This window comes from Clostridium sp. AM34-11AC (assembly GCF_003435375.1).
Taxonomy (GTDB): Bacteria; Bacillota; Clostridia; order Lachnospirales; family Lachnospiraceae; genus Pilosibacter; species Pilosibacter fragilis.
Map to the genome: position 1 here is coordinate 291 of NZ_QWGL01000024.1, position 47,571 is coordinate 47,861.

49 protein-coding genes and 2 pseudogenes are annotated in these 47,571 nt (G+C 46.8%); 1 reads left to right on the forward strand and 50 read right to left on the reverse strand.

The annotated features are described in order from the left end of the window. Positions 1-487 precede the first annotated feature (487 nt). The 30 genes and pseudogenes from DW826_RS18890 to DW826_RS13130 all read right to left on the reverse strand — a co-directional run bounded on the left by DW826_RS18890 (position 488) and on the right by DW826_RS13130 (position 22,478). Positions 488-925: a prepilin-type N-terminal cleavage/methylation domain-containing protein gene (locus DW826_RS18890; protein ID WP_117471177.1), complete on the reverse strand. Its 438-nt coding sequence runs from the start codon at positions 923-925 to the stop codon at positions 488-490. Between the two features lie 446 nt (positions 926-1,371). After that, the gene (locus tag DW826_RS12980) at positions 1,372-2,115 is read right to left on the reverse strand and encodes an N-acetyltransferase (RefSeq protein ID WP_117552941.1); all 744 of its coding nucleotides are present in this window, start codon (positions 2,113-2,115) and stop codon (positions 1,372-1,374) included. Then, positions 2,081-2,329 (reverse strand): hypothetical protein, encoded by a 249-nt coding sequence (locus DW826_RS12985; protein ID WP_242994100.1) that lies wholly within the window; start codon positions 2,327-2,329, stop codon positions 2,081-2,083. Before DW826_RS12985 ends, DW826_RS12980 begins: the two co-directional genes overlap by 35 nt. Positions 2,330-2,626: 297 nt before the next feature. Further along, a pseudogene (locus DW826_RS12995) lies at positions 2,627-3,061 on the reverse strand (N-acetyltransferase). Between the two features lie 16 nt (positions 3,062-3,077). Then, positions 3,078-3,791 (reverse strand): DNA/RNA nuclease SfsA, encoded by a 714-nt coding sequence (gene sfsA, locus DW826_RS13000; RefSeq protein ID WP_117552942.1) that lies wholly within the window; start codon positions 3,789-3,791, stop codon positions 3,078-3,080. Then, positions 3,788-4,363 carry a DNA-3-methyladenine glycosylase I gene (locus tag DW826_RS13005; protein WP_347472375.1) on the reverse strand — a complete coding sequence of 192 codons (576 nt, stop codon included), beginning with the start codon at positions 4,361-4,363 and terminating at the stop codon, positions 3,788-3,790. Before DW826_RS13005 ends, sfsA begins: the two co-directional genes overlap by 4 nt. 492 nt (positions 4,364-4,855) lie before the next feature. Further along, positions 4,856-4,936 (reverse strand): annotated as a pseudogene (locus tag DW826_RS13010) (relaxase); the annotation flags it as partial. Positions 4,937-5,074: 138 nt separating this feature from the next. Further along, positions 5,075-5,671 (reverse strand): N-acetyltransferase, encoded by a 597-nt coding sequence (locus DW826_RS13015; RefSeq protein ID WP_207659892.1) that lies wholly within the window; start codon positions 5,669-5,671, stop codon positions 5,075-5,077. Positions 5,672-5,766: 95 nt separating this feature from the next. Beyond that, complete coding sequence (locus tag DW826_RS13020; RefSeq protein WP_015553469.1) at positions 5,767-5,961, reverse strand: cysteine-rich KTR domain-containing protein; 195 nt, start codon at positions 5,959-5,961, stop codon at positions 5,767-5,769. Positions 5,962-5,966: 5 nt separating this feature from the next. After that, positions 5,967-6,587: a TetR/AcrR family transcriptional regulator gene (locus tag DW826_RS13025; RefSeq protein ID WP_117552945.1), complete on the reverse strand. Its 621-nt coding sequence runs from the start codon at positions 6,585-6,587 to the stop codon at positions 5,967-5,969. Between the two features lie 91 nt (positions 6,588-6,678). Beyond that, on the reverse strand, positions 6,679-7,062 hold the full coding sequence (locus tag DW826_RS13030) for a VOC family protein (protein ID WP_117472669.1): 384 nt from the start codon (positions 7,060-7,062) through the stop codon (positions 6,679-6,681). A gap of 3 nt (positions 7,063-7,065) precedes the next feature. Continuing rightward, entirely contained in the window at positions 7,066-7,317 is a 252-nt protein-coding gene (locus DW826_RS13035; protein WP_117485645.1) for a helix-turn-helix domain-containing protein, read from the reverse strand. Positions 7,318-7,681: 364 nt separating this feature from the next. Beyond that, positions 7,682-8,053 (reverse strand): DUF2500 domain-containing protein, encoded by a 372-nt coding sequence (locus DW826_RS13040; protein WP_117552946.1) that lies wholly within the window; start codon positions 8,051-8,053, stop codon positions 7,682-7,684. Positions 8,054-8,348: 295 nt separating this feature from the next. Further along, a complete protein-coding gene (locus tag DW826_RS13050) occupies positions 8,349-8,816 on the reverse strand; it encodes an HIT family protein (RefSeq protein ID WP_117471164.1) in 468 nt (155 codons plus the stop codon). Positions 8,817-8,954: 138 nt separating this feature from the next. Continuing rightward, positions 8,955-9,581, reverse strand: coding sequence for a sugar O-acetyltransferase (locus DW826_RS13055; RefSeq protein ID WP_333549845.1), 627 nt, complete (start codon positions 9,579-9,581; stop codon positions 8,955-8,957). Between the two features lie 383 nt (positions 9,582-9,964). Continuing rightward, positions 9,965-10,723, reverse strand: a complete 759-nt coding sequence (locus DW826_RS13060) for a hypothetical protein (protein WP_117514014.1) — start codon at positions 10,721-10,723, stop codon at positions 9,965-9,967. After that, positions 10,707-11,666, reverse strand: coding sequence for a MarR family transcriptional regulator (locus DW826_RS13065; RefSeq protein WP_117514012.1), 960 nt, complete (start codon positions 11,664-11,666; stop codon positions 10,707-10,709). The genes DW826_RS13060 and DW826_RS13065 overlap by 17 nt, the downstream gene beginning before the upstream one ends. Before the next feature lie 453 nt (positions 11,667-12,119). Beyond that, positions 12,120-12,320: a hypothetical protein gene (locus DW826_RS13070; RefSeq protein WP_242994101.1), complete on the reverse strand. Its 201-nt coding sequence runs from the start codon at positions 12,318-12,320 to the stop codon at positions 12,120-12,122. A 53-nt stretch (positions 12,321-12,373) separates the two neighbouring features. Beyond that, positions 12,374-14,110 (reverse strand): ABC transporter ATP-binding protein, encoded by a 1,737-nt coding sequence (locus tag DW826_RS13075; RefSeq protein ID WP_117514010.1) that lies wholly within the window; start codon positions 14,108-14,110, stop codon positions 12,374-12,376. Further along, complete coding sequence (locus DW826_RS13080) at positions 14,107-15,882, reverse strand: ABC transporter ATP-binding protein (RefSeq protein WP_181968069.1); 1,776 nt, start codon at positions 15,880-15,882, stop codon at positions 14,107-14,109. Before DW826_RS13080 ends, DW826_RS13075 begins: the two co-directional genes overlap by 4 nt. 22 nt (positions 15,883-15,904) lie before the next feature. Continuing rightward, complete coding sequence (locus tag DW826_RS13085; RefSeq protein WP_117552947.1) at positions 15,905-16,537, reverse strand: L-2-amino-thiazoline-4-carboxylic acid hydrolase; 633 nt, start codon at positions 16,535-16,537, stop codon at positions 15,905-15,907. Continuing rightward, the gene (locus DW826_RS13090) at positions 16,534-17,460 is read right to left on the reverse strand and encodes a 2-dehydropantoate 2-reductase N-terminal domain-containing protein (protein ID WP_117514006.1); all 927 of its coding nucleotides are present in this window, start codon (positions 17,458-17,460) and stop codon (positions 16,534-16,536) included. Before DW826_RS13090 ends, DW826_RS13085 begins: the two co-directional genes overlap by 4 nt. Continuing rightward, a complete protein-coding gene (locus DW826_RS13095; RefSeq protein ID WP_117552948.1) occupies positions 17,457-18,299 on the reverse strand; it encodes a class I SAM-dependent methyltransferase in 843 nt (280 codons plus the stop codon). Before DW826_RS13095 ends, DW826_RS13090 begins: the two co-directional genes overlap by 4 nt. 11 nt (positions 18,300-18,310) lie before the next feature. After that, entirely contained in the window at positions 18,311-18,481 is a 171-nt protein-coding gene (locus tag DW826_RS18310; RefSeq protein ID WP_181968071.1) for a hypothetical protein, read from the reverse strand. After that, positions 18,481-18,789 carry a hypothetical protein gene (locus DW826_RS13100; RefSeq protein ID WP_117514003.1) on the reverse strand — a complete coding sequence of 103 codons (309 nt, stop codon included), beginning with the start codon at positions 18,787-18,789 and terminating at the stop codon, positions 18,481-18,483. Before DW826_RS13100 ends, DW826_RS18310 begins: the two co-directional genes overlap by 1 nt. Beyond that, positions 18,786-19,649 (reverse strand): MBL fold metallo-hydrolase, encoded by an 864-nt coding sequence (locus tag DW826_RS13105; protein ID WP_117552949.1) that lies wholly within the window; start codon positions 19,647-19,649, stop codon positions 18,786-18,788. The genes DW826_RS13100 and DW826_RS13105 overlap by 4 nt, the downstream gene beginning before the upstream one ends. Positions 19,650-19,744: 95 nt before the next feature. Beyond that, a complete protein-coding gene (locus tag DW826_RS13115) occupies positions 19,745-20,464 on the reverse strand; it encodes a hypothetical protein (protein WP_242994102.1) in 720 nt (239 codons plus the stop codon). Positions 20,465-20,502: 38 nt separating this feature from the next. Then, positions 20,503-21,189 (reverse strand): class I SAM-dependent methyltransferase, encoded by a 687-nt coding sequence (locus tag DW826_RS13120; protein WP_117552951.1) that lies wholly within the window; start codon positions 21,187-21,189, stop codon positions 20,503-20,505. Positions 21,190-21,256: 67 nt separating this feature from the next. Then, positions 21,257-21,862 carry a class I SAM-dependent methyltransferase gene (locus DW826_RS13125; RefSeq protein ID WP_117552952.1) on the reverse strand — a complete coding sequence of 202 codons (606 nt, stop codon included), beginning with the start codon at positions 21,860-21,862 and terminating at the stop codon, positions 21,257-21,259. Position 21,863: 1 nt separating this feature from the next. Further along, positions 21,864-22,478 carry a class I SAM-dependent methyltransferase gene (locus tag DW826_RS13130; RefSeq protein WP_117552953.1) on the reverse strand — a complete coding sequence of 205 codons (615 nt, stop codon included), beginning with the start codon at positions 22,476-22,478 and terminating at the stop codon, positions 21,864-21,866. 889 nt (positions 22,479-23,367) lie between these two features. Between DW826_RS13130 and DW826_RS13150 the strand changes: the two genes are divergently transcribed. Then, positions 23,368-23,862, forward strand: coding sequence for an ImmA/IrrE family metallo-endopeptidase (locus DW826_RS13150; protein ID WP_117552954.1), 495 nt, complete (start codon positions 23,368-23,370; stop codon positions 23,860-23,862). Between the two features lie 72 nt (positions 23,863-23,934). Here DW826_RS13150 and DW826_RS13155 read toward each other — a convergent pair whose 3' ends face one another. From DW826_RS13155 to DW826_RS13250, 20 genes are all read right to left on the reverse strand, one after another. Further along, the gene (locus DW826_RS13155; RefSeq protein ID WP_117552955.1) at positions 23,935-24,366 is read right to left on the reverse strand and encodes a hypothetical protein; all 432 of its coding nucleotides are present in this window, start codon (positions 24,364-24,366) and stop codon (positions 23,935-23,937) included. Next, positions 24,335-24,763, reverse strand: a complete 429-nt coding sequence (locus DW826_RS13160; protein WP_117552956.1) for an MmcQ/YjbR family DNA-binding protein — start codon at positions 24,761-24,763, stop codon at positions 24,335-24,337. The genes DW826_RS13155 and DW826_RS13160 overlap by 32 nt, the downstream gene beginning before the upstream one ends. Before the next feature lie 96 nt (positions 24,764-24,859). Continuing rightward, on the reverse strand, positions 24,860-25,582 hold the full coding sequence (locus DW826_RS13165) for a TatD family hydrolase (RefSeq protein WP_117552957.1): 723 nt from the start codon (positions 25,580-25,582) through the stop codon (positions 24,860-24,862). After that, positions 25,582-26,940, reverse strand: a complete 1,359-nt coding sequence (qatC, locus tag DW826_RS13170; RefSeq protein ID WP_117552958.1) for a Qat anti-phage system QueC-like protein QatC — start codon at positions 26,938-26,940, stop codon at positions 25,582-25,584. Before qatC ends, DW826_RS13165 begins: the two co-directional genes overlap by 1 nt. Next, positions 26,937-27,629 (reverse strand): hypothetical protein, encoded by a 693-nt coding sequence (locus DW826_RS13175; RefSeq protein ID WP_117552959.1) that lies wholly within the window; start codon positions 27,627-27,629, stop codon positions 26,937-26,939. Before DW826_RS13175 ends, qatC begins: the two co-directional genes overlap by 4 nt. Positions 27,630-27,631: 2 nt before the next feature. Further along, complete coding sequence (locus tag DW826_RS13180) at positions 27,632-29,494, reverse strand: P-loop NTPase fold protein (protein WP_117552960.1); 1,863 nt, start codon at positions 29,492-29,494, stop codon at positions 27,632-27,634. A 19-nt stretch (positions 29,495-29,513) separates the two neighbouring features. Then, positions 29,514-31,634 (reverse strand): protease Lon-related BREX system protein BrxL, encoded by a 2,121-nt coding sequence (gene brxL / locus DW826_RS13185; RefSeq protein WP_101871397.1) that lies wholly within the window; start codon positions 31,632-31,634, stop codon positions 29,514-29,516. Positions 31,635-31,657: 23 nt separating this feature from the next. Further along, the gene (gene pglZ / locus DW826_RS13190) at positions 31,658-34,180 is read right to left on the reverse strand and encodes a BREX-1 system phosphatase PglZ type A (RefSeq protein ID WP_117552961.1); all 2,523 of its coding nucleotides are present in this window, start codon (positions 34,178-34,180) and stop codon (positions 31,658-31,660) included. 54 nt (positions 34,181-34,234) lie between these two features. After that, positions 34,235-34,456 (reverse strand): DUF3791 domain-containing protein, encoded by a 222-nt coding sequence (locus DW826_RS13195; RefSeq protein ID WP_013274273.1) that lies wholly within the window; start codon positions 34,454-34,456, stop codon positions 34,235-34,237. A 3-nt stretch (positions 34,457-34,459) separates the two neighbouring features. Beyond that, on the reverse strand, positions 34,460-34,699 hold the full coding sequence (locus DW826_RS13200; protein ID WP_005539002.1) for a hypothetical protein: 240 nt from the start codon (positions 34,697-34,699) through the stop codon (positions 34,460-34,462). Then, positions 34,696-35,178 carry a DUF3990 domain-containing protein gene (locus DW826_RS13205; RefSeq protein WP_117552962.1) on the reverse strand — a complete coding sequence of 161 codons (483 nt, stop codon included), beginning with the start codon at positions 35,176-35,178 and terminating at the stop codon, positions 34,696-34,698. Before DW826_RS13205 ends, DW826_RS13200 begins: the two co-directional genes overlap by 4 nt. Positions 35,179-35,199: 21 nt before the next feature. Continuing rightward, positions 35,200-38,823, reverse strand: a complete 3,624-nt coding sequence (gene pglX / locus DW826_RS13210; protein ID WP_117552963.1) for a BREX-1 system adenine-specific DNA-methyltransferase PglX — start codon at positions 38,821-38,823, stop codon at positions 35,200-35,202. A gap of 20 nt (positions 38,824-38,843) precedes the next feature. Beyond that, complete coding sequence (brxC, locus tag DW826_RS13215; protein WP_117552964.1) at positions 38,844-42,497, reverse strand: BREX system P-loop protein BrxC; 3,654 nt, start codon at positions 42,495-42,497, stop codon at positions 38,844-38,846. An 18-nt stretch (positions 42,498-42,515) separates the two neighbouring features. Further along, positions 42,516-43,136: a DUF1788 domain-containing protein gene (locus tag DW826_RS13220; protein ID WP_117552965.1), complete on the reverse strand. Its 621-nt coding sequence runs from the start codon at positions 43,134-43,136 to the stop codon at positions 42,516-42,518. A 1-nt stretch (position 43,137) separates the two neighbouring features. Beyond that, entirely contained in the window at positions 43,138-43,746 is a 609-nt protein-coding gene (locus tag DW826_RS13225; RefSeq protein ID WP_117552966.1) for a DUF1819 family protein, read from the reverse strand. Beyond that, the gene (locus tag DW826_RS13230) at positions 43,727-43,954 is read right to left on the reverse strand and encodes a helix-turn-helix domain-containing protein (protein WP_002576387.1); all 228 of its coding nucleotides are present in this window, start codon (positions 43,952-43,954) and stop codon (positions 43,727-43,729) included. Before DW826_RS13230 ends, DW826_RS13225 begins: the two co-directional genes overlap by 20 nt. A gap of 143 nt (positions 43,955-44,097) precedes the next feature. Next, positions 44,098-44,577: a hypothetical protein gene (locus tag DW826_RS13235; RefSeq protein ID WP_117552967.1), complete on the reverse strand. Its 480-nt coding sequence runs from the start codon at positions 44,575-44,577 to the stop codon at positions 44,098-44,100. A gap of 184 nt (positions 44,578-44,761) precedes the next feature. Beyond that, positions 44,762-45,778, reverse strand: coding sequence for an O-acetyl-ADP-ribose deacetylase (locus DW826_RS13240; RefSeq protein ID WP_117552968.1), 1,017 nt, complete (start codon positions 45,776-45,778; stop codon positions 44,762-44,764). A gap of 28 nt (positions 45,779-45,806) precedes the next feature. Then, positions 45,807-47,174: a hypothetical protein gene (locus DW826_RS13245; RefSeq protein ID WP_181968070.1), complete on the reverse strand. Its 1,368-nt coding sequence runs from the start codon at positions 47,172-47,174 to the stop codon at positions 45,807-45,809. 57 nt (positions 47,175-47,231) lie between these two features. Continuing rightward, on the reverse strand, positions 47,232-47,450 hold the full coding sequence (locus DW826_RS13250; protein ID WP_242994104.1) for a hypothetical protein: 219 nt from the start codon (positions 47,448-47,450) through the stop codon (positions 47,232-47,234). Between the last annotated feature and the right edge of the window lie 121 nt (positions 47,451-47,571).

Below are 47,571 nucleotides of genomic sequence, written 5' to 3' on the forward strand. Positions count from 1 at the left end.
CAGGGTTTTACATACTGTTCAGTTTTCAAGGAACTTTGTTTCGTTGTCGCTTTCGTTCTCAGCAGCAACTCGTTTATTCTATCATACCGTTTCCGGTTTGTCAAGAACTTTTTAAAACTTTTTTCGAGCGATTAAGAAGTTTTCTTAATGACTCTTAATAAGTTTTGCCCTGTCGCTCAAGGCGTGTATTATAATAACAAATCCCCATGGAAAAGTCAACCATTTTTTTGATATCTTTTTACATTTTTTTCATTATCATTACACCTCTGTTGCATTTTATCAACATATTGATTTTTTTTGCCATACGCACACAACATTTGCTATTCTGTATCCATAATATGAACTACAGCCCACACCTGGGTCTGCAAAGATCATCCCGGTCTTCTATAGATGCGTTGGAAGGATTTGCTGTTACATAAGAAAAACAGGACATTGGGGGGGAGTTCCATTGTCCTGCTTCCTTTTATTTATCTGCTTCTATCATTGTTTATAATGCACTAGCGCCAAGAGACAAGCTACATTTATAATAGTGCGGTTCCACGTTGTGTGTCCTCAAATATTCATTGCAGTAATATACAATCTCGTATCCATTTTCTCCTTTTGATTTCCCAATCAAAATCTTTCCCGCTTTCAGTTCGACCCTTTGTCCATCAAGGAATGTAATTTCTGTAAGATAATGATAACTTGTATTGTCTGATGCCGGCACCTCTGGATTATACTTCCCGGTCGCGATATAATCTGCCTGAATCTCTGAATAGTATGCTCGCAGATTTGCCCAATCGGCAGCCACACGCGCCTTGTGAAGCTGCACGCTGAAAATTGGAATTGAGATTGCTACAAGGATCCCCACGATCGCAACCACGATCAAAAGCTCCGCCAGTGTAAAGCCACATTTTTTGTTTTTCTGTACGTTCAATAAATTCATCTCTTTCAAATCCCATCTTTTTTTCTGTTCCGATCGAAACGCATTTCAAATTATCGTAAGCCGACATATTTCTCTCAGAACCATCGAATAATTATATTAGATTTTTGCAGAAATGTCTATAAAATTCTTACGGTTTTCACAAAATCCACGTAACCTTCCTGATCTGTTTCCCTCATAAAGCAATCCTTGTTGTTATAACCTCCTGCACCTCTGTCCTATTTTGGAGGACATCCTTTTCCTATATTTATGCCTCCAAATTCATGACTATCTTCCACTCGTCAGATCGGCATCGGCGTCTGTGCCAAAATTGAAATAATCGCAACTGCTGCCAAAATACCTGCGATGACTGCCACCGCAATGATGATTTTTTTTTTCATAGATGTTCTTTTCCTCACTTTCCACCCCTTATACATGCTCTTTGCAATCGTAGCGAAACGCATCTGCCATCACTTTATGCCCGCCAGTGCCAGAAACTTTTTATCTGACTGAATGCCCTGAGTCAAAAACTCTCCATCCCGGAACAGGGCATAGGTGGTGACCGGCGCAGGTACATTCTGCGCGGCTTCTTTGTCGGTAATATGAAATGCTTGAAACGATATGCCGTGTTCCTTTGCCGCTTCCAGTACCTTCGGCACCCAATAATAGGTGAAAGGACACTGGTCGGTATAATAGAGGACAAAGCCCGTTTCGCTGACTTTCGGATGTCTGGCACAATCTTTGAATCTCGGCTGATCCGCATTCTCTGCAAGGGGCAGGTACATGAGGTTGATCCCACAGTCAGATATATCTGCGACTTTAAAGCCTTTATACTTCAGAAATTTCGGATCAGCTAAAAATTCCCGTTTCCGTCCCTCGGCGCACAGAATGCAAATACCTTTCTTTCCCTGTTCTTTCGCGTCCCGGATACACTCGGAAAGCAGTTCTGAGGAATAGCCGTGTCCCTTCATGGAGCCGGAAACCCAAAGGCAGTTGATATAAAGCCAGCCTCCTGCTTCAATGGGTACCCATGCGTTTTCCGCTGGAATATATTCGATAAAGCACTTTCCACGCTCCTCACTGCGATAAAAGACAAGTCCCTCATCAAAGCGCTTCTTCAGCCACTCCTTTTTTGCAAGAGCCTGCTTGCCGGACATGGCACAGCAGATGTGCTCCTTATCAATGTTCTCTTTCGTGATATGGATATATTTCATCGATCGTCACCTGACTTTCTCCATGTTTATTGCATAATTTTAGTGCTTCCGCAAAGCCGTCCGGTTCCGTTTCCGGCATTTCATATTCCGCGTCACGCTCATAGTCCATCCTGTTCATCTGTTCCACAATCTTATCAAGAATTCCCTGTTTACTGGAATAGTACTTATACAGGGCCGCTTTTGTAAATCCCAACTGCCCCACATTATCATTCATAGATGTCCCTAAGTAACCGTTCTGTGCAAAAACCTCCAGAGCAATCCTCAAAATCCGTTCCTTCGGTCATAATGTTCTCCTCAGCAAAGTAACCAATCGGCAACTTCATTACAGTTACTGATTGGTACTTGTCAAGAGTCAATGTAAACATTGTACTTTTATCGATCACGGTTGGGCAAAGGAAAACTGGAAACAAATTGAACCCGAAACAGTGTTTTATTATTTTTACACTGATAAGATACAAAATAGTTCCCAAAAATCCCATTCCCTGTATCAATAAAAAGCGCATTTACATTATTACACCTCGCAATCTGATTCCCAATTCATTACATATTCCGTTTCGCCGGTGAATTCATCCATCCTTTCCGACTGGATCGTAAATCCTTCTCTTTGGTAAAAAGACATTGCCCTGACATTCTTCTGATATACGTTTAACTGCAATCTGACTTTTTTATCCTTGATATAATCCAGCAAACTTTTGCCTATACCATGTGACTGCATTTTATCCGAAACAAAAATACCTTCAATTTATTCATCCCTTACGCCTAAAAATCCCTGAATCATTTTATCATCTTCATACACGTAAACTTCCGCCTGTGGCAGCATTTCTTTCACTCGTTCATAATTACTTATCCAGTATTGTTCAGAAATAAAAGAATGTGCTTTCAGATTGGTCTTTAACCATATGTCAGCGACTCTATTTATATCTGTCTTCCGTAACTTTCTAATCATAGCAATCCTTCATTTCCTACATATTCAAAAATCTTGAGGTATCTTCGATTACACCCGTGATCTTTATACTGTCAGCTTCCACATGGCAACTGTAACAGACGACCTGAACACCTGCCTTTGCAGCCTCCACAAGTGCCTTTTTAAACTCCGTCTGTGCCGTCTCATTCGGCAGCACCCGATGAATTCCATTCATCTGAATCACGAAGGCAATTGCTGTATGGCAGCCTTCCTTTGCAGCCTTTGTCAGCTCGTGTAAATGTTTTACCCCCCGCTCCGTTGGTGCGTCCGGAAACAATCCGATGCCCGGATGCAGATCATCCGCCAGCGTACAGCCCTTCACTTCCGTCAGAAATTTTTCTCCATTTTTTTCCATGTAAAAATCAATTCTGGAGTCTCCGTAAGTGTGTTCTGCCTTCACAAGATCATAATTCAGGCTCATGTACAGCTGCTTCATCAGAGCATTCGGTGCCAGACTGTCAATATTCACCCATTTTAGCTTTGGCTTGTATACAGAGATCAGATCGTATGCCGTTTTTCGATTCATATTCAACGTCTTCTGCAGCGTCACCTTCGCTTTCGGCACCAGAAGCTCCCGCAAACGCCCCGTATTTTTCACATGAACCAGCTCTGTCTCCCCATCGATCAAAACCTCCGCTGTGAAACGGTTGATCCTGCGGACGAAGCTGCCTGCAACGGTATTCTCATAAATAATTGTCGGTTTCTGTTTCATCCTATCTCATCCTCTTGCCTGCAAAAGCATTCATCCTCATGCGACCAGATCACGCCGACGGCCTGCAGGTAGGCATAAACCACCGTGGTTCCCACAAATTTCATGCCATGCTTCTTTAAGTCTTTGGAAATTGCATCCGATAATTCCGAACTTGTTTTCCCGGTTTCCCGGATCACGCTGCCCTCCGTCCAATGCCAGAGATACTCTGAAAAGCTGCCATATTCCTTCTGGATTTCACGGAATGCCTGTGCATTGGTAACGGCAGCCTGTATTTTCAGGCGGTTACGTATGATGCCGGGATCATTCCGCAAGGCTTCCAGCTTTTCCTCCTTGTAGACGCAAACCTTTTCAACATCGAAGCCGTCAAAAGCTTCGCGAAACGCATCCCGCTTATTCAGGACACATTCCCAGGACAGTCCTGCCTGAAAGCACTCCAGGATCAGCATTTCAAAAAGCTTCCGGTCATCATGCACCGGAACGCCCCATTCCTCATCGTGATAACGGATGTACCGTTCGTTTTTTGGATTTGCCCAGCAGCACCGCATTTTTCCGTCTGCCCAATTCATTCGCATCTCACCTTCCTACTTTTCAAGTGGTACCATTCCAGTATGAAATTTCCGATCCATTTTTCAGAACCACTATACAATGATCAGTATCTCTGTCTTCTTTTTATCACTCTTCCGCGCGCTCAATAACAAGCCCTGTTTCTTCCAGAAGAAAGATGTATAAATACCATTATATTGCACAAAAGCAACGTATTATGTTGAAAAATATTATAGCAAAAGAAAGTACGTTTAACAAGAGCTCTCCGATTACGCGTTGGCCCCGTAGGCGCGCTTTGGTTGTCCTTGTGGGGCTGCCTACTGTTCGTTTTGACTTTTTCAGTGCTCTATGCAGCCTGATGGGGGTAAAAAACGCCCCGTTGTTTTTCCAACGAGGCATCGAAGATGTTTCTATTCTGTTTTCTGTAAACTGTTATTCATTTCTCTCCTGGTGACCATTTGAGTCACGGCCAATGTATCAAAAATCATTCCAAGCTCATCTCGGCAAATCAGACAAACCGTATAATCAATGATGTCACTGATCACCCGACTTTCTGTGCAGACTTTGCCAACACGAAGCGGCATGATTCTTGTAATTACCATAATACTATCGAGCAGATATTATCCACTTTTTGAGGAAGTCGGAACTGAGTTTGTGATTCGGACTGGGAATATTTTATATATGCAGGGAGACCGTTCATCCAATTTGTATCTCGTGAAATCCGGGCGGGTACGGATGTTCTACATTGGCGAAAACGGGAAAGTGGCTTCAAACTGTTCAAACCCCTCCGGATCTTTCTCACAGACAAAATACCCATCGGGGTCTTTGTAAGTGCCTGAGACACCGTCCAGAAATCCGGGTTTCAGTTCTTTGATGAGGAAATAGTCCGCCTCCGGGTCGTCGGCATAGCGCACGCCCTTAGTTTTGGCCGGAACAAAGCCAGACTTGCCGTAAAAGTCTATATTGCCGGTAATGGCAAGCGCCCCTGCTCCCATTTCCCTGGCTTTTTCCATGGAATAGTCAAGCAGCTGCTTTCCGTAGCCCTGCCGTTTGTATGCGGGTGCGATGCCGATGGGACCGAAGGTCATGATCGGTAGGGTTCGCCCGTCATCACACTCGATTTCTGACCGCACATAGATGACCTGCCCGATCAGCTCACCGCCCAGTTCCATCACAAAATCCAGCTCCGGCACAAATGCCGGGTCATTCCGATAACAGTGCAGCACATAGTGCTCCATGCAGCCCGGGCGGTAGACATTCCAGAATGACTCACGGGTCAGGTTTTCGACAGCTCTGTAATCTTCTTTTGTTTCCAGACGAATAATAATATTCTTAATTGCATCCATAGTAGATCCTCCTTTGGTGGTGTAAACAATTGCATCCATAGCAGCCTTCCTTTCAAAAAAGGACGCAGCGCATGATCGTTTTGCGATCAGCACTGCGTCTTTGCGTCTGGCTGTTTGGTTTCAATGATAAAATTTTTTGCATTGATAATACTCTCATGCCTGCATTCAGGACAAAACAGAGGAAAAGTTACTAATTCCGTTTCCCGCAATATCTGCAAGCGCGTCTTGGCACCGCACCACGGACATAAGACCCAGCGTTTTTCTTCTTCTCCATCTTTCATGTTGTTCATTCCTTCTTTCTGTAATCTGACTCAGCTTTGGCAATAAAGTGATCAATATGTGTCGCCAACAAAGAAGAAACCGCTTCTTTTTCCTCTGCACCGTCGTAGACACTGTATAAAAGATACATCGGCCCATAGAACTCCAGCGCCAGCTGCATAGCGTCCTCATCTGAATCTGCCAGCTTGCGGAAGATGGCCGCCATGTATTCCAAAGGGCCTCCCGCGAGATAATCGTGGTGAAGCTGTGCAAGCTTAGGATCACGGTATTGCTCCAGCGTCAGCATTTTACGGAAATTGGAGGAGAACGGTTCCTTCGTCCAATGATCAAACTGGGCAAGGCTGTATGTGCGAATTTTTTTAATTGGCGTATGCAGATATGCTTCCGCAAAGCCGTCTGGTTCCGTTTCCGGCATTTCATACGCCTCAGCGCGCTCATAATCCATCCTGTTCATTCGCTCCACGATCTTATCCAGGATTTCCTGTTTGCTGGCATAGTGCTTATATAAGGCAGCTTTCGTAAATCCCAACTGCCCTGCAATATCATTCATAGACGTCCCCAGATAACCGTTCTGCGCAAACAATTCCAGCGCGATTCTCAAAATCCGTTCCTTTGTACCCTCTGCCATAACTATCTCCTTTATCAAAGTAACCATTCGGTAACTTCATTATAGTTACCGAATGGTTACTTGTCAAGAGTTAATGAATAAAAGATTGAAGTCAAACTGTAATTTCAATTTGATTGCCTTCGATTGCAATAATACAACTTTCATAGTAACCATCTCCGGTTGTCCTGGGACCGCTGACCACTTCATATCCGTCAGTTTTCAGTTCAGCGGTCAACGCATCTACTTTTTCTTTGCTGCCTACGCTGAATGCAATGTGCGCATACCCAGTGCGGGCAAATTCCTTTGAAAAATCAAGCATTTCCGGATTGTTCATAATTTCAAGCCGTGCCCCATCGCCAAATGACAGAAAATAAGAGCGGAAACCTGTTTTCAGATTATGGTAGCCTTCGTTTGATTTTGCGCCCATATACTTCACAAAGAAACTGCGAGCTGTTTCCAGATCTTTTACATATAAAGCAATATGTTCTATTTTCATAACTCACCTCCACAACGTCCGAACATATACCTCATTTAATTGATAAACGCTTTCAACCGTACCGCGGATTCGATTTTCGCCTACAACCATGAGGATGGAACTATCCGCAAGAATCTTTATATGCCGATATAAGCTTGCGATTGGAATATCCGGCAGTGCTTTTCTGATTTCCTTATCTGTGCCAGTTTCATGAAGCAAAAAATACTGAAAAATCCTCTGCCGAGCAGGGTTCATTACAATCTCTGCCAATTCCATATGATACTCTCCTCTTCATCATTCTCTGAATATATTAGATTATCATTTATGATAATATCAAGAGGAACATTTATTTTTATGAAAGCAATGTGAAACAAGAAACTGGCAATGCTTTCTGTGCGGCCCCTGCCAACATAAGGCAGAATCGAATTGAGAATGATTTGCTCATCTTGACATTATCCCGAACAGGAACGCACAGCGTAAAAAGTCTGTATTTCGTTTCAGTACATCTGATGCAGAAACAGCAGAAACCTGATATACGCTTTCCTCAAGATGCTTACGCAAAAACACATAACTATGTTTCGGCAGGTTCAATTGAGCCTTTTATTCGACTCAGTTTTTCATAGATTATTTGACACTACCGTCACACACGCTCAAATGATAGATATCTCGTCCCCTGAAAAGTAAGTTTCCCAATGTCTCCTTCTGCCAGCATTCCATATTCCCTACCGGAAACCTGCAATTCCATCCGATCACCGCTCTCCACCTGAAATGTTACATAGTAACTGGTACTCGAGGTCGTATGATACCCATGCGCACCAGATGGATCACCTCCATTTGGGTGGCTGCGATGCGATACGTTTTCTCGCTTTGCAACTACAGTTGCGCTCACCGACAAACGCGGTGACTGATTGTTTTTATGCCATGTTCCGATTCCTGTCACAAACTGGAAGATGATCATGCCGAAAACCATTACGAAGATAATTGGAAACATAAACTCAAACAGCATAAACATATGACTCACCCCTTCTTCATCTTTCGCTTTATGATTACTCTAAGCGCGAAACATACGATGATCACCGCAAAAGAAGCGACGCAATACAGTAACGCTTCCGTATACCACGGTGCAGAATTCGGTTCGTATAGTTTCGGAAAGCGCTTATACTCATAGAAATCCATACCCGTTTTAATTACAATCACGTAGAAACTCGCATAGATAATATATTTTAATAAATCGTAGAATTTATTCATGCCATCGCCTCCGCGATATACTGTTTTGTCCTTTTGGCATCGACAAATTGGAAGTTTTCTCACATCAACAGTTTGTCTAGTTCGCAAAGAAGCTTACTTTTCAGTTCTTCAAGTTCCTCAGCGCTTGGTCTGTTATCATCAGCGTACATCTTATCCCTCGGGTACCACCAAACAGGTCCTCTGCCGTTGTTTCCATAGTTCTCTATATCGCCGGTCATCCTCGGAAATAAATGCCAGTGAATATGTGCTCCGCCATCCCCGTTTCCCAAACATTCATAATTCATTTTTTGTGCTCCGAAAGCTTTTTTTACGGCTTCAGAAACAAGTGTCATTTCATATAAATGCTTTGCTCTTACTTCTGCATCAAGATCAAATAATTCAACAACATGGGTCTTATATAGAAACAAAGTATACCCTTTAAAATGCTGATAATCCCCAATCACCACATATCCTGTTTCAAGTTCTTTTACAAAAAATGGGTTGTTGCCAACTCTGGTTTCTTTAATCCTGTCACATACAAAACACATAAATATTCTCCTCCACAAATTCCGAATTGTCGTTCCCAGTATACCATGCCTTCTCCCCGCAGGAAAGTATGGCGAAAACCAAAAATGTCCCCGGAGAGCTTGTGCGTATGTTTTTTCAGCGTTTCCGATCTAAATTTCTCAGAACAGAATATCCTCCGGCTTGAACTTATCTTTTTCGGTAATGGGGCGGATCACCTTGCAGGGCACCCCCGCAGCGATGACACCGGCGGGAATGTCATGGGTGACGACGCTTCCCGCCCCGATAACCGAGCCTGCCCCGATGGTAACGCCGCCGCAGACGGTGGAATTTGCACCGATCCAGACGTTTTCCTCCAGCGTAATAGGTGCTGAGGTGCCAATGCCATGGCTGCGCTGCTCCGGGTCGATGGCATGACCGGAGCAGGCAAGGCATACGCCGGGGGCAATAAAGGCACCTGCTCCGATGTTTACCGGAGAGGTATCCAGAATGACACAGTTATAGTTGATGACCGCCAAGCCGTGAGTATGGATGTTAAAGCCATAGTCACAGTGGAAGTCCGGCTGAATGCCGGTCATGGGAGAGCATGTGCCCAGCAGGGTCTGCAGGATGCTGCGCCGCTTTTCCTGTTCGTTGGGAGCGGTGCGGTTGTACTCCCAGCACAGTTGCTTTGCACGGTTCTGTTCCTCCGTGGGGGTGTTTTCATAGCCGCTGACGTAGGCGGCAGGGCGTTTCATAATATCAAGAGCGTTCATCGTGTTTGTCCTTTCCATACAATGTTTTCTCAAGGATTATACCACATTCTCTGTCGGTGTGTAATAGGCTACTTTTCCCGCCCTCATTTGTTTGTCCGCTTGCAGGACTACCTACTGTTCGCTTTGGTTTTTTCAGTGCTCTGTGCAGCCTGATTGAGGCAAAAAAATACCCCGTTGGTTTCCCAATGCGGCATCAAAGACGATTCTATTCTGTGTTCTGTAAACTGTTATCCGTTTATCTCCTGGTGACCATTTGAGTCACGGCCAATGCATCAAAGTCTTTGTGCTGTGATGCAGAGTATTTTCATGGGGTTCCATCATCTAAAAACAGTTTTTCCGTTTTTATTCTCTGATTGTTATTGGGTCAAGTCAATCGAATCCTTGCTGACATGCCCTTGTCTGTTCAAATATCTATATTAAAGTGTCTCGTACATTGCTTTTAATTCTTCCAGAATCTTTTCCTTTGTTCTGCCAACCAGCCCCAACTGTTTAATATCCACGTTTTCATTTTTCATACGCTGGACAAACTCTTGAATATCGGCATAAACTCCTTGGGGAGCCACTACCTTGGCGGTGGGATCAATCAACTCCGTCAGACGGAAAACATCATTCTTATGTTTCTTGATATTTTTGCTATCAACGTGTTCTCCTGCGGCCTTACGATCTGCCAAATCCATCCACGCTTTTGCCTTAAACGGAATCAAATATGCCGCATCCAAGACAGTCACTCCATCAACGGTGACTTTCCCCTGCTTCAAAAATTCATAGTAATCATCGTCCAAAAGAATAGCAGACAGACTCGAAATATCTTCATCCATCGGTAACGGTGTTAGCACTGCATCTTCTGGAAGTTGGATGGCATCCAGCTTTCGCGTGAAAAGTTCAATCATTGCAGGATACTGATTTGTAATTGGGTGACTAAACCGATAAAACTGCGGCACACCCGAACTTTTGTTGCAATGCTCATATCCCGCCTGTTTTACATATTCCCAAAATTTCTTTCCGAAATTTGCGTCAACTGCTTCTATAATCAAAACAAGGTCAATATCCTTTGTCGCACGGAAGTCCAGTCCCTCCTCCGTCATCAGAATGTCACACGCAGTTCCACCAATGATAGCATATTGTTCTTCACTGCCCTTGAACCATTCCTTAAAGCTATCAATTCCTGTAACCATCTATCTTCCTCCACAGCTCATTCAACATTTCTTCTACTGCTTCTTCAACCCGTTCATCTGCATCTTCTCTCAATGCCAATGCCAGCGAAAGCTCATCTACAATGTTTCGCGTGGACAATTTTCGTGGATTGTATCTCCACATCTCTACGGCCACTTGCACCAACGAATTCTGCAAGCTATTGGTCATAACATCTTTCCATTGAGAGATTCTTTCTGCCGCATAACATCTGACATTCGGTGTGTTCAGCATGGAATACTCTGCCAACGCCGAATATCCACTTTCCAACAGCTCTGTTCCCACCAATTCTTTCGGAATGTAAACCGTTCGTTTTATTGGATTCAGCAACTTATCTCCTGCTTTTTGGAACAGTGTTTTCGGAGAATCCTCAGATTGCATGATCCTCTGCACACCGACTTTTCTGATATGCAGCAATCCCATTTCTTCAAGCTGTCTTGATGCCCTTGATATAGAAGTAGGTGTCAATTCCAAGTCCTTCGCAGCTTGACTTGTAGATAGTTCCTGTGCACCTCCATAAATGAAATGCAGTAGAAGCATCTGCGCCGCTGGAAGTATTTCCTCCCGTGTCTTTTTTTCGGCGCTGCACCGTTCCTGCAAATACACTGCCATAAAAGGCAAGTAAATTTGCTTTCCATCTACAATAAATGGAATCTTCTCACGAATCAAATATTCTTTCTGGCGAAAGCTAAGTTCTCTTAGCACCAGCACAACAGGCAAGTTCTCATTTTTCTGTATCCGAGCAATATGTTTTTTCAGTACTTCAATCTGCTCCAGTTCTGTCTTAGGATAAAGAAAAATCATTTTCTGTTCATTCATTGACACCATCTGTAAACGGTACCTTGTGGCTATAAAATTGGGCAAATGCTTAAACTCTACATCATCATAGGTAACCTTGACTCCCAGAACTTTATCGAGATATTCCATGTCATCACCTGCAATCTTAACTCTTTTTCTGTATTATAACTCTTTTTGAGTTAAGATGCAATATTTGAGTTAAGAGCAGTTAAAAATCAACATTATTAAAAATTATTTTTACAAAAAAGCCCGATGCAACATGAGCATTACACCCACACTGCACCGGACATTCCACCATCAACTGCTCTGTCTATTTTCTTCTTCCTTCTGCACTTCCTGCTCATGCAGCTGCTCTTTTTTCTACTCGTCCCCTTTCAGGATTTCCTGCACAGTCTCCTGTGCTCCAGGCCAATCCTGCATACAGGACAGTTCGATCAGCAAATCACTCATGATCACTCTATCATGGGCACAGCCAATGATAAGTCCTATGACACAACCCATGATAACTTAGAAGATGACACCCATCAATATATCCACCAAGTTAGCCACCAAGATTCTACGCCGTCAGCAGTTATATTGCACCTAATCCCCCATTTCCAACTCGTTCAAAAGCGAATCCTGCGGAAGCGAGTCAAACACATCATTCTCGACCGCACAGCGTAAAGAGTCTGTATTTCGTTTCAGTACATCCGATGCAGAAACAGCAGAAACTTGATATACGCCTTCCTCCAGATGTTTACGTAAAAACACATAACTATTCTTTGGCAGGTTCAAATCCAGCATATCTGTATCCCGTGCTGCACACAGGGCTCAGACCGTTTCGCTTTTCTTCTCTGTTATGCCTTTGCGAGCGTCCAGCCTTGGCTTACAGTCTGGAGCTGAACCATGTGGGCAAAGATGCCGCCCTCAAGCAGTAACTGTGCAGGCGCTCCCTGTTCGGCAACCGTTCCATCTTTGAGCACCACAATCTTATCTGCACTGGAAACCGTGCGCATTCGGTGCGCGATAATGAGAACCGTTTTATCCTTAATCAGACGCGACAGTGCTTCCTGAATCGCTGTTTCATTCTCGACATCCAGACTGGCGGTGGCCTCGTCCAGCAGGATGATGGGTGCATCCTTCAGGAAGGCGCGGGCGATGGAAATGCGCTGACGCTCACCGCCGGAAAGAGCGCAGCCATTCTCGCCGATGTTGGTGTTCCACTTGTCCGGCAGCTTTTCGGCAAATTCCTCGCAGTTTGCCAGCTTTGCCGCCGCAAGGACCTCCTCGTCGGTGGCCCCCTTGCGTCCCAGACGGATGTTTTCCAGAATTGTGTTGTCAAATAGTGTCACATCCTGAAAGACGATGGAATACAGGTTCATCAGTTTTTCCGGGTCGATTTGGGAAACATCCATGCCACCCACGGTGATACGGCCCTTCTGGTAATCCCAGAACCGTACTGCCAGCCGGGAAACGGTGGTCTTGCCGCCGCCGGATGGGCCCACCAGTGCCGTGACCTCCCCCTGCTTTGCGGTAAAGGAGACATCCCGCAGCACCGTCTCGCCGGAGTTATAGGCAAAGCCCACATGGTCAAACACGATATCGCAGCCCTGATTGGTCAGCTGCTCGCTGCCGGTCTGCAGGGGAGCGTCCAGAATCTCGTTCATCCGCCCCACATTGGTGCGCATGGCAATGACCGCCGCCAGATTCTGCAACGCGCCCTGCATGGGGTCGTACATCCGGGATGCCGCCATCAGGAACAGAAACAGGGTCAGTACGTCGATACTGCCCTGCACCAGCAGCACCGAGCCGGTGAGCGCCACCGATGCGATGCCCAGCTTGAGCACCATGGCAGCAGAGGACACAAACAGCGCTGTTTCCAGCTCTGCTGTGATGGACTGCTTTTCCACTGCCCGAATTTTGTCGGAAAGGCCAGACAGATACCGCTGCTCTGCATTGCTGGCTTTCAGGTCCCGGAGGGTCTCGATGTACTCCTGAATACCGTCCGCACAGGCCATTTTCGCCGCCATGGTCTTGGTCTGCACCCGATCCTGCACCCGGTAGCTGCCCACCACAATGGCAACAGATACCGGGATGACCCACAGCGCCGCCAGTGCCATCCGCCAATCGAAGGTGAACAGGCTCAGGGCAATGAGCACCGTAGAGATGAGGGAACCGAACAGACCTGGGATGAAGTGGGAGCAGTCCTTTTCCAGCACCTCGCAGTCCGCCATGATGGTGCTGGTCAAATCGGCAAGATCGCGCTTGCCAAAAAAGGACAGGGGCAGCTTGCGCAGCCGCTCTGCAAGGGTCAGGCGGCGCGTACCGCTCTCTTTATAGGTTGTAAAATAGGTGCCATTGTACTGGAACCATGTGGTCAGTAAAATCAGTGCAAAGCAGGCAACGCACCCCAGAAGATAAAAGGTGCTTCTCCCACTCGTGGAGCCTGCCAGCAGGTCTTTTACCAGAAGATACAGCAGCCCTGTAGGCAGCATGAACGCCATGTTCTGGAACGCACAGGCCAGAACGCCCTTTACGAGTCCCTTTGCGCCCTCCGGGGAGCTGGCCGTTGCGTGTTGAATTTTTTCAATCATTCCTTCCCCTCCTTTGCGACCTTCCACTGCACCGAGGCCTGATACTCCTGCCACATTCGGGCAAACAGGCCATTCTGCGCACACAACTCATCCTTTGTACCGGACTCCGCAATCTGCCCGTCCTGCACCACATAAATGCAGTCGGCGTTGGCTACTGTGGACAGACGGTGTGCGATCATCAGCACCGTTTTGCCCTTGGCAAGCTGGGCGAAAGCGGCCTGTACTTTTGCTTCATTGTCCGGGTCAGCAAAGGCGGTGGCCTCGTCCATGATCAGTATGGGGGCATTTTTCAGCATGGCGCGGGCAATGGCAATGCGCTGCTGCTCGCCGCCGGACAGATACACGCCCTTGGTGCCGATAACGGTATGGATGCCCGCCGGGAGCTTTTCTATAATATCCATGCACTGCGCCGCTTTCAACGCTGCCAGAACATCGGCTTCGGCGGCCTGCGGTCTGCCCAACCGGACATTATCCAGAATGCTGCCCTTGAGCAGGCGGCTGTTCTGAAACACAAAGGAGATGGTGTCCATCAGTTCTTCCTTGGGGATATCCCGTACATCAGCTCCGCCCACCCGGACGTTTCCGCTCTGCACATCAAAGAACCGGCAGATAAGGTTGGCCAGCGTGGATTTGCCGCCGCCGGAGGGGCCTACAAAAGCCACGGTCTGCCCCGGCTGAATCTCCAGCGAAACGCCCTTGATGACCTCGGTTTTTCCGTCGTAGCCAAAATGCACGTCCTGCAGTATAACAGAAGCATCCTGCGGGTGCTGAGGAACCTCCCGCACCTGCATCGGCACTGCCTCCAGCACCGAGTCGATGCGTGCCAGCGCATCTTCCACCACCATTTTGTTCTCGCTCATATACATTATGCGGGTCAGCGTCAGGGAAATCACCGGGGTGATGATGATGTAAAACAGTAGATTCAGCAGAAACTCCGGCGTGACACCGTGGGCCGTAAACAGCAGCCCGCCAGCGATCAAAAAGGCGAATACACCGTTGACAGCGGCGGTGTAAAACATCATGGGCAGGCGCAGGTTTTTGGTGTAGGAAACGACCCACTTTTCGTACTCATCAATGGTGGCCTTGAACTTTTTGAAGGAAAACACCGATTGCCCGAAGATCTTGACTACCGGGATGCCCCGGACGTACTCCACCGCCTCGTTGGACATAGACTCCAGTGCGTTGCCGTACTGCCGCATTTTTTCGGCCATCCTCTTGCCGGTCATGGTCGCCATGATGAGGAAGGCCAGCACCACCGGTGCAAGGCTCAATAGCCCCAGCCGCCAGTCGAACGCCAGCAGCAAAACCAGCAGCCCCACCGGAGTAGCAATGGCGTTGTATTGGTCAGGCAGCTGGTGGGCAAGATAGGTCTCGGCGGCTCCGGTGCTCTCGTGGATAATCTTGCGCAGCTTGCCGCTGCCAAAGGTTTCGGTGAAGCCCAACGGCAGCACCGCCAGATGCTCCGACACCGCCAGCCGCAGATTGGTCGCCACCCGGAACGCCGACAGATGGGAACACATCAATGCCGCAATGTAAATGAGGTAGGACATCACCGCAAACCCCACCGCCATCCAGCCATAATGGGGAATGTTTACCGCCTGCGCGTAGTCCGGAGCGGTCTTCAACACATCCCGCAGGATTTTCCAAATGTATACGAATGGCATCAGCGCCACCAGTGCACTGATTGCAGACAGCACCCACGAAGCGTAGGTGAAATATCGGTAGATCCCGGCATAGCTCATCAGCCGGGAAAGATCGGACTGTTTTTTCACGAAAAGACCTCCTTCAAATAAATTACCCTTTCTTTTTGTACCCGCAGTCGCAGTAGGGCCCACCGGAAGCAAGGGTGTACTGCCGCACAAAGTCGGTCACGCCGCCCGCTTCGCTCATGGTGTAGTCCAGATGGCACAGGGCGGGGGTCAGGTCATACAGCCCCAGCTCCTTCATCAGCACACAGATGCCGCATTTGGTAAAGCGTCCCTCGTAACCGCTGCCATCCGGGTATTCGTAAAACTCCATGTTCCACGAGTAGGGGTTGCGGTCGGCGGCTTTTAGATCGGCGGTTGCCTTCATAGCGGCAATATCCTTTGGGGTAAACTTGCTTTTTCCGCTTTCGCGGCAAAACCACTGCATGGGCTTTGTCATCATGAATCTTGCGTAGTAATCCGTCAGCCTGTCCACCTCCGGGCGCTGCGGCATAGAAAGAATGAACGCTCCGATCATGGCGCAGTTGACAAGATTCATTTTGAAACGGTCAGCTTTTTCGAACTCCGGCAGCCTGCGGATGATCTGCTGATATTGCGGCTTCGCCTTTTTCGTGATGGCTTTTGCGGTAGCTGCATCATAGCCCAGCACAGCGGTCAGCTGCTTTTGAAAGGAGCCAGCAAACAGCACCCACATCCCAAAGGGCATTCCGGCATACTTCATCGCAGATACCTCCCGGCTTCCGCTTCCAGTGCCTGCCACACCGGGTAGGCTGCGCCGTTCACATCGAAAAATTTCTTGAGATCCCGGTTCAGCGCACTCATTTCATCGATGGCGTTCATTGCGTGGTCGGAGGCGCAGAGCTTGCCCAGCGAGGTGGCACACATCAGCTTGAAAAAGCGCAGGCAGGTCTTGCGGTATTTCTCCCCTTCAAAGTCTGCATCCTCCTTGGGCAGAATGGTGTGCCCGGCATCTCGGATAGCGCGGTATCCCTCGATGTTGGCATCCAGCACACGGTTCAGGTACGCGGTATCTCCCCTGAGCTTTTTCAGATCGCCGTCTGTCTTATAGCAGGCGAAGGCCGCAGGCATCACAAACGCGGCATGGCAGAGCAGATAGTCCTCCATGTTCGGCTCGTAAACGACCTTGTATTTTGTGTCGTGGAAGATGCGCCCGATCAACTGTTTATTGGAGGTTACACCAGTCAGCTGCCCGATGGTGATCTTCTTCAGGTCGATGGAGACCACCCGGTCAGCCTCCCGATGCCCGGCAGAAAGCGCAAAGGCAAACAGGACGTTCTTTTCCGGCAGTGCCGCCGCCAATGTTTTTGTCTGTACGTTGTTGCCCACAAATACGATGTTTTTCGTCCGATTCGCCCGCAGCGTGTCCAGAGCGGAATCCAGCTGTGTATAGCGCAGGACCACAAAGATCACATCGTACATTGTATCCGGTGCAAGTTCAGTCACCACCGGAATGCGACTGACCGAGGTGTAAAGCGAAAACTTATCCATGATCCGCAGGCCATTCTGCTTTATCTCCGCAGCCCAGTTTCCCCGCGCAAGCAGAGTGACATCCTTTCCGGCGCGCAGCAGATTTCTTGCCAGATTGCACCCCAGAACGCCTGCACCATATACCAGAATTTTCATAGCTTGCCTCCAAATCTGATCTTCACGATCTGCATTTTCATCCCGTTGTCCCCGACCTTGGCGAGAAATCGGAAAAAGCCGCTAACGGAAGGGTCTTTCAGGTCGTTGTAACCCATCATATAGCCCCTGCTGGATACTTGCAAACGGCTGTCCCATGGGGAAAGCTCGCTTTTCGCATCCGAAACCGCGAAATATGCTCCCACATCCTTGATTTTCGCCGTCCTGAGCCACGTTTTGGCGATCATCTTCACCGCCGTGCGGTTGGCAGCATCAAATACCAGTACCCCGCCGGGGAAAGTGTCCGCCATCCCCTGCACCAGTGCCTTGACCTGCTGGGTCAGAAAGTAATAGAACACCCCGGAGGCAAAAAACACCGCCCCGCCGGAGGCATCGATCTTGTCAAACCATGCGGGGTCTTTCAGGTCACAGGGGATGTTTTGTTCCCGCTCCCCGGCGGGTAGCAGCTGCTGCCGCAGGGCAATCACATCCGGGAAGTCCAGATTGTAGATCTTACATCTGCCGTTGTCGCAGGCTTTGCCAGTGTTGTCCAGCCCGCAGCCGAGGTTGACCACCGCTGCGCTGGGATGGTTTTTCAGGTACGCCTGCACTTCAAAGGCAAGGTCATTCTGCCGCATGGCGACCTCCAGCGCACCGAAACGCTGCATCAGGCTGCGGGAATTTTTCTCTTCCTCCGAAAAGTCGTAGTCGATTTCATCGATCAGGCGCACCGCTATTTCGTCCCGGTAAAGGTTCGGATACAGCTCTGTGCACAGCTTCCGGGAATAAAGCGGGAGAATCAGCGTCTCCTGCACGGTGTTTTTCTCGATTTTGTATTTCATAGGTTCCTTCCTCAGTGAGTAAAAATAGTCATCATTGCCGCCAGCACCATCGCTATGACTGCCATGCCCACCGGGCTGTAAAGATGCACCATCCCAACAGCCCCTTTGCAGATGCCCACAGCACAGACAAGAACCAGCAAAGCCCCCAACCCAAGACCTTCCAGAATCACCTGTAAAAGCATTACTTATTCCTCCTGTATCCGTTTTCATCCCGGTATTCGGGATATTCCTTTACGTATGGATCCTTATCGCCGCAGATGGCATAGTCGCATCGGCAGCCGGACACGCCGTTGTGAAAATTCTTTTTACCGCCGAGGTCGGTGCGCCACTTGGAAAGAAGCTCTGCGTATCTCAGCTGCACCTGCTCCCAAACCGCATCGCGCTCCACCTCCGGATAGTGCAGAGTGATTTTCGCCAGAATTTCCTTTTTGCAGGGTTTGGAATATAGCACATGGCAACTACAGTCAATTTGTAATTCGCTGTCCTTCATCTTCCCACGCCTTTCAGAAAACCGCTCTTTGCATTTTCTTCGGTGTCGTCCGATTCGTCGTAGGCATCATAGGGCGCCGATGGGTCGTGTACTCGTTTTTTGAATGGTGAACAGCGCTTGTCTTTGTGGGCAAACGCAAAGGCAAAATTGTCCGTCCATCCCGTGTGACCGGTGATGAAATATGGATGTAGCCCACGTGCGCGCAGTTTCCGCTCCAGCTCCGCCAGTGACTGCACAGCCAGCTTATTGTCCTCCGCCAGCGAGGAAATGAAGCTGTAGCCGCCGTCCGCGCCAAACCACAGCGTGTCGCCGGTAAAAAGGTACTTATCGTCAATGAGGTAGACCATATGTCCCCAGGTATGACCGGGAACGAGAAAACACTCAATTTTGATGCCGTCAATGTCAAGTACCTGCCCATCGTGCAGCAGTACCTTTTCGCTGTTGATCGTGACCTGCGGCAATTTATAGAGATGATAGATGACTTTTCGCCGCACCTCGCCGGTGAGATACCGGTTCTCAACCTCGCCTATGTACAGCTTTGCATCCCGAAACAATCCCGGACTGTCAGCCTCCACCGCACCCACATGGTCGGTGTCCTGATGGGTGATGAGGATGTGCCGGATAGAATGCGGGTCGATCCCCAGCCAGTACATCTTCTCTGCCAACCGGTCATAGTTGTATCCGGCATCGATCATAATGGTGGTATCGCCCTTGTGGTAAAAGAAGATATTTGCCACCCACTCCCGCACGCAGGCGACATCCTCATCGATCCAGCCGGTGTTCAAAGGCTTGAAGATCTCCCTGCCCCGGTACATCCGGCTCATTGCTTTTCTTTGAAATTCCGTTGCTTTTTTCGACATGATTACACCTCATTTCTGTGCTGCGATGCACAGCCAGCCCTTTTTGTTTTTGTGGCTCTGAATCTGACAAAATCCTGCCTGCTCCAGATATACTTTCAGGGCAGCTTCGGCATACTGTCATGCTCGGCGATATATGTCAGCATTTCAGCAAAGCCTTTCGGATCACGTATCTGATATTGCATATGATCGTATCCTTCAAACACGGGATAATTGCCGCAGGGATAGGCTTTCATCACCGCCTGACGGTATTTGAAATGATCTTCTATGCTGCCAAACTCGAAATAGATATGCTTTTGCAGTTCTTCGGGAAGGGACGGAAAGAGTTTATCCTCCAAGCTGTCCAGAATATGCCGCCGCAAATTTGTATAGGTCAGATTTTTCCCTGCGGCTATAAAATACGACTTTATGGAATCATCATCACACCACAGGATCTTTTTCAGTGTGCCGCCTTTCGACCAATACAGGCTCTTGATAGCCAGATACAAAAACGGCGTCATCATGCGGCGCGTGCCTTTTCCGATTTGTGCAAACTGCCCGCCGTCGAAAAAAACGTGTCCAATAGGCAGCTTCGTGCTTGTCAAAAACGCCATGGCAAGATCGGCACCGATCGAAGAAGCCACAACCAGCTCAAGGTATTCCACTCCCTGCAATTTCAGATATGCTTCCACCTGACGAGCCTCGTCCGCCTTGCTGACATATTTCTGCCCTTTGCAGTACACGGTGGAGGTGGGTAAAATGCAGAAATACCGATCTTGTAAATAGTTCGCGACCGGTTCGCTGCTCTCCCCCGTCACGCCCATTGCATGAAAAAACAAAACAGCGGGATCATTCCGATTTCCAAATGTCTTAAATTTCATCGTAGTCCTTTCCGGCAGGCAAACCATGCCATGCTCTTCACTGTTCCCAGTGTTACGGTTGCGTACCGTTTTTTCAACCGTTTTTTCAAGCTGGCGGTCGTTTCATAGGGCGGTGTAAAGAACCCCGTCTTTTCGTAGACGTGCCGGACGAACCAGTCCGTCCGCTTGCACTCTCCCGCCACATAGAAGCAGCCGCAGAAGGTTCCGCCGGGCTTCAGCACCCGAAAAACCTCCCGATAAGCGGCCTCTTTATCCGGGAACGTATGAAAGCCATTCAGTGACAAAACAATATCAAACGCACCGTCCGAAAAAGGTAGTGTGCCCACATCCCCCTGCTGAAAGGTCACATTTTTCAGGTGCAGGCGGTCTGCCTTTTCCTGCGCCTGTCCCATCATATCTGCCGAGTAATCCAGACAGGTGATGTCCGCATTGGGCAGCGTCTTGTAAAGCGGCATGGTCAGAATACCGGTTCCCACCGGCACCTCCAGCAGCTTGCCGGAAAAATGCTCCGGAATACCGGACAGCGCCTTTTCCAGATAGGCATCATTTTCCGCCTTGTTCATATCCCACACCAGGCGGCACACCGCTTTCCCGCTCAGTGTGGAGCAGGTGATCATGCCGTCATAAAAGTTGTTGCCGCCTGTCAGCTGATAGGCACCTCGGATCGTTTCTTTTCGCTCCATAGGGGTTCCTCCTCATTTTTCCGCATTACAATTGTCCTTCTGATGCCGGATGGTTCACCACTGCATCCTATTTCTGTGCCGTGACGCAAAGCCAGTTTTTTCTTTTGTGTATCTGAATATTTTGAAAACCCGCCTGCTCTAAAAACGCTTTCAGTTGGCTGTCCTTGTAGATGGTCATGCCATCGATGATCTGCGTCCATTTGTCGTCTTTTGTCGTTTCGCCGTTTGCTTCATTGCAGATGAAAAAGGCCCCGCCGGGCTTCAGCACCCGATAGACCTCTCTGAAATTCTGTGCAAGCTCCGGCCAGAAATAGACCGTTTCAAAGGCGGTCACTACTTCAAACTGCTCCGCTTCAAACGGCAGCTCTGTCACGCTTGCCTGCTGCACGTTGCACCGTCCTGCCGCAATGGCTCTGGCATTGACTTTTCGCGCTTTTTCCACGCTGACGGCTGAGTAGTCGATGCCCTGCACCCTGCCTTTGGGACACAGTTTCAACAGCGTTTTAATGTTCGCTCCACCGCCGCAGCCGCAGTCCAGCACCATGGCATCCTGGGCAGGCTGTAAAAAGCGCAGCCCCCATTCTGCCATTGCGCTGTGTCCAAAGTTCATCATAGCAACCATGATTTTCCCGCCAAGGCCTACGGGCTTTCGGGTGTTTTCAAAAAAGGACATATCACACCTCCGATTTCACACATTCGGCATAGGTCAGCGGAAAGGACGCTTTCAGCACAGCGCTTTTTCGCACCCTCCACCCGTTCTGCCGCAGAAAACTCAGATACTCCTCGCTCGTCCACCTGCTATGCAGAGGGAAGCCTGCCAATCTCATAAAATAGGCCTTGATCCTTCCTCTAAGTGAATTTTCCGCGTGAGTAAAGGTTGGCGCGATCAACACACCATCGTCCTTCAGCACCCGTTTGATTTCTCGCAGTGATTTCTCTGGCTGCGGCACGATGTGCAATGCGTTGGATACGATCACCACATCAAATGAATTGCCTGCGTATGGCAGAGAAAACATATCCTGCACGGAAAAGTGCAGCTTCGCAGAGCAATTTCCCCGCCTGGCCTCTGTAATCATTTCCGGAGAAGCATCCGTCGCCTCGATGTGTGCCGCCGCATTTACGATATGCCTGGCGATCAGCCCCGTTCCAGCAGCCAGCTCCAGCACTGTTTTGTCTTTCACGACCGGCCGGATCAGCTCATACATTTTCTCGTATACTGCCCTGTCTTTTCGCATAAAGCGGTCATACAGACCTGCATTTCTGTCCCAGAAATTCTTGTGTTCTCGCATTGCTGTCTCTCCTTTTGTGGTTAGATTCATCTAACCAGCACGCGCGCATTGATAAGTTAGATTCGGCTAACTCACATATTTAGGAAAAGCCGCATTTCTGCGGCCTTTCGGCTTATACAAATAGCTTGCTGCAAGCATCACACATCTGTATTTTCAGCCACTGAGGATAACGCCTCTCGATCTACTCCTTATGGAAACAGCCAAAATCTATTTTCACACCATTGCGGTGACTTTTGCCTTCTTATCCATATTATATCGTGCTCACTTCTTTTTTGCAATGGTATAGTATCTCTATTTTGTCATTTCCAAACGCAGAGCACGATTAGATTTTCTTCGCAATCGTAGACAGCTCCGAAATAATGCTCAGAAGATCATTTTTGACTTCCTCTTTGCTTGGCTCGCTGCCCATCAGAGGATAATCCGTGCTGACATGGAGGATGCAGGACAGTTCGAGATTGAATTATGTCGGCGATAAGGGAACCTGACAGTCCTGGGCTTTTGCGAAGCAACCGCATCCTTTGCCCGGATGATTTTAATCTGCATTTCCGCAGATGGTTCCGATACTCTGATATTCCTGCTCATGGCCACACCTCCAATGGATCACGATATTCATAATCCTTTTTCCGGTTCAGATAGCCCAGTTGTTCCAATCGGATAGCAGCTGCTGATCTCGAAACATCAAAGACACCACAGAAAGTATCTATTTTAACCTGATCCTTGTCATAAAAACGCCATCCGTAACAGGTCAGAGGCTCCGAGTACCTGCTGGGAAGCAGCGGCACCTATGTCGTAGAAGCTCATGAAAAAGGCGGCGCAAAAGCAGCGAAAGATATTGAAGAACTGGTCACCGAAGTGACCGGTATGTTCGCTGGCAGCGAATTAAGCGAAGATGCCATCGAAGGAGCTTATAAAGCGTAAACGCTGCGGTTCCAGAGACCCTTTTGAAATTGCAAGGCAGCTTGGTATCAATGTCATGCTTTGCAAAAATTTTGGTTCCCTGAAGGGAATGTACCGGGTGATTAAGCGAAATCGCTTTATTTTCCTGAATAACAGTCTGGATGAAAATATGCTGCGCATCGTGTGCGCACATGAATTAGGGCATGACCAGCTTCACCGGAATATGGCGAAACCCACCCCAATTCATGAGTTCATGCTCTACGACATGAAATCCAAACCGGAATATGAAGCCATCATCGTAGCAGCGGAGATCTTGATGGACAGCGATGAAGTCCTTCGCTACATCTATGAATATGGATACACAGCCGAACAGATCGCCAGCGCGATGTCCACTGACATCAATCTGGTTGCGCTGAAGGTAGCACACTTGGCTACACTTGGCTATAATCTGCACGCACCGGAACATAAGAGCAACTTTTTGAAATAATGTACATTTGAGGAGCCTGGACTGTCTCCTCTTTTTTTGTTGCGAATTGTGCAGGCGGTGCTTGCACAATTATCAGCCTAACATCTGCATGTGATAGAGCTTCACTTTTTCCTCAAACGGCAGTCCAGGATCAGTGCCGACTTCTTCCCACATCACACCATACGGTGCACCGCCATCTGTATATCCTGCGATAAAAGCAAAACGATCATCGCAGTCCTCATACAGTTCTGCCAGCCGTTCCCTCTCTTTCGCTTCCCGCTCCATTCTCCGCTGCCGGAGCCGCTGTTCTTCAGCCCGTTTAATCTGGTCGAGCTGCTCCTGTGTATAGTTGACCCCCAGCTCCTGCAAATCTTTCGCGGCAGTCACAGCATCCACATGAAAGCGTTCCTGGTAATGCTTGTTCATCTTTTTCGGTGAGCCGGTATAGGTGAGCAGCCACTGCTTACCTTTTCGGAGGCGTGCTTCCTTTCGCTCAGCCTTCGTCATTTTCTTTTTCTTTGCCATTTGCGGAATTTCCCGGATTTTTTGCTGATGATTTTGGTTTACGCTTTTTCGGTGCTGTCAGCTCATAGCTCAAAGAAAGCAGGTCCTTGATGGCATCATCCAGCTCCGGTTTGCCGAGCTGAATACTGAGCCACTTTTCCTTGTTCATGTGATAGGCCGGAAAATAGCCATCCTGCCCACGAAGAGAGCCGATCAGCAGCGGATCACTTTTCACATTAAGGACATCAATGATGCCTGCTTCCGGCAGTCCCAACTTATCAGCTGATACTTCCAGAACCACACCATACCATTTGTTATTGTCGTTGTGCCGCAGCACAGCATTCCAGTCATGCCAGGGGTATTCCGGCTCTGTGCCGTACTGCTGGCGTATCCATGTAAATAATTCTTGTCGTGTCATAATTCTTTTCCGTTACTGAGCAGTTCTTTTTCTTTATGTCGTTCCTTCTCCTCAATCAAACAAGATCAACTTGTATTTTTCTCACCTAAGGGGTGATTAAGATAACAATATCTTTTTGAAATTATAATAAATTTTTCTAGGCAAATCTGGATTGTTATAGAATCTTGAAATTTCTTCATAAGCATCTTTTAAAAGAGCGGGCGTATATTTTTTGTTATTAACTTTTGTATAAGGGCCATCAGACTCAATCAAAATACGCTCTAAAGGCAATAAATGATAATTTTCCTTTTTACTGCCTTTTACCATGTTAGTGTTAATCGAAAAATAGCAACCCAAATCCACCAACCTTAACATATCATCACAATCTCCTGTATACCAATGTATGATTGTCTTTTTGGGGTAGTATTTTTCTAAAATACGAACTGCATCCTTCTCTGCTTTTTTAATATGTATTGTCATAAGCTTATTTTCCGATGCACAAATCTCTACAATTTGCTCAAAATATTTTAATTGTAATGGCTTACTCATATATGATTTTTGCGAATAATCCAATCCAATCTCACCAACATAATTTGTTGACGATATAAGCCTCATGAAATCTTTTATTTCTCTTCCGCCTAATGTCGTTTCTTGTGGATGAAAGCCTATGGCAAATTTCAAATACTTTGTTTCTGGGATTAAATTTTTACATGACAAAAAAATCCCAGGCGAATTTGTTACGCAAATTGTATATTGTTCCAGTTCTGTAATGGTTTTAGCAATTTCAAAATAATTTCTATAATGGTCCAAATGAAAATGTGTATCTATCAAATTCATCATTACATATACGCTTCCATATCCGAGTCTTTTGAAAAGTATTCAATCAAATCATCCATGCCCTGTCTGTAAACTCTCTTAAAAGACTGAATCTCGTCATTCTCAAGCTTCCCCGTACAACGGATTAATCGCTCGATATCTTTTTCCGAAAGTCCCTTGTATCTATGAATACTGCTCAAAACCGCAAATAAATCTGCCGATTTGTCTCTATCTGCCTGCGTTTTAAGGAATTCTGATGCCTTTAGGATGTCATCTGTTTCTAATTCAACATCTTGCAGAGAGCCCTTCCGAATAATGCACGGATAACAAAATCCACAGTTTACCGGATATTCTCTGGAACCCACACGGTTGTACCTAGACACACATGGGTGAGAACATGAAATGGTATCTTTATAACCTCGTTTGAATGCTTCTGTTCCAGAAACCAAATTAACGATTTCTCGCTTTGTTTTGAAGGCGAAGAAATTGAGAATACGATTTTGAATTCCAACACTTGCAATCAACTTGTTAAGACCATTCAAAAAGTAAGGATGCGTTGTTCTCGTGCTACAGGATCCTTTTCTGCTGTTTGTAAGAGCTACATTCAATCCAATAAATCCATTCTCAGGTATATATACTGGGATATGTTCTCCCATAATGCCTGCTATAGAAATTGCCGCACATAAAAACAATAAAGACCGCCCTCTGGAAGTATTTTCACTTTTCCGCAGCCGCTCCCCATCTAAACTGAATGGAGCTCTTGCTCCTGCTGTGAACCCAAGAAACAGCGATTTTTGTACTGGATAGCATTCATTGAAATTATTGCAAAATCGTTCTTGGATATACCGAAGTTTGGGATATTCATTATGACCAACTAATACTGGAGAATGCCCCTCTTGCAATAGCTTGATCGCCCCACAATAGGAATCCAAACCACCCGAAAACAGGCTAACGCAATCACAGCCAGACACATCTATATGTTTTCTATTACTGCTCTTATGGGTACCATATTCTGTCGTAGCCTGTCTAAAAGAAATTTTCCATTCATCACCTGTTAAAAACGAAAGGATTTTATTCCACTGAGCCTCACAATTATTCCATTTATCCATTTCTAAAACCGGAATGGAAACTTCTATTTGGCGTGTCCAAGAATCCGAAAATAAATTCCGAGCTATTCTTTTATCTAAAGCAAATACGCTAAGCCCTATTACAAATAAATCCTCATAAATAGGAACCATTTTTTGACAGCCCAGATGGTACCATATGCTTGGCAATCCAGAATATATAGTGCTACTGGAATCTCTATTTAAGGTAAGGATGTACGAATCTTTCCATTCGACATCTGGGTCTGCATCATTTTCTTTTTTTATCCAAAATTTCATTTGTGTGCCTCCCCATAGAAGCGAACGCATACATCGTATGCTTCTTTCAAAGTTCTTTGAACAATACTTGCTGCACTGATATTGCCAAGATCAATTTGTTCCAGTTCTGTGCTATGTAGCGACGCATAGAGTTCATCAGCTATGTAAGAATGCATTTCATCCAGTATTTCAAATTTTTCACTACTAGTACGCCCTTTTCCTATTTTTTCATCAAAATTCAAGTCAAAACTTATCAGTACAAAGGAAATCACCATTTCCTTTAGAAGAATATCTAAATCTACACTTCCCAATTGTTCTACAGAATCTATTTGCAGATTTTCAAGTGCTTGTGATAATGAATCCGCCGCTAGTGAGTCTTCTATCGATGCGGAATCATTCGTAAACTGATATAACAGTTCTTGCAAAATTTCATCGGAAGATTTTCCTATTAAATCAGATCGGCCAAAATTGACTAAGCTGTGCTCAAGTCCATATTTTCTGATATCTTGCGCTAACGCTATGACATTGCCAGCAGCACTGGCAAAAGAAGCGCCGCCAACCGCTGCTCTCGAATTCATCGCTTCGCCAAATTTTTGAATTACATTTGCTCTTGAATCAGAGTCTCTATTTCTTAGAAATCCTGATACCGCTCTTTTTGCTTTGCTCCATTCTGGCTTTGTTGGAGGAATATATCCTTTAGAAGTTCCCATTCTTATTTTCCCTCTTTTATTGTTTCTATCAGCTTTTGCTCAATAAGCCCCGCCTTTTCCCACGTAGCTATAAGATTGTCCACTTTCATCTTATCTGCTGATCGCATTTCTTTAATGGCAGACGCACTTTTAATGGTTATCTTCTTTGAATAGCTTTCCAAGGCATTGCAAATTTTGTCTCTATATGCTTCAAAACCAACAAAAAGGCTTCTTATGATGTAGAATTCAATTTCTCCTTTTTGAATTTTAGGAATAACGACCTCAAAAACCATTGATTGATCAATTGCACTCAACTTTGTCATGTCTTGTACAATTTGAGGTATCAATCCACGTGTTGCCTTACCTATCCGTTCCAAAATATCCTTAACCGCCGCTGAAAGCGTTGATACATCTACATCCGCTTTCTTCAGCGATTCTCTAGTTAAATAGAAGTATCGATCCAAACGAATTTTTCCCAAATCCTTGGGTTCAGATTCAACCCAGTTAATTATTGTCGGCACATTCCAGGCCTTATATTTTTCATTCTCACTATCACCTGATTCTATGCTCTCAAACATAGCCTTAAAATCTTCATTCTCCGTTGTGAATTTCTTATTCCATTCATTCAGCTGTATAAATAAATCCCCATCGAGTTTTTGAAGGACAAGCAGTTTTGCCAGCACTCGTGTGTCAAGAGCATCTTCATCAGTGCCAAAGTACAACTCAGCCAATTTCTTTTTGGTTATATATGTGTTCAAAAATCTCTTTGCCTGCCTAGGATTCCCTTTTAAGTTCCCGGCAATTATTCTTTTGATGCCAGCAATGATATCGGCTGTCTCCTCAAACTCCTGTTTATCGTTTTTATTAATGTAGTCTATCGCTATTGTTTTTATTTTCTGTACATCAATAACATCATTCGATATGAGCAATTTTTCTTCCTTAATCTTTTTGAGAAACTCCTTAAATTGGTCTATGTTGCAGTATTCTTGAACGACTAATAACATCAGATAGTTCTCTATATCCTTCGAGGATAGCTCAGGAATATAAATTGGCAATTGAATGATTTTTTCAATGTATTCCTTGTCCAAGTTGACAGTATAATTTTCAATCGGCGGATACTTTTTTCTTATAGCATATTGGATGACGTTTTCATCTGCAGCAATGATAAAAGTCATTTTCTCTACGGACAAAAAGAGCTTAATAGCTTCCAAAGTTTCTATAATTCGATCTGGTTGGCATCTGTCCAAGTCATCAATTAAAACAATAACGTTTTCAATGCCATCATCTTTAAGAGTTTCTTTGAAGTCTTTTCTGAATTTTCTAACATTATTGACAATGCTGTTCGTATCGTCGCTTTCTTCATCCTTCAAATAGTCGTCACGAATAGATTGCATAGCATTCGCTACGTTTTTGATTCCATCACCAACCTCCTCAGCTTTTCCAGAAACACTCAGCAAAAGAGGAATGGGATTTCCAGTGGCGACTGATGCAATCATAGGTGCACCTACAGATGCTGCTTTTGTTGCCAACTTAAAAAAGTCAAGCTTTTTCAACAGCTTTGACACGCCATCCTTAACCTGAGATGGAATATCTTGATGTTCTTTGATTTCGCGCAATAATGCCTCCATCAAAGCTATTTTGGCATCTTCATACCCTTCAAAAGTCCACGCATTAATGTTGATACACAGAGTTTTTCCCTTTTTTTCAGAGTCCGCATCTATTTTCTGTTCTATCAACTTCAAAAGGGTTGACTTTCCTGCTCCCCAGACACCGAATACACCGATAGTGAGCGGTTTGTAACTTGGGTTCTTGGAAATATCAGCAATAACATTTGCATATGGTTCATAAAATAAAATATCTACTTCTGAGGCGTTATCCAACCACATTTTCAAATCCCTCCAGTATTTACTCTACCCCCAACGCCTTAAACACCGCATCTTCCGCGCTGCTGTAGAAAATCAAATTAAAACTGCCCACCAGCTCCGGCGGGACGGTGCCAAGGTCTGCTGCGCTGGTAATCGGAAGCAGCACTTTCTTTGCTCCGCTATCGAGACACACCTGCAAACTATTGGCAAGCTCGTCCACCTTCAGAATCGTGCCGCTAATACTGATTTCTCCCAGCACGGCAAGTGTACTGACCGTAGGCCGTCCAAGAGCGATGCTGCATAGTGCAATCAATGTAGGCAATGCCAGCTTTCCGGTCATGCCAATGCCCTGTAAATCCTGATAGTTGATGATGTAATCCCGCATCGTGGTGCTGATGCTGCCACTGATACGATTTCCGTTAGCTTTCAGGAAATTGAACGCCGTATTCGTGGATTCCTTGCAGTCACGGTCGCTGCCAAGGCCAGTGCGCTCAAATTTTCCGTTGCCGGGCAGCATCTGGCTCTCAAGGCGGAATACGCCGATCATACCGGACTTGCCCTGACTTACAGTATATACCTGTCCCGGATTGCAGATGCCATCGGGGATGAGCTTTCCACCGCCCTGTTCTGGCACGGAAACAAATTTTTCTTCAAAGGTATCAAGGTCGATATAGCTGAAGTTCACATCATAGAACTCCATTCCACCCAGCTTTTTCAGCTGCTCTTTGACACGACGGCGCATTTCCAGCGCAAATACAAGAATTTCTTCAATCTGTTCCTTCGTGAACTCCCCATCCGGATACAGCAATTTCACATAGCCGCCTACAATCTTGCGGACAGCAATCGTATCGCGCTGGTTCAGGTTCTTTCCAAGGCGGAAATACTTATCCAACGCATCACCATACTGTTCCTTCCGCAGTTCTCGGATAAACTCTGCCAAATAATCCGTGATAAAGCCGTAGTCGTTTGTAAAATGCTCCGGACGGAACTTCGGAATCTCCCAGCCTGGAATGTAGCAATGCAGACGGTCAAGAAAGGCGGTGTCCGTTCCCATCTCCGGCGGGAACGGGTCAAATAGAGAGGAAGTCTTGAGCAACACATCCACGCTCTGATTAATGTTTCCTACAAAGACCATAGATGCCGATGCTGCCTTTTCCTCTTTGCCACGGGCAAAGGAGCCGGAAGCCATATAGTCCTTCATAATCTGAATGCCGTCTTTGTCCTTAAACTTGATTCCGGCGACCTCATCAAAGGCAACGCAGTCCCATAGGCCTACCAAACCTACGGTTTTGCGCCCCATATTGTAAAACAGATTTGCAACGGTCGTCTGACCACCGGATACCAGGATACTGTTCGGGCTGATTTCTTTATAGATATGGGACTTTCCTGTGCTGCGCGGCCCCAACTCACAGAGATTGAAGTTGTTCTCCACCAACGGCAGCATACGCGCAAGCAGCAGCCACTTTTCCCGATTGTTCAACTGTTCTGGCTCATATCCGCAGGAACGCAGCATAACATCCATCCACTCTTCCTGTGTGAATGCCTTGCGTCCCTCTCGAACTTCTTCAATGTCGATATGGGGCATCTGAATCGGAGTCAGCTTATGGATGCTGATGGGAGAGATGTCCTTCTGCTTTTTCTGTTTAGAGGAAATCGGCTGTCCATCTATATCCGTGATTCCAAAGCTGCTGTCTCCCTCGGATTCATATTCCAGCTGCACGATGCACCAGATACCGCCGCAAAGCAGCCGGTCATATTTTTCCGGATAATCATCTGTAATCGGCACATTGGTGAGGCCAAGGTTAGAGAACTCTGCAAAAAAGCAATCCTTTTTGATGTCGAGATGTACTGTCACCATATCAATAATGGTATGGCTCCCGTTCTTGCGCAGTTGTGAGAGAATTTTCTGAGCCTCATCCGGGCGGACAAAATTATCTGCCAGAATGCGTTTTACATTCTGAACGCCCTGCTCAATGATTGTCTCATCGTCTGAACTACAATACTGACCCAGCAGGAACTCCAGCACATAGACCGGAACATTCGCTCCTTCTTTTATTTTCTTTGTCAGGTCTTTGCGGACGATCCGACCGTCAAAGTTGCTGCGCAGCTTCCGGCGCAGTTCTTCACGGGTATCATCTGCCGCCATATCCATCATTTCCATACGGAATTCCTGCCTCCTCTATATCAGAATCCGAATCCAAAGTCATCTGCAAAGGCAATGTCCATGATGACAGGCTGCCTCCACTGCTCCAGACCGCTTTCTTCGTCGTAAACCACAAGGTAATATTGCTTGTTCTTGTCGTATTTCTTATTCTTGAATGTGAACCGCATCCGGAAGATACGCTTCTGCGCATTTTCCTCACGACTGTCCGCCACATAACTGTTTTCGTTCGAGATTTTCTCATTGTCTTCCGAGAGGAAGAAAATGCGGTATTTTGCAGCTTTTACAGTATCGCTAACGGCATCCGACTGAATAAAGTCCATGGACGTGATCAGGTTCGTAATCTTATGGACGATGCTGACCAGAGCAATCTCTGCATTCTTTGTTTCCATGTGACCGCGCTCCATCTTAAACTCCAGCACCGGCACCAGCATTTCCTGCGGTGAGGAACCGCCATGCACATAGTTAGCACCGCCTCCGGCCACCTTAAAGACATTGCTGCTGACTGGATAGGACACCACCTTGCTGTCCTCATTCCCCAGAACGCGTCCCATGCTCATATGGTCGATGCCGTCATCTTCCAGTGCCGCCTTAGACACAATAAATCTGCGATTGACAAATGCTTTGTCCGCACTTTTCCCGGAAATCTTGTCACTTTCTGTCAGCTTATCACGCTTGTAAATAAAGCCATGATCGGCAGTGACGATAAAATGATAGGTGTTGCCGCTGACGGAGATTCGATGAATCAAATCCACAATTTCCTGAACGGCTTCCTCACACGCATTAAACACCTCATCCTCGGTATTTGCCTTGTCTCCACGCGCGTCGATCTGATTATGGTATACATAGATGATCTGACGTTTTGTCAGAACATCTCGTAGCTCTGCCACTTTCAGATTTTTGATATCATCGAACTGTACACAGACACTATCCGGGTTATAGCTTTGCAGCACCTGCTGCCGACCTGCCAGATTATCGCAAAGGATACCATCTACCAGCACCTGGAAGTCATCCGTCATCTCCAGTGTTTTATGCGGTAAAAGTGCTGCCATACCGAGCCTTGTATAAGACGGCAGGACACTTAGTTGTACGGAAAGTTTTGCCGTGCATTTCGGGTCATCCTGCATTCGGGCAAACAATTCCTGTCCGACCTCGTAACGCATGGCATCCGAAATGATGACCACGGTGCGTTCCTTGGTATAGCGCAGGTTGGCATTGTAAAACTCCCGCTGCAACGGAATTGCCGAAAATGCGGCATCCTGCTGGATTCCAGCATTCCATGCTGGGAGCAGACAAGCCAGATATTCGTTCGTGTAGATATTTTCCACCAGCTCCCGAAGCGGCTCAAAGCTTTCCGTGCTCTCCAGCTGGTCGTAATAATAGTAGAATTTCCGATACTGCTGATCCATATTGTAATCCGCAGCAAGATATCGGTCGATGATTGGCTTTAAGCCATCTGCGGCATGGTAATCCGCTTCCTTCACCATGCTGTATGCACTGGAAAGCATCTGATAGGTTTTCCCGGTCTTTCTGCCAAAGTGCATTTTAGCCCGCTTTTCACAGAGTTCCGGAATGCTAAATCCGTTTACGATTGCACCGATATCTTCCGAAACAAGTCTGCCAATGAGCCACTTTACCAGCACCTGATCCACGGCAAGGAAAGTGTCGCACTCCACCAAATCGTCCACTCGCATTCCTGCAAATGCCGAAAGAACATTCAACCCTTTGGCAACGTGCGCCGACAGAGCGTCGTATTTGTCCCGGTACAGGACGCTGTTCATCAGGCTATCGAGAAATGCGATGATATTGCCGGACTTGTAGGAGACAAAGCTCTTCCATGCTGCCGGAAGCTCTGCCTGCACATATCGCCCAGTATAGGTAACGAACAATGTTACCAAAAGCCGTTCCAAACTCGGCTTTATATCAGTGTATCCGAAATGCTGCTCACAGAGCTGCCAGAATGCAGTCAGCAGATCGTATTTTTCAAACTCCTGCAAGAAAGCATTGTCCACCAGCTCGCCATCCGTCAACACGATGCGCACGACTTCCTCAAAAGAGCAGGTACGCGCCTTGCAGACTGCACTCAACAGACCGACAAGGATATTTTCTTCATTAAAATTTTCGATTTCCAAATCATAAAACCGCTGAGTACGTTCTTTATTGGCGAAAAACTTGATGTGCTTCTCAATAACCGGCTTGTACTTTTCCTCAATACCCAGGTCAACCGACAGCAGGGAGGCACGGTCAGCAAAGAACCGTCTGGAATACAGCATTGTGTCTTCCAGATGGTTGTCCCTTACATCCGGCTTCGGAAACGGTGCATAGATCAGATAATTCGTGGTCTTATCTACACGCTCCAGAAAATACTTTGTATAGAACTGGTTATCCGGCTGGAGATGGTAGATCTTCGCATTCTGAAGCTCCACCGTCTCCATATCCTCGGAAAATTCTGCCTTGTCATCGTACCAGAAAACCAGTTTCCGGGTATCCCCGGTAAATTCCGCATTCAGGCGGTCTATAATTTGTTTCAGGTTCAATTCTGCCATATCAATTTCCTTTACTTGATAGATTCCGCCCTTTGGGGAATATCATACAGGCAGTTACGCCTTGATCCGTTTATTGCCTGTGATGCTGCTAATATAATCGTCAATATCCTGCACGATACAATGATCCCCCATTGTGTGCAGTGATTCAAAATACTTTGTGATATACCCATAGATGCCATACTCTTCAAAAGTCTTTGCTACATCTGCACCGGAAAGCCCTTTGAAATGACGGTACCGCTCCATGCAATAAATCAAAAAATTGGATTCTTTGCTCATCACTCACGCCTCCTCCGGGTAATCATAGGAGCCTGTCAGAAGTTCATCTTGATACATGGTATACAGCGTCATCGGGCTGTAATGCCACAATTTCGATTTTTCATCCGAAAGCTCCTGATAGAGCTTGGACTGATAAAAGCGGGAAATCGCTTTTTCATCATCCACATTGCTGTTTTTTGTAATCTGTTCGATGATGGGCGGCACAATGATTGCAAGCATTGCGCTGAACTGATCTTCATTCATACAAGCTCCCTCCCTTCAAAATGCAGGTATTGCAGAGACTTCTCAGTTGCAAACACCAGCTGGTTGAACAATTTCCGAATCTTGAGTGCCGCCAGTGTTTGTTCCTTATCCAACACTCCGGTCATATACAGGGTAATGGTGCGGTACACATCATCATTTGCCACAGCACCATAAATCAGGTCATGCTGCTTTCCCTGATAGGTTCCCTGACGGTTCTCAGCTACAAAATCCAGCCATGCTTCATCTGGGCTATCAAAGCGCAGTAAGCTGCACTCCTTGAAAGCCACAGCTTCCTCTACGGAATAAATATTGAGCGTAGCGGCTCCTGTTTTGCGGAGGTCAGTGACCTTTTGAGCGAAGTTCACTGCCTGATCGCGGTTAGTGGTGGTGTAAAATCCAAAACCGAAGTCCAGATAGCGATTTTGCCGGATAAGTTTCGGCTGTTCTACGATAACATTGCTTCCGTGGTACAAAATCATTGCAAACGCCTCCTGTTCCTCTTATTTCTTTTCTTTCACCATGATGTTCTTGCTGTCCGCCAGCACCTCATAGAACTTGCCGTCCTGCGCAGTCTGGAGCTTGCGGTAGTTGACCTTTACGCCGTTATCGAGATCAAGCTCGATACGGGAAAGTGCCAGATGACTGATCTTCTCATCGTATTCCCGGCATTCCTTCAGCTGCTTGGCAAGTTTATCCTTACGCTTGGAGGCTGCTGCCACCTCACGGGCATTCCCGCTGTGATCCATCATATCCTGCATCCGGTTGATCTCGGATTCATACACACGCTGCATCTTATGCAGGTAGTCGATACGCAGGTTGCCGATGGTATCCGGTGTATAGCGATGCAGGTAAACCAGTGCCTTAAAGCCGTTCTGCTTGCCGCTGTCAAACAGCCAGTAGATCGGACGCTTACCGGAGCCAGTGACAGAGTAAGTCTGGCAGTGATCCTTGAAGAAGTCGTTCAAGAAGTAATTGCGGATGATCTCCCGGCTGGTGCTGCCCTTATTGCCGAGGGCTTTTGCGATATAGTCAAGGTTTGCTTCCAGCGTATCAGCACCGTACACTGCTTTCAGCCATGCACACAGGCGCGATACAATATCATCGTCCAGATATTCTTCATCAGTGATAGGGATAACATTGTCAGCATCCGGAATATAGCTTTGGTATTTGCTGCTATCCCACTCTCCGCCTGCATAGGCAAGCCCTTCCACATCCAGCGAGTAACGGCCAAACATACAGCCTACGGCATAGCTCAGCAGGCTCTTGATGTCCCGCTGCAAGTCGGCCTTACGCACCGTCACATCTTTATCTTCCACTTCCGGGGTCAGTTCATCCTGCAAACCGTAAATGTCAATAAAAACGCGGTTCAGCTCTTCCTCATTGGCTTTCAGCTGGTTAAAACGGTCGTCACATTCTGACTGCCACTGGGTAAAGGCTTCAGAAATCGTGGAAACATTGCGGAGCAATGGGTGCTTCTTAAAATCCCAAGAATTTTCAAAAGAATCCCAATCATTCTTGCATAAATCCACATTAGCTACTGATAGTATATTTATTTGATTGTTTTCGACCTTTTCTTGCACTATTGGCAATGCTCCGATATTTCCAGATTGAAATGACATGGTAGGATTAAGAATATGTAAGAAATAATCTCCAACCACCGAATTTATCAACGCAAGAACATAATTGTAATCTTTTTTCGGCATAAAACAGCTTGAACCCTTATCGTCAAAAAGATGTCCTTCTTCGGAACTCCTACAAGAAATCATTCCCGTAGTTAATGTAGCCCATGTGATTGATTTTTGAAAATATAAGCGTTCGCTTCGTACACTTGCTATTTTACGACCTTGTTTAGTCGCATTTTTTATTGCATATCCATCATTTTCCCAGAGTACTACATAGTCATTCAAGCCATACCATTTTCGGAATCCACCGCCCTTATTATATGGGAACCATTTTTTCTCAGACTTTTGTGCTTTCTCAGAATTAGGGTAACCAATTCCTATCTTAGAATATTCAACTTCATTCCATAGTCTCAAAAAACGATCATTGTCTCCTGTTGTCATTCCAGCTTTTGCTTCACCAATATCTGATACAGGTGGATATTTTTCAAATGCTAAAAACATAGCATTGTTCACCCAATACGCCACCGGAGAGCCGGGGATTTTGGAGAAGTTGGACTGGTCTGCCGCATAGCGATTCTCACCGGCAAGGAACATATCCTCTTTCCCTTGTTGCGTGGTCGGCTCAATCAGGCGGCAATACTCACCTTTATAGTCCGCAATATGGCTTTTGCGGATAACAAACGATGTGGTCTGCACCACTTCGCCACCGATTTCTTCAAAGGCTCTTGCACCCAGATGCGCCATATTGACAATATCGGTATGCAGCAATTTTCCACGCAGTTTTTCAAAGCTGGACAGGAACATCCAGCTATGCTGGGTGATCATTGCCTGATAGCCGTTGTCGGCGGTCATGGCACGGCAGCGCTCAATAAAGACAGCAAATAGGTCGGCTTTGCTGTCGGGGTAATTTTTCTTGACAAAGTTGTTGACATTGGCGCTGAGGTTGCTGGTTCCGGCATACGGCGGATTCGCGCAGGTAACCCAATACTTTCGTGCCATTGTCTCGCCAATATCAATGAGCCGGTTCAGCTGCTCGGCGGTATCTTCCACGCCCACGCTGTCCATGCTGATCTGCCCTGCGGTATCCTCCGCTGCCACAAACCGGCGCAGCAAATCCCAGTTATAGCTCTCCACATTCAGGATAGAGCCATACTCCTTGGCATCGGTCAGGGTATCCAGCAGGCCTTCCAGCTGCATCTTGGCGGCGTTCTTTTCGATATCGTCCATCCCTGCACCGAAATATTTCAGGTGCGCACGGTTGACGCTGTTGCTCTCCTGAATGGCATAGACATGACAGGTGTTTTCTCCGTTTAAGATACGACGGTTGTACTGCCGTGCTTTCATCATCACGGCAAAATACGCCAGCTGATAGGCACGGTCATCTATATCCAGACCGTAGATGTTATGTTCCAGAATGCTCTTTGCAGCATCACGCTGGCTGTAACCGGCACTCTCGTAAATCTGCATCAGCACATCAAAGGCGTATACGAGAATATGACCGGAACCCATGCAGGGGTCGATGAGCTTGATGTCTTCCGGATTCAGGGCAGCGTACTCTTTACGAATTTCCGCCAGTTTTGCCTGCACCTCCGACTCCTGCGGTGCCTCTTCCAGATAGTATTTCCAGTTTTCTTTCAGGCCGCAGTCCGGGTGCCCTTCCACCCACAGACGGCCAAGGCTGTTTTCCACCATGTAACGAACGATCCAGTCTGGGGTAAACAGCTGGGTCACGGCAGGGATTTCCTCTTTGGTGATCTTGCCGTTCTTTGCAAAGGCAGCAGCCTTCGGCTCGGTATTGTAATACTGGTACAGCCAGCCGATGATCTCCACCTGACCACCGCGCTCGATGTTGAAGTCATCCTCCGGGATATCGTGGATCAGATGATAAACCACGCCATCCTGGTCAATGACGGACAGGCTGAGCAGCAGCTCGGTGTAGTTCTTTGTCTTTTCAAACAGATCCGGCAGAATCTCGTTCAAGGCGTTGCACTGCTTCAGGAACAGGATACGGAACACCTCGTCCAGCTTGTTGTCCTGCTTCAGCTGGAAAATCAGAGCTTCTTCCTCCGCAGTAAAGGGCAGCTCTGCGTCAAACGGCGTTGTGACCAGATCCGGCTCCAGCTTTCCGCTCTCGGAAGAAAGCACCCTGATATGGGAAGGCAGATAGTCATTTACCTCCATGAAACGGATGGCGATCAGGCGGTTAAACCATGTATAGGCAACCTCCTCGATCACATACTGATATGCGGTTTTGTAGTCGGTATCCTTTTCCTTCTGCTGGATGACCTCTATCAGCTTGTCACGCTGGCGCACGGCCTCACCGGAAATCGAATACGGTTCTGCGGTGCCGATATCGAAGAACTGAGTGCCGCCGAAGCTCTGCGGCAGCGGCTTGGCAATGCCGTCCTCCGTAATACCGATCAGGCGGGCATCATAGCTAACATCTGCAATCAGCTTATTCCGCGCCCAAATCGCAAAATTCTTTATGGCTGTCTTGTTCATGGAGCCAATCCTCCTGTCATTTATAGTTCAATGTTGACGATTGTATCTTCGTCCATCTCTTTCAGCAGATTTTCACGCAATGCGGCAAGGTATTTATCAACGTCGTCCTTACTCTCCAACCGCCACGATGCAGTCTTGGCAACCGTCTTGATGGAAACATTCTTCGTGGTGCGCACCTTATATACCGGCTGCGGTTCTGCGACCTTTTCTGCCGGTTTCACGGTCTCGCCGCGTTTTTTCGCCTCTTCTTCCTGACGCTTGCGCTCTGCCTCGGCCTTTGCCGCAGCTTCCTGCACAAGACGGATATCCTCTGCGTTCATCTCATTGAGCAGGCGCAGCTTCAGTGCTTCCGCCTTATCTGCATAACTACGCAGAGTGGAGACATTGTTGCAGTGCTCCGCACCGTCCATGATCTCCTTAAACAGTTCCAGATAACGGTTGAACTTCGCATCCTTATAGGACTTGGTGTTCAGCACTTCAAAGACACGGTTCCGATCCTGATTGATGGAATCCTTGACCGGCTCTGCCTGCTCTTCCAGAATGCGCATATAGCAGTTCATAAACTTCTCGCGCAGCTCCGGCAGCTTCGGAATCTCCTTATAGGGCTTCGCCATCCGGACGATGGTGCGCATCTTAGCCACCACGTCTTCCAGTTCTGCATCCACGATGTAGGTCTTGCTGTCCTCGTAGATATTCAGCATATCCAGCGCACGGGTGAAGATGGTCAGCTGCTCACTGCCAAAGAAATCACGGATAGGCTCATAGTCCTCGCCAAAATCCATCAGATCGTCCTGCTCGTCAAATACAGTCTTAAAGAATTCCAGCGGTGCCTGAATCTGCACCAGTGCGGAAAGCCGCTTCTTGCCCTTTTCCAGAAGTTCCTTTCCTGGATAGGCGTAATTCTCATATTTCGGTTCCAGCCGCTCAATCTCAGTGATCCGATTCTCGCAGTAGTGCTGGAAGTTCTTCATGATGGTATCTTCGTCATCGGCAGGCGGTGCCACCTTGAACAGCTCTTTCATCACGGTGCGGACGACCTTTTTCTGGTTTTCCGGCACACGGACGCGCACTTCCGTCAGCAGCTTATCCACGAACTGCTTCTTCGTGATGTAGCCGATGATTTCTTCCTCGGAACGGTTGTTCAGATTGACGCTCTCACCATTGACCGTAAAGGACAGATCTCCACGCTTAAAGAGACGTGCCACCAGCCAATGGATGTCATCTTCCACAAAGCCATAGGGTGCTTTCATAAAGCGATCCTTGATCGTTTTCATAGAAGTTTTCATGTGCATCCGGGAGTTACCTGCCACGAATTGCAGCACATCATCCAGCGCGTGAACATTGGATTCTCCGGTATCTCCCAGTGCCAGCGACAGCTGATTGCTGGTCTTGAACATCTTCCGGATGTCTGCTTCGCCCATCGCTGCGTCAATGTAGGACAGCTTGTGATAAACCGTCTGCACCAGTCTGCCGATAGCCTCATTGATGCGGCTGGTCACTTCCTTGCCGGAAGTGTGCAGCACATCGCCATTGACATAGATGGTAGCCTCTTTCAGTGCTTCCGTCAGGTAAAGCTTGGCGTTACCGTTGCGTTCCCGCATCTCCACACGCTTTGCTTCCTTAATGGTCTCATACTTGGCAAGCTGCACAGAAGTATTCTTACGCAGGAACCGCTCAATTTTTAAGTATGCACGCATTTCCGTCAGGAACGCATCGTCATTCGGCAGAACCACAAGGACTTCCTTGCCCTGGCCGGAGAGAAGGCGCAGCGTACCATCATCGGTGCCGCCCTCATACCACGGGGTCAGTACACGGAGGCCGATATCGTAATTCTGGTTTGCCTTATAGGGGCGGTCATCCACTGTCTGATTGAAGGAGAACGCATACCGTCCGCCAAAGCTGGGGTATTGATACTTCTTGCTGGAGAAAATGTCCTCATAGATCAGCTCCGCAATCTTCGTGATGACCTCCGGCATCTCCACATTTTCTTTTTCGATTTCGTTGTTGATCTCCTGTTCCTCATCGGTCAGGAACACATAGATGGAGCCATTCTTCTGAATCAGCATCTGGCGCATCAGCACTTTCAGTGCATCCTCCACCTGTGCTTTCAGAGAGATACGATCATCGTCAATGCTGGTAATCATCAGGCTGACGATGTTGTCCACGTTGGCTTCGATCTCCAAAACATATTTAATCAGGAAAAGGGTCTTCAACACATTGATAGCAAAGACATCTTTTTCCTTCTTTTCCGGGTTGATGTAACTGTTATCATACGCGCGGATGATCACACTGCTGTGGCTGTGGTCGAGGAAGTTTTCCAAAGCATCATAAAACCGATAGAACGGCACGATGGCTCCCATCTCATCGTCCATCAGCTGCATGGCAGATTCTTTGAACAGGGCCAGCATGGAGCGTTCACCTTCGGACAGGTGTTTACCGGATGCACCGTGGGTACGGATGCTGGTCAGCACACTTGCCAACAGATTGAACTGATATGGGACAAAAGGATAAACCTCTGCAAAATCTTCCGCGTTGGCGTACAGTTTTTTCTCCACACCGTCGTTGAATACAATCAGATTTTTGATGATGGTTGCTTTCTGGTCATAGAGCAGACGCAGGCTCTGTGCTGCTGTCTCAGTTTTATCCAGAATACGCTTTTTGATAACAGCATCCACATTGGCAGAGGACAGCGAAAGGCGTGTATCGAAACGTCCCTGAATCTTGGAGAAGTCGTTACCCTTCACCTTGGTAATGGAGTCGATGTCCTGCTGGCTCGTTACGATGACCCAAGCCTTACCCATGCACTCCTTGCCCAGTTCTTCTGTCACTGTCTGGAGGTTCAGCATCAGCTTGGAATCATCACCAATGTACTGACCGATCTCATCCACCAGGAAAACCACATGGTGGTTGTTACCTTTTTTATCAATATAGGACTTTACACGCTTGGCAAAATCCTCAATGCTGATCTGGTAGCTCTCGGTTGCTTTCTCGCACCAGTTACGGGCAGCTGATTCGCTCATGAAATCTATGTCAGAAAGAACATCGACAACGGAATCCTGAATGAAATCGAAGTCCTGACGAGAGCTTTCCCACGGATCGCCATACTCCTCTTCAAACTTTTCCTTAAACTCTTCAAAACGACCTTCCTCGGAAAGCCTGCGCTCCAGGTCAGCAAGGTGCGGCATGGAACCGCAGAAGCCCTGCATCTCATTGAAAACTTTCAGGAATACGTTCACAATGGCATCTTTATTTTCTTTGCCATTAGAATCGCTTTTGGAATCAATGTTGAAAAGAATTACGTCCGATGGGGTGTTTGCTGCCAGCTGCATATCTGCCAGCACCATCTGATTGGTAATCTTCTGATCTTCGATAATGTAGTCGATGGCATGTTTGTCTCCGACCTGTTTATTCTGAAGCAGATAGGACAGAATTTTCAGGAAATGAGATTTACCACTTCCAAAGAAGCCGGAAATCCAGACACCCATTTTCGGTGTGGTTCCCTGAATACCTTTTTTATATGCTGCAAAGAAATCTGCAAAATGACGCTGAAGCTCACGGGTCACAACATACTCTTCCAGCTCCTGCGCTACATTCGTTTCTTCACCCTGACCAACAATGATAACGCCCTGTATCTCACGGTCAATTTTCTTTCGGAACATGTCCTTGATCTGCATAACAGTTTCCTCCATCCATTACTTTACCAGTCGGAATGCCCGGTAATAATTATCGTCTTTAATCTCATTGAAGAGAATCAGCTCCTGCTCATTATAGGTTCCCGGAAAGAACATCACGACCGGGCAGCGCACAAACGCCTGATGTAAATTGTTAAGCACCTTGTGGGAACGCAGAATCGGATAGCACTTGCCGATACCGGTCAGGAACACAACTGCATTCTCCGGCGTATGTTCTTTGATATATTGCACGATTAAGCTGTCATCGTCATTTATCTTCATGGAGTTGGTCAGTGCCTTGACGATACGCTCGATTCCTCGCTTTTTTTCAAAGTCATAGCACTTTTCCATGAAGTTCTTCTTTTCCAAAAAGTCAATGATGATATCATACAGGTCAAAGACCACAAGCTCAAAATCATCATCGCCCCGGTCGTTCTTATTTTTCAGGTACTCTACGCGCTCCCGAACCTCCAGTTCCTTTTCCGGTGGATAATCAAACACCCAATAGTTGACCTCATTTGCGCGGCCTGTTCCTTTTCGGAAAAACGGCTTATGGATTGCAAGCTCCATCTCGTCCAGTCTTTGGCTTAAATGGCCCAGGCCACCCTCTCTTTCTCCTGCGGAGAAATTCACCTTGTCCATTTCATCTTACCCCCGTCAGTGTTTTTACCATGATGCCAAGATCATGGTCATAAAGCCAATGCTCAAATGCAATATCAAGAATTGGCTTCAGTATTTTTCTTGTGCTGTTTGCCCGGTTGCTTTCTAAAAGTCCTGCTTCATAAAGCTGTGTCTTATAGCAGGAACCGAGACGGCGCAGCGTATAGTCTTGAAGAGAAGCCACTTTCTCACTCTGTTCCTGTTTATTTTTGAAAAATATCCGGATATCTGCATCCGTCAGCTCATCGGAACCAAGAATCATTTTTTCCCGCACTACTTCATACACAAAATCAAAGAATAGCGTGTCATGCAAAAGAGCCGCAGTCAGCACAAATAGTTTTTGTGTAGCAAGATCACTGCTCAAAAAGATTAGGTAAAAGCTTTCATCTAATGTCTTGATACGGGCTGTTACGGTAGAATAAATCTGCTGCGCTCGTAGTTTTGTCGGTGCGCCATAGATGTTTGTCTCTTCATTCAACTTTTTAATGTCTGCAAAGCTCTTACCCTCGCTCAAAAGCTGCACGGTTTTCCGAAATTCCATGAACCAGAACGAAAATTTCACTGCTCCTGCACTATACGGTTTTCTTTCCATCTTCGTTCTCTCCATTTCCGGATTTTGTTTTAATATATCTGCCGCTTTTGATTCTGGCATCCTTCGGCTTTTCGGCGTTAATAGGAATGACCCACTGATGGCCTAAACGCTCGGCACCATCAATTCGCCCTTCCGTGCATAATGTCTGTACTCTCCTTGTGCAGATGCCCCATTTTTCAGAAGCCTGCTTAATCGTCATGAAATCCATACGGAACCTCTTTTTCGATGTCTAAAGTCACTCGCAGCAAGTTAAAATTTCTCATTTATATTCTACTCCAAGAAACGAATAAAATCAATCGAAAGTTCTTCCAAAAAACCGGAGTGAATCATCACCCCGGCTTCAAAAAACATTTACTTGTGCTTGCGGTCTCCACGCTTTTTGTAGTCCTCGTCTATACGCTTTTTCCAGTCTGCGCTCAGCGGGGCACTGCACCGGACAGAGCTGATTGCTTCGCTGACCACTTCATAATTCAACGCAGTTCCTTCGCTGTCGCACTGATAGTTGACTGCACGATCTGCACCGATTCCGAACTGGCTTGCGGTCTCTACTGCGTCAATATTGGCACCGAGGAACAAAAACTCCCAACCGTATTTCGCTTTCTGCCGCTCGATCATCTGCTTTACTTTTTCGCTGTTGTACCGACGGCTGGCATTTTCCATTCCGTCCGTAGTGATTACAAACATAGTGTGTTCCGGGACATCTTCTGGTCGTGCGTACTTATGAACATTTCCAATGTGATGAATCGCACCGCCGATGGTGTCCCGTTCTAATCCGCTCATGGAACCGCTGCGGTCTAAGATAAAAACGAGCTCTGTTAAATTCTTTCTCATATGCTTGTCCTCCCAAAATCTCGCCCTTGCGGGCTCGCTGTTGCGGTATTCGCCAAGGTTTCGAGCAAGCTCGAACTTTGGCTCATTACACGCGCATATGGCTGCTCGGTTTCGTACCTTACAGCCATAGTATAGCGATTTTCTTTTGTAGGGTGGTCGCATGGAAAGCGACATTTCTTTGTCCTTATGCTCCGATCAGGCTCTGGTCAAAGGCAAACAGTGCCTCGTTGATTTCATACACATTGTAGTTTCCTCGTTCGACAAAATATTCTACAATGATGTCGAATTTGCTCGAATGGGAAAGGGTAAAGCCTGCCTTGCCGAGCATCTCCTGCATCTGGGCAAGCGGCAATTCCAAAGCCAGGGCAAATGCCAGCACCGTAGGTTTGGATGGCTTGTAGAATTTATCCGAACGGATCTTCGAGAAGAGCTTCCGGTCAATGTTTGCCTTCTTGTAGCACTGGGCATCCGTCATGCCGCTTTCGTCAATCTTCCACAGCAGCATTTCCGAAAAACTCTCATCAATCTGTCCCAGTGCCTCTTCCAAGGATTGACTGCTGCAAGATTTACAGATTGCTTCGGACGGCAGCGGGGCAGGTGCAGCTTCAAAGCAGGATTCCTCTGACAATGCTTCGAGCCGCCGCCTCTGTTCTGCCCGTCTGTCGGTATGTTCCTCCACATACCGGTCATCTATGTACGCCGCGATATCAGCAAAAAGTTTTCCGCTAATCTGATATGCCTTCCGATCAAAGCTAACGATGTAAACCATCATCTCATTCTCCAGCAGGAATGTGCCGATGGTATCGACTGCAACCTTCAGAGCCTGGTCTTTCGGATAGCCGTAAATGCCGGAGGAAATCAGCGGAAAGGCCACCGACTGACAGCCATTTTCTTTTGCCAGGTTCAAAGATGTCCGATAACAGGATTCCAGAAGCTCCTGTTCCCGATGTTTGCCATCCCTCCAACGCGGTCCAACTGCATGGATCACATATTTGCAGGGCAAGTGGTATCCCTTTGTGATTTTTGCGCTGCCTGTCTCGCAGCCATGCAGCGTACTGCACTCTGCAAGCAGCTCCGGTCCGGCAGCACGATGAATGCAGCCGTCCACACCACCACCGCCCAAAAGAGACGTGTTGGCAGCATTGACGATTGCGTCAACGCTCATTTTTGTAATATCGTTTCTGATAATCTGTAAGGGCATTGCTTATTCCTCCCTCTTCTGCACATCGTTAAACATGCTTTTTTTGCAATTCTCGAATCAACATTTCAACCTGTGCCCCTGTAAGAAACGGTGTTTTGATTGTCGATGCCCAATAAAAATTCCGCTTCAAAATTGTTTTTATTTCATTCGGAGAAAGCGCAGGCAACGCCTTGACATCCCCATTAAATTTTTCCGGCACAATCATTCTGACACTATGATATTTTTCATCAGCCACTTCTGTCGGCGTGTCTGTGACAATCTGTCCAACCGCAATAATTCCTCTTCCTTTGGAATAAAAAAGAGCATAGTCATCTTTGCGAAAGCTGTCGATATACCGTTTGGCATCCCCATATGCCGCTATTTTGTTTCCGAGAATCATCTCGGATTCATTTGTATCTGAATACGAGATATTCGTATCAAACATGATTCCTTTACACGCAGAAAACTTCAAACGATTATTTTCTATTTCTGTCAGAAACTTCACCCAGTATAAAACATTCTCCGGAATGATATGAGACTTATCCGGATTGATCGCAAATTCATAGATAACCGTTGGATCTGCTGCTTTCACATTTGAATATTTCTGTGCATTCTGAACGTTTCCTTCTGTTGTAAGCAAATACACTTCACCATTCAGGCTGGAATAGTCATCTGTATTGAGATCAACATCACCCTTCTTTACCTGAATGTAAATATGCTTTCGGTTCAGGTCATTTGGATCAACCAAAACGCACTCATACTTTGGCGTAGCAATTTTATTTGTCGATGGAATGCAAACGTAGCCTTTCGTATCATACAGCCACAGCGCAAGTAAATCCTCAACATCTTCCGGCTGAAGCAGGCTGTAAAAATGCTTCTCGCATAACGAGAGGGCTGGATCGGGATAATTGAATAGATCCAGCGCTGAATCGTGGACACGGTTATACAACATCTGACTGTATTCTTCCACTCCATTTTTCTTAATTCTCTGGATGGTTGAACCCATAATAAATGATGTTGCCACAGCACCAGGAACGGATTCTTCATCTGCCTTATCTGTAGCTGGATACCAATCTATATTGGTCAACTGATTCGCTGCATCCATCTGTACTGCATCCTCGCGAAACACCCATGTACTGTTCGCCTTAACTCTCGCAATATAGTATTTCCCTTCATTTCTTGAGCGCATCCATAGGAGATCTCCTTCTTTCACATCCTCTACCATGCGGCATACACTGTCGAATGATTTGTACTGCGTTCTTGCCAGATTACAGTAATCCAAAAATGTATGTATCCCAGAACGTTCTGCCTGGGTTAATTCACGCAGACTCCATCCCATTGCTGCTACATGATTTTTCAAGCAATAGTCGGCAACATTTGTGCCTCCTGTATTCACCTGTAATCTCCATACTGCCATCTTGTCTTCCTCTTTCTTTTTGCATTTAGAACTTTCTCATCATTCGCTTTAATATTATTATATATCGTCCACACATAGAGTTACAGATGCAATGTACATTATTTTGCACATTTCCGATTTGGTCTTGCGGTACTCTGCATAGGAGCTTTTCTTTCGTTCCAGGAGCATCGCATACTCTGCGTTCAGCTCGCTGATGCGTGGATGCTTTTTGTCAGAGCCGTTCTCTTTCTTATAAGCATCGAACGCCTTTTTCACTGCGCTGTTGAAAAATGCCATAAATGTGTACCTCCTTGTACGATGCGCCCTTGCAGACGGATGAATAGTGAATGTCCCCTTGCATGTGCACCTGCAAATGGGTCAAAAATAGGCTTCGCCTATTCAACTCCCCTACCCCTCA

Excerpts from the sequence above, each read along its gene's own strand:
- DW826_RS18890 (WP_117471177.1), bottom strand. The coding sequence starts at position 925 with ATGAATTTATTGAACGTACAGAAAAACAAAAAATGTGGCTTTACACTG.
- DW826_RS12980 (WP_117552941.1), bottom strand. The coding sequence starts at position 2,115 with ATGAAATATATCCATATCACGAAAGAGAACATTGATAAGGAGCACATC.
- DW826_RS12985 (WP_242994100.1), bottom strand. The coding sequence starts at position 2,329 with ATGAATGATAATGTGGGGCAGTTGGGATTTACAAAAGCGGCCCTGTAT.
- sfsA (WP_117552942.1), bottom strand. The coding sequence starts at position 3,791 with ATGAAACAGAAACCGACAATTATTTATGAGAATACCGTTGCAGGCAGC.
- DW826_RS13005 (WP_347472375.1), bottom strand. The coding sequence starts at position 4,363 with ATGCGAATGAATTGGGCAGACGGAAAAATGCGGTGCTGCTGGGCAAAT.
- DW826_RS13020 (WP_015553469.1), bottom strand. The coding sequence starts at position 5,961 with ATGAAAGATGGAGAAGAAGAAAAACGCTGGGTCTTATGTCCGTGGTGC.
- DW826_RS13025 (WP_117552945.1), bottom strand. The coding sequence starts at position 6,587 with ATGGCAGAGGGTACAAAGGAACGGATTTTGAGAATCGCGCTGGAATTG.
- DW826_RS13030 (WP_117472669.1), bottom strand. The coding sequence starts at position 7,062 with ATGAAAATAGAACATATTGCTTTATATGTAAAAGATCTGGAAACAGCT.
- DW826_RS13035 (WP_117485645.1), bottom strand. The coding sequence starts at position 7,317 with ATGGAATTGGCAGAGATTGTAATGAACCCTGCTCGGCAGAGGATTTTT.
- DW826_RS13040 (WP_117552946.1), bottom strand. The coding sequence starts at position 8,053 with ATGTTTATGCTGTTTGAGTTTATGTTTCCAATTATCTTCGTAATGGTT.
- DW826_RS13050 (WP_117471164.1), bottom strand. The coding sequence starts at position 8,816 with ATGTGTTTTGTATGTGACAGGATTAAAGAAACCAGAGTTGGCAACAAC.
- DW826_RS13060 (WP_117514014.1), bottom strand. The coding sequence starts at position 10,723 with ATGGTTACAGGAATTGATAGCTTTAAGGAATGGTTCAAGGGCAGTGAA.
- DW826_RS13065 (WP_117514012.1), bottom strand. The coding sequence starts at position 11,666 with ATGGAATATCTCGATAAAGTTCTGGGAGTCAAGGTTACCTATGATGAT.
- DW826_RS13070 (WP_242994101.1), bottom strand. The coding sequence starts at position 12,320 with ATGCTGGATTTGAACCTGCCAAAGAATAGTTATGTGTTTTTACGTAAA.
- DW826_RS13075 (WP_117514010.1), bottom strand. The coding sequence starts at position 14,110 with ATGATTGAAAAAATTCAACACGCAACGGCCAGCTCCCCGGAGGGCGCA.
- DW826_RS13085 (WP_117552947.1), bottom strand. The coding sequence starts at position 16,537 with ATGAAGTATGCCGGAATGCCCTTTGGGATGTGGGTGCTGTTTGCTGGC.
- DW826_RS13090 (WP_117514006.1), bottom strand. The coding sequence starts at position 17,460 with ATGAAAATTCTGGTATATGGTGCAGGCGTTCTGGGGTGCAATCTGGCA.
- DW826_RS13095 (WP_117552948.1), bottom strand. The coding sequence starts at position 18,299 with ATGAAATACAAAATCGAGAAAAACACCGTGCAGGAGACGCTGATTCTC.
- DW826_RS18310 (WP_181968071.1), bottom strand. The coding sequence starts at position 18,481 with ATGCTTTTACAGGTGATTCTGGAAGGTCTTGGGTTGGGGGCTTTGCTG.
- DW826_RS13100 (WP_117514003.1), bottom strand. The coding sequence starts at position 18,789 with ATGAAGGACAGCGAATTACAAATTGACTGTAGTTGCCATGTGCTATAT.
- DW826_RS13105 (WP_117552949.1), bottom strand. The coding sequence starts at position 19,649 with ATGTCGAAAAAAGCAACGGAATTTCAAAGAAAAGCAATGAGCCGGATG.
- DW826_RS13120 (WP_117552951.1), bottom strand. The coding sequence starts at position 21,189 with ATGGAGCGAAAAGAAACGATCCGAGGTGCCTATCAGCTGACAGGCGGC.
- DW826_RS13125 (WP_117552952.1), bottom strand. The coding sequence starts at position 21,862 with ATGTCCTTTTTTGAAAACACCCGAAAGCCCGTAGGCCTTGGCGGGAAA.
- DW826_RS13130 (WP_117552953.1), bottom strand. The coding sequence starts at position 22,478 with ATGCGAGAACACAAGAATTTCTGGGACAGAAATGCAGGTCTGTATGAC.
- DW826_RS13150 (WP_117552954.1), top strand. The coding sequence starts at position 23,368 with ATGCCATCGAAGGAGCTTATAAAGCGTAAACGCTGCGGTTCCAGAGAC.
- DW826_RS13155 (WP_117552955.1), bottom strand. The coding sequence starts at position 24,366 with ATGGCAAAGAAAAAGAAAATGACGAAGGCTGAGCGAAAGGAAGCACGC.
- DW826_RS13160 (WP_117552956.1), bottom strand. The coding sequence starts at position 24,763 with ATGACACGACAAGAATTATTTACATGGATACGCCAGCAGTACGGCACA.
- DW826_RS13165 (WP_117552957.1), bottom strand. The coding sequence starts at position 25,582 with ATGATGAATTTGATAGATACACATTTTCATTTGGACCATTATAGAAAT.
- qatC (WP_117552958.1), bottom strand. The coding sequence starts at position 26,940 with ATGAAATTTTGGATAAAAAAAGAAAATGATGCAGACCCAGATGTCGAA.
- DW826_RS13175 (WP_117552959.1), bottom strand. The coding sequence starts at position 27,629 with ATGGGAACTTCTAAAGGATATATTCCTCCAACAAAGCCAGAATGGAGC.
- DW826_RS13180 (WP_117552960.1), bottom strand. The coding sequence starts at position 29,494 with ATGTGGTTGGATAACGCCTCAGAAGTAGATATTTTATTTTATGAACCA.
- brxL (WP_101871397.1), bottom strand. The coding sequence starts at position 31,634 with ATGGAAATGATGGATATGGCGGCAGATGATACCCGTGAAGAACTGCGC.
- pglZ (WP_117552961.1), bottom strand. The coding sequence starts at position 34,180 with ATGGCAGAATTGAACCTGAAACAAATTATAGACCGCCTGAATGCGGAA.
- DW826_RS13195 (WP_013274273.1), bottom strand. The coding sequence starts at position 34,456 with ATGAGCAAAGAATCCAATTTTTTGATTTATTGCATGGAGCGGTACCGT.
- DW826_RS13200 (WP_005539002.1), bottom strand. The coding sequence starts at position 34,699 with ATGAATGAAGATCAGTTCAGCGCAATGCTTGCAATCATTGTGCCGCCC.
- DW826_RS13205 (WP_117552962.1), bottom strand. The coding sequence starts at position 35,178 with ATGATTTTGTACCACGGAAGCAATGTTATCGTAGAACAGCCGAAACTT.
- pglX (WP_117552963.1), bottom strand. The coding sequence starts at position 38,823 with ATGAACAAGACAGCCATAAAGAATTTTGCGATTTGGGCGCGGAATAAG.
- brxC (WP_117552964.1), bottom strand. The coding sequence starts at position 42,497 with ATGCAGATCAAGGACATGTTCCGAAAGAAAATTGACCGTGAGATACAG.
- DW826_RS13220 (WP_117552965.1), bottom strand. The coding sequence starts at position 43,136 with ATGGACAAGGTGAATTTCTCCGCAGGAGAAAGAGAGGGTGGCCTGGGC.
- DW826_RS13225 (WP_117552966.1), bottom strand. The coding sequence starts at position 43,746 with ATGGAAAGAAAACCGTATAGTGCAGGAGCAGTGAAATTTTCGTTCTGG.
- DW826_RS13230 (WP_002576387.1), bottom strand. The coding sequence starts at position 43,954 with ATGGATTTCATGACGATTAAGCAGGCTTCTGAAAAATGGGGCATCTGC.
- DW826_RS13235 (WP_117552967.1), bottom strand. The coding sequence starts at position 44,577 with ATGAGAAAGAATTTAACAGAGCTCGTTTTTATCTTAGACCGCAGCGGT.
- DW826_RS13240 (WP_117552968.1), bottom strand. The coding sequence starts at position 45,778 with ATGCCCTTACAGATTATCAGAAACGATATTACAAAAATGAGCGTTGAC.
- DW826_RS13245 (WP_181968070.1), bottom strand. The coding sequence starts at position 47,174 with ATGGCAGTATGGAGATTACAGGTGAATACAGGAGGCACAAATGTTGCC.
- DW826_RS13250 (WP_242994104.1), bottom strand. The coding sequence starts at position 47,450 with ATGGCATTTTTCAACAGCGCAGTGAAAAAGGCGTTCGATGCTTATAAG.